The 46,123-nt window shown below is 74.6% G+C and carries 23 protein-coding genes; 13 read left to right on the forward strand and 10 right to left on the reverse strand.

Features of this window, described 5'->3' with window-relative positions:
• The 8 genes from ABZ449_RS31990 to ABZ449_RS32025 form a co-directional block, all read left to right on the forward strand.
• A partial coding sequence (locus tag ABZ449_RS31990) for an SDR family NAD(P)-dependent oxidoreductase (protein ID WP_360353150.1) occupies window positions 1-10,038 on the forward strand: 10,038 nt, incomplete at its 5' end.
• Window positions 10,039-10,183: 145 nt separating this feature from the next.
• The gene (locus ABZ449_RS31995; protein ID WP_360353152.1) at window positions 10,184-15,580 is read left to right on the forward strand and encodes a type I polyketide synthase; all 5,397 of its coding nucleotides are present in this window, start codon (window positions 10,184-10,186) and stop codon (window positions 15,578-15,580) included.
• A 13-nt stretch (window positions 15,581-15,593) separates the two neighbouring features.
• Complete coding sequence (locus tag ABZ449_RS32000) at window positions 15,594-20,915, forward strand: type I polyketide synthase (RefSeq protein ID WP_360353154.1); 5,322 nt, start codon at window positions 15,594-15,596, stop codon at window positions 20,913-20,915.
• Between the two features lie 48 nt (window positions 20,916-20,963).
• Window positions 20,964-22,169, forward strand: a complete 1,206-nt coding sequence (locus ABZ449_RS32005) for an FAD-dependent monooxygenase (protein ID WP_360353156.1) — start codon at window positions 20,964-20,966, stop codon at window positions 22,167-22,169.
• Between the two features lie 105 nt (window positions 22,170-22,274).
• Complete coding sequence (locus tag ABZ449_RS32010) at window positions 22,275-23,270, forward strand: quinone oxidoreductase (RefSeq protein ID WP_360353158.1); 996 nt, start codon at window positions 22,275-22,277, stop codon at window positions 23,268-23,270.
• 94 nt (window positions 23,271-23,364) lie between these two features.
• Entirely contained in the window at window positions 23,365-24,870 is a 1,506-nt protein-coding gene (locus ABZ449_RS32015) for a methyltransferase domain-containing protein (RefSeq protein WP_360353160.1), read from the forward strand.
• 18 nt (window positions 24,871-24,888) lie between these two features.
• Window positions 24,889-25,545: a CatB-related O-acetyltransferase gene (locus ABZ449_RS32020; RefSeq protein ID WP_360353161.1), complete on the forward strand. Its 657-nt coding sequence runs from the start codon at window positions 24,889-24,891 to the stop codon at window positions 25,543-25,545.
• Window positions 25,546-25,623: 78 nt separating this feature from the next.
• Window positions 25,624-26,583: a zinc-binding alcohol dehydrogenase family protein gene (locus ABZ449_RS32025; RefSeq protein WP_360353163.1), complete on the forward strand. Its 960-nt coding sequence runs from the start codon at window positions 25,624-25,626 to the stop codon at window positions 26,581-26,583.
• A 64-nt stretch (window positions 26,584-26,647) separates the two neighbouring features.
• On the opposite strand, the gene dpgD is transcribed toward ABZ449_RS32025, so the two are convergent.
• The 8 genes from dpgD to ABZ449_RS32065 form a co-directional block, all read right to left on the reverse strand.
• Window positions 26,648-27,448 (reverse strand): enoyl-CoA-hydratase DpgD, encoded by an 801-nt coding sequence (dpgD, locus tag ABZ449_RS32030; protein WP_360353165.1) that lies wholly within the window; start codon window positions 27,446-27,448, stop codon window positions 26,648-26,650.
• Window positions 27,448-28,887, reverse strand: coding sequence for a benzaldehyde dehydrogenase (locus ABZ449_RS32035; protein ID WP_360353166.1), 1,440 nt, complete (start codon window positions 28,885-28,887; stop codon window positions 27,448-27,450). The genes dpgD and ABZ449_RS32035 overlap by 1 nt, the downstream gene beginning before the upstream one ends.
• 14 nt (window positions 28,888-28,901) lie before the next feature.
• A complete protein-coding gene (locus ABZ449_RS32040) occupies window positions 28,902-30,566 on the reverse strand; it encodes a thiamine pyrophosphate-binding protein (protein WP_360353168.1) in 1,665 nt (554 codons plus the stop codon).
• Window positions 30,566-31,783, reverse strand: a complete 1,218-nt coding sequence (gene dpgC / locus ABZ449_RS32045; protein ID WP_360353170.1) for a (3,5-dihydroxyphenyl)acetyl-CoA 1,2-dioxygenase DpgC — start codon at window positions 31,781-31,783, stop codon at window positions 30,566-30,568. The genes ABZ449_RS32040 and dpgC overlap by 1 nt, the downstream gene beginning before the upstream one ends.
• 79 nt (window positions 31,784-31,862) lie before the next feature.
• Window positions 31,863-32,573, reverse strand: coding sequence for an enoyl-CoA-hydratase DpgB (dpgB, locus tag ABZ449_RS32050; protein ID WP_360353172.1), 711 nt, complete (start codon window positions 32,571-32,573; stop codon window positions 31,863-31,865).
• Between the two features lie 47 nt (window positions 32,574-32,620).
• Window positions 32,621-33,751: a 3,5-dihydroxyphenylacetyl-CoA synthase DpgA gene (dpgA, locus tag ABZ449_RS32055; protein ID WP_360353174.1), complete on the reverse strand. Its 1,131-nt coding sequence runs from the start codon at window positions 33,749-33,751 to the stop codon at window positions 32,621-32,623.
• 138 nt (window positions 33,752-33,889) lie between these two features.
• Window positions 33,890-36,634, reverse strand: a complete 2,745-nt coding sequence (locus ABZ449_RS32060) for an AAA family ATPase (RefSeq protein WP_360353176.1) — start codon at window positions 36,632-36,634, stop codon at window positions 33,890-33,892.
• 81 nt (window positions 36,635-36,715) lie between these two features.
• Complete coding sequence (locus ABZ449_RS32065) at window positions 36,716-38,533, reverse strand: 2-isopropylmalate synthase (RefSeq protein WP_360353178.1); 1,818 nt, start codon at window positions 38,531-38,533, stop codon at window positions 36,716-36,718.
• Between the two features lie 521 nt (window positions 38,534-39,054).
• Between ABZ449_RS32065 and ABZ449_RS32070 the strand changes: the two genes are divergently transcribed.
• The 5 genes from ABZ449_RS32070 to ABZ449_RS32090 all read left to right on the forward strand — a co-directional run bounded on the left by ABZ449_RS32070 (window position 39,055) and on the right by ABZ449_RS32090 (window position 44,469).
• Window positions 39,055-40,149, forward strand: a complete 1,095-nt coding sequence (locus ABZ449_RS32070) for a sensor histidine kinase (protein WP_360353179.1) — start codon at window positions 39,055-39,057, stop codon at window positions 40,147-40,149.
• The gene (locus ABZ449_RS32075) at window positions 40,121-40,822 is read left to right on the forward strand and encodes a response regulator transcription factor (RefSeq protein WP_360353181.1); all 702 of its coding nucleotides are present in this window, start codon (window positions 40,121-40,123) and stop codon (window positions 40,820-40,822) included. Before ABZ449_RS32070 ends, ABZ449_RS32075 begins: the two co-directional genes overlap by 29 nt.
• A 751-nt stretch (window positions 40,823-41,573) precedes the next feature.
• On the forward strand, window positions 41,574-42,503 hold the full coding sequence (locus ABZ449_RS32080) for an MBL fold metallo-hydrolase (protein WP_360353183.1): 930 nt from the start codon (window positions 41,574-41,576) through the stop codon (window positions 42,501-42,503).
• 218 nt (window positions 42,504-42,721) lie between these two features.
• Window positions 42,722-43,825, forward strand: coding sequence for an ATP-binding protein (locus ABZ449_RS32085; RefSeq protein ID WP_360353185.1), 1,104 nt, complete (start codon window positions 42,722-42,724; stop codon window positions 43,823-43,825).
• Window positions 43,822-44,469, forward strand: coding sequence for a response regulator transcription factor (locus tag ABZ449_RS32090; protein WP_360353187.1), 648 nt, complete (start codon window positions 43,822-43,824; stop codon window positions 44,467-44,469). The genes ABZ449_RS32085 and ABZ449_RS32090 overlap by 4 nt, the downstream gene beginning before the upstream one ends.
• Before the next feature lie 14 nt (window positions 44,470-44,483).
• On the opposite strand, the gene ABZ449_RS32095 is transcribed toward ABZ449_RS32090, so the two are convergent.
• Both ABZ449_RS32095 and ABZ449_RS32100 read right to left on the reverse strand, forming a co-directional pair.
• Window positions 44,484-45,386, reverse strand: a complete 903-nt coding sequence (locus ABZ449_RS32095; protein ID WP_360353189.1) for a UbiA family prenyltransferase — start codon at window positions 45,384-45,386, stop codon at window positions 44,484-44,486.
• Window positions 45,387-45,478: 92 nt separating this feature from the next.
• Window positions 45,479-46,123 (reverse strand): thiamine pyrophosphate-dependent enzyme (locus ABZ449_RS32100; RefSeq protein ID WP_360353191.1); only part of this gene is annotated, 645 nt, incomplete at its 5' end.

A 46,123-nucleotide genomic window follows, 5' to 3' on the forward strand; every position in this document is an offset into this window, starting at 1 on the left:
CACGACCACCTGACCGCCACCGCCACCCCCGCCCTGCCCGACCTCGGCCACTCCCTGGCCCTCTCCCGCACGCAGTTCGCCCACCGCGCGGCCGTCGTCGCCGAGGACGGCGCCGAACTGGCCACCGCCCTGGCGGCGTTCGCGGCCGGCGAGGAGCCCGCCCAGCTGGTCTCCGGCACGGCCGACGTGACCGGCAAGACCGTGTTCGTCTTCCCCGGCCAGGGGTCGCAGTGGGCGGGCATGGCCGTCGAACTCCTCGACACCGAACCGGCGTTCGCCAAGCGAATCTCCGAATGCGCCGACGCCCTGGCCCAGTTCACCGACTGGAACCTGATCGACGTGCTGCGCGGCACCGACGGCGCCCCCGGCTACGACCGCGTCGACGTCGTCCAGCCCGCCCTGTGGGCCGTCATGGTCTCCCTCGCCACCCTCTGGCAGGCCCACGACGTGCAGCCCGACGCCGTCATCGGCCACTCCCAGGGCGAGATCGCCGCCGCCACCGTCGCCGGCGCCCTCACCCTCCGCGACGGCGCCCGCGTCGTCGCCCTGCGCTCCCAGGCCATCACCACCATCGCCGGCCACGGCGGCATGCTGCTCGTCTCGCTGCCCGCCGAGCGGATCGACCTCGCCCCCTGGCAGGAGCGGATCTCCGTCGCCGCCGTGAACGGCCCCTCCTCCGTCGTGGTCTCCGGCGACGCCGACGCCCTCGACGAGCTCCAGGCCGCCCTCGACGCCCGGGGGGTCCACAACCGGCGCGTGCCCGTCGACTACGCCTCGCACTCCGCCCACGTCGAGCGGATCCAGGACGAGCTGCTCACCCTGCTCGCCCCGGTCGCCCCCCGGACCTCCGAGGTGCCGTTCTACTCGACCGTGGACGACGCCTGGCTGGACACCACGGCCCTGGACGCCGCGTACTGGTACCGCAACCTGCGCCGGACCGTCCGGCTGGAGGAGGCCGTCCGCGCGCTCGCCGCCGACGGCCACGCCTTCTTCGTCGAGGTCAGCCCGCACCCGGTGCTCACCTCCGCCGTGCAGGACACCCTGGACTCCGCCGAGGCCACCGCCGTCGCGGCCGGCACCCTGCGCCGCGACCACGGCGGGCCCGGCCGGTTCCGCACGGCGCTCGCCGCCCTGCACGTCCGGGGACGCTCCGTCGCCTGGCCGGCCGTCTTCCCGGGCGCGCGGCGGATCGACCTGCCCACCTACGCCTTCCAGCACGAGCGGTTCTGGCTGGACACCACCGCGACCACCGTCGGCGACGCCGTCGACCTCGGCCTCGGCTCCGCCGACCACCCGCTGCTCGGCGCCTCGCTCACCCTCGCGGACGGCGACGGCCTGCTGCTCACCGGCCGGCTCTCGCTGCACACCCACCCCTGGCTCGCCGACCACGCCGTGCTCGGCTCGGTCCTGCTGCCCGGCACCGCCTTCCTCGACCTGCTCGTCCACGCCGGCGACCAGGCCGGCTGCGACCGGGTCGACGAACTCGCCCTGGAGAGCCCGCTGGTGCTCCCGGAGACCGGCGGGATCGCCCTCCAGCTGCGGGTCGGCCCGGCGGACGAGAACGGCCGGCGCGAGGTCACCGTCCACTCCCTGCGGGAGGACGCGCCGCTGGACGCCCCCTGGGTCCGGCACGCCAGCGGCTGGCTCGCCCAGGCCCCGCAGACCCTCCGGACCGCCACCGAGGACCTGACCGCCTGGCCGCCCGCCGGGGCCACCGCCGTCGACCTGGACGGGTACTACGACAGGCTGGCCGAGGGCGGACTCGGCTACGGCCCGGCCTTCCGCGGCCTGCGGGCCGCCTGGCTGGACGGCGACGACATCTACGCCGAGGTCCGGCTGCCCGAGGACCAGCGGCCCCGGGCCGAGCGCTACGGGCTGCACCCGGCGCTGCTGGACGCCGCCCTGCACGCGCTGGGCTGCGACGTGGACGGCGGCGAGGGCCTGGGCCTGCTGCCGTTCGCCTGGAGCGGCGTGACCCTGCACGCCTCCGGCGCGACCGAGCTGCGCGTGCGGCTCAGCCGCACCGGCCGGGACAGTGTCTCGCTGCTGGTCGCCGACCGCTCCGGCGCCCCGGTGGCGAGCGCCGACTCCTTCGTGCTGCGCCCGATCGCCACGCCCGGCGCGGTCGCCCGGCCGGCCACCCCCGACTCGCTGTTCCGGCTCGACTGGACCGCCGTCCCGCTCCCCGAGGAAACCGTCGAGCCGTACCGGACCGACAGCCTGGACACGCTGCCCGCCGAGGTGCCGGAGGCCGTCCTGGTGCGGATCGACGCACCGGCCGAGGGCGACACCGCGGAGCAGGTCCGGGCCGTCACCCACCGGGTACTGGACCTGCTGCAGACCTGGCTGGCCGAGGACCGCTTCGGCCGGGCCCGGCTGGTCCTCGCCACCACCGGCGCGGTCGCCGTGCGTCCCGGCGCGGCCGTCACCGACCTGGCCTGCGCCGCCGCGTGGGGCCTGGTGCGCTCCGCGCAGTCCGAGAACCCGGACCGGATCGTCCTGGTCGACCTGGACGGCAGCCCGGCCTCGGCCGCCGCGCTGCCCGCCGCCCTCGCCACCGGCGAGCCCCAGCTCGCCCTGCGCGAGGGAACGGTGCTGGCCGCCCGGCTGGCCCGCGCGGCCGGCTCCGGCGCGCTCACCCCGCCCGCCGGTACGCCCTGGCGGCTGGACACCACCGGCCGCGGCACCCTGGACAACCTCACCCTGACGGCCTGCCCCGACACCCTGGAGCCGCTCGCCCCCGGCCACGTCCGGGTCGCCCTGCGCGCGGCCGGCCTCAACTTCCGCGACGTGCTCAACGCGCTCGGCATGTATCCGGGCCAGGCCGGCCTGCTCGGCAACGAGGGCGCCGGCACCGTCCTGGAGGTCGCCGACGACGTCACCGGACTCGCCCCCGGCGACCGGGTGATGGGCATGTTCGCCGGCTCCTTCGGCACCACCGCGGTCACCGACCACCGCCTGCTGGTCCGGATGCCGCGGGGCTGGGACTTCACCGAGGCCGCGTCCACCCCGATCGTCTTCCTCACCGCCTACTACGCGCTGACCGACCTGGCCGCCCTGCGCGCCGGCGAGTCCGTCCTGGTGCACGCCGCCGCCGGCGGCGTGGGCATGGCCGCCGTCCAGCTCGCCCGCCACCTGGGCGCCGAGGTGTACGGCACGGCGAGCACCGGCAAGTGGGAGGCGCTGCGGCCGCTCGGCCTGGAGGGCGCCCACCTGGCCGACTCCCGCACCCTGGACTTCGGCCGCGGGTTCCTGGCGGCCACCGGGGGCCGCGGCGTGGACGTCGTGCTCAACGCGCTGGCCGGGGAGTTCGTCGACACCTCGCTCGAACTGCTGCCACGCGGCGGCCGGTTCGTCGAGATGGGCAAGACCGACATCCGGGACGCCGAGGAGGTCGCCGCCCGGCACTCCGGCGTCGCGTACCGCGCCTTCGAGCTGTTCGAGGCCGGCCCGGAGCGGATCCAGGAGATGCTGACCGAGCTGGTCGCCCTGTTCGAGGCCGGTGCGCTGCGACCGCTGCCGATCACCACCTGGGACGTCCGCCGCTCGGTCGACGCCTTCCGGTACGTCAGCCAGGCCCGGCACATCGGCAAGGTCGTGCTGACCGTGCCGCCCGCGCTCGACCCGGCCGGCACCGTGCTGATCACCGGCGGCACCGGCACCCTCGGCTCCCTGCTCGCCCGCCACCTCGTCACCGAACACGGCGTGCGCCACCTGCTGCTCACCAGCCGCAGCGGCCCCCTGGCCGAGGGCGCGGACGACCTCACCGCCGAACTCACCGCGCTCGGCGCCACCGTCACCGTCGCCGCCTGCGACGCCGCCGACCACGCCGCACTCGCCACCACCCTCGCCGACATCCCCACCGACCACCCGCTCACCGCCGTCGTCCACACCGCCGGCGTCCTCGACGACGGCGTGATCGGCTCGCTCACCCCCGAGCGGATCGACGCGGTGCTGCGGCCCAAGGTCGACGGCGCGCTCAACCTGCACGAGCTGACAGCCGGCCACGACCTCGCCGCCTTCGTCCTGTTCTCCTCCGCCGCCGGTGTGCTCGGCGGCGCGGGCCAGGGCGGCTACGCGGCCGCCAACACGCTGCTGGACGCCCTCGCCCAGCACCGCCGCGCCGACGGCCTGGCCGGCTCCTCGCTCGCCTGGGGCCTGTGGGAGCAGCGCAGCAGCATGACCGGCCACCTGGACGCCCGGGACGTCGAGCGGATGAGCGAGGGCGGAATGACCCCGCTCGGCTCCGAGCTCGGCATGGCCCTGTACGACGCGGCGGCCCTGCTGGACGAGCCGCTGCTGATGCCGGCCGACCTCGACCTGACCGCCCGGCGCGGCCGGGGGCCCGTCCCGGCGCTGCTGCGCGGCCTGCTCCGGGCCCCGGCCCGGCGCAAGGCCGAGGCGGCGTCCGGGCCGAGCGGTTCGGCACTGACCCGCCGGCTGGCCGCCCTCACCGAGGCGGACCGTACGGAGCTGCTGCTGGACCTGGTCCGCGGCCACGCCGCCTCGGTGCTCGGGCACGGCTCGGCCGAGGCGATCGACACGGACCGGGCGTTCAAGGACCTCGGCTTCGACTCGCTGACCGCGGTGGAGCTGCGCAACCGGCTCAGCACGGCGACCGGGCTGCGCCTGCCCGCCACCCTGGTCTTCGACCACCCGACGCCCACCGCGCTCGGCCGTCACCTGCGCGGCCGGCTGCTCGACGGGCAGGCCCCGGCCTCCGGCGGGGCGCCGACCGCCCCCGCCGGCCCGGGCTCCGACCAGGACCCCATCGCGATCGTCGCGATGGGCTGCCGCTACCCCGGCGGGGTCGGCTCGCCGGAGGACCTGTGGCGGCTGCTGCTGGCCGGCGGCGACGCGCTGAGCGGCTTCCCCGCCGACCGCGGCTGGGAGCCCGGCGGCCAGGGCGGGTTCCTGCACGACGCGGCCGAGTTCGACGCCGCCTTCTTCGGCATCAGCCCGCGCGAGGCCCTCGCCATGGACCCCCAGCAGCGGCTGCTGCTGGAGACCTCCTGGGAGACCTTCGAGCGGGCCGGGATCGACCCGGCCTCGGTGCACGGCACCCGGGTCGGCGTGTTCACCGGCACCAGCGGCCAGGACTACGCCTCCCGGCTGCGCCGCGTCCCCGACGAGGTCGAGGGCTACCTGGGCAACGGCAGCGCGGCCAGCGTGATCTCCGGCCGGGTGGCGTACACCTTCGGGCTGGAGGGCCCGGCGATCACCGTGGACACCGCCTGCTCCTCCTCGCTGGTCGCCCTGCACCTGGCGGCGGCCGCGCTGCGCCGCGGCGAGTGCGATCTGGCCCTGGCCGGCGGCGTGGCCGTGATGTCGACGCCCGGGCTGTTCGCCGAGTTCGACCGGCAGGGCGGCATGTCGGCGGACGGCCGCTGCAAGGCCTTCGCCGCCTCCGCCGACGGCACGGGCTTCGCCGAGGGCGTGGGCGTGCTGCTGGTCGAGCGACTGTCGGACGCCCGCCGCAACGGGCACCCGGTGCTGGCCCTGGTCCGGGCCACCGCGATCAACCAGGACGGCGCCTCCAACGGCCTCACCGCCCCCAACGGCCCGGCCCAGGAACGCGTCATCCGCCAGGCCCTGACCACCGCCGGCCTCACCGCCGCCGAGGTCGACGCCGTCGAGGCGCACGGCACCGGCACCCGCCTCGGCGACCCGATCGAGGCCAACGCCCTCCTCGCCACCTACGGCCAGGAGCGTGAACTCCCTCTCCGGCTCGGCTCCTTGAAGTCGAACATCGGGCACGCCCAGGCCGCCGCCGGGGTGGGCGGCATCATCAAGATGGTGCTCGCCATGCGGCACGGCCTGCTGCCCCGCACCCTGCACGTGGACGAGCCCACCCCGCACGTGGACTGGACGGCCGGATCGGTCGAACTGCTCACCGAGGAAAGGGAATGGCCCGAGACCGGTCGCCCGCGCCGGGCCGGCGTCTCCTCCTTCGGGATCAGCGGCACCAACGCCCACGTCATCCTCGAACAGGCCCCCGAGGAACAGCCCGCCGACCGGGAGGCCGCCCCCGTCGGGCACGGCGTGCTGCCGTTCCTGCTCTCGGCCCGCTCCGAGCAGGCGCTGACGGCCCAGGCCGGGCGGCTGGCCGCCTTCCTGGCCGAGCACCCGGAGACCGGCCTGCCGGACCTCGCCCACTCGCTGACCGCCTCCCGCGCCGCGCTGCCGCACCGGGGCGCCGTGGCGGCCCGGGACCGCGAGGGCCTGCTGCGCGGCCTGGAGGCGCTGGCCGCGGGCCGCGGCCTGCGCGGCACCGTCGCGACCGGGCGGACGGCCTTCCTCTTCACCGGCCAGGGCGCACAACGCCTCGGCATGGGCCGGGAGTTGTACGACACGCACCCGGAGTTCGCCGACGCCTTCGACGCCGTCTGCGCCGAGCTGGACCGGCACCTGGACCGCCCGCTGCGCGAGGTGGTGCTCCAGGAGGGCGAGCTGCTCGACCGCACCGGCTGGACCCAGCCCACCCTGTTCGCCGTCGAGGTCGCCCTCTACCGCCTGGTCGAATCCTTCGGCCTGCGGCCGGACTTCGTCACCGGCCACTCGGTCGGCGAACTGGCCGCGGCCCACGTCGCCGGGGTGCTGTCGCTCGCCGACGCCGCCCGCCTGGTCGCCGCCCGCGGCCGGCTGATGGAGCGACTGCCCGCCGGCGGCGCGATGGTGGCCGTCCGCGCCACCGAGGAGGAGGTCCTCCCGCTGCTCGGCGCTCAGGTCTCGCTGGCCGCGGTCAACGGCCCCGAGGCCGTGGTGATCGCCGGGCAGGAGGACGCGGTGCTGGCCGTCGCCGGCACGCTCGCCGAGCGCGGGCGGAGCACCAGGCGGCTGCGGGTCAGCCACGCCTTCCACTCCCCGCTGATGGACCCGATGCTGGCGGAGTTCCGCGAGATCGCCGGCTCGCTGACGTACCACGAGCCGCGGATCCCGCTGCCGGCCGAGGTCACCGACCCCGAGTACTGGGTGCGGCACGTGCGCGAAGCCGTCCGCTTCCACGACACGCTGCTCGCGCTCGCCGACCGGGGCGTGACCACCTTCCTGGAGCTGGGCCCGGACGCGGTCCTCACCGCGGCCGGCCGGGAGAGCCTGCCCGGCTCCGGGTTCGCGCTGATCGCCGCCCAGCGCCGGGACCGCTCCGAGGAGCAGTCCCTGGTCGAGGCGCTGGCCGCGCTGCGGCTGCGCGGCGCCGCGGTCGACTGGTCCCGGCTCGTGCCCGGCGCCCGCCGCACCGAGCTGCCCACCTACGCCTTCCAGCGCGAGCGGTACTGGCTGGAGGACGCCGAGGGCCCGGTCGGCCTGGCCGGGGCCGGACTCGGCTCGCCGGAGCACCCGATGCTCGGCGCGATGGCCGAACTGGCCGACGGCACGGGCTTCCTGTTCACCGGTTCGCTCTCCGAGCGGTCCCACCCGTGGATCGCCGAGCACGGGGTGATGGGCCGCACCGTCGTCCCCGGCGTCGCCTACGCCGAGCTGGCCCTGCACGCCGCCGCCCGGGTGGGCTGCGACCGGGTCGAGGAGATCACCCACCTCGCGCCGCTGGTCCTGCCGCGCACCGGCAGCGTGCTGCTCCAGCTGCGGGTCGGCCCGGCCGACGCCGCGGGCCGGCGCCCGCTGACCGTGCACTCGCGCCCGGAGGACGCCCCCGAGGGCGAGTGGACCCACCATGCCGACGCCGTGCTCGGCACGGGCACCGGCGCCCCGGACTTCGACCTCCGGGCCTGGCCGCCGGCCGGCGCGGAGCGGATCGACCTCACCGGCTTCTACCGGCGCGCCACCGACACCGGCTTCGCCTACGGGCCGCTGTTCGCCGGCCTGACGGCGCTGTGGCGGCGCGGGGACGAGGTCTTCGCCGAGGTCGCGCTGCCCGAGGAGGGCCGCGCCGCGGCCGCCCGGTTCGGCATCCACCCCGGCATGTTCGACGCGGTGCTCCAGGCGATGGCCGCCTCCACCCTGCTGGAGCGGATCTCCACCGACGAGGCCCCGCACGGCCGGCTGCCCTTCGCCTGGACCGGAGTCGAGCTGTACGCGTCCGGCGCCGCCTCCGTCCGGGCCCGGCTCACCCCGGCTCCTACCGGCGGGGTGGCGTTCGCCGTCGCCGATGCCACCGGTGCGCCGGTCGCCTCGGTGGAGTCCCTGGTGATGCGTCCGGTCTCCCCGGAGGCGATCACCGGGGCCGGCACGGGCGGCCGGGACGCGCTCCACCGGATCGAGCTGACCGAGCTGCGGCTCCCGGCGCCCCCGGCCCCGGCGGACCGCACGGACTGGGCCGTGCTCGGCGAGCCGGCCTTCGGCCTGCCGGGCCGGCCGCACCTGGCCGACCTCGCCGGGGACGCCCCGCGCACCGTCCTGGCGCCCTGGCCGGCCGCAGGCGAGGGCCCGCTCGCCGAGCGGGTGCACCGGGCCACCGGCCGGGCGCTGACGCTCCTCCAGGACTGGCTCGCCGACGAGCGGTTCGCCGAGTCCCGGCTGGTGTTCGTCACCCGGCACGCGGCCGGATCGGACGTCCGGGACCTCGTGCACGCCCCGCTCTGGGGCCTGGTCCGCTCGGCGCAGGCCGAGCACCCCGGCCGGTTCGTCCTGCTCGACCTCGACGACTCCGACGCCTCCGACGCCGCAGTCCCCGCCGCCCTGGCCACCGACGAGCCCCAGCTGGTCGTCCGCCGGGGCACGGTGTCCGCGCCCCGACTGGCCAGGGCCACCGCCGACGCCGACGCCCCGGCCCTGCGCCCGGACGGCACCGTCCTGGTCACCGGAGCCACCGGTGCGCTCGGCCGGCTGGTCGCCCGGCACCTGGTCACCGCGCACGGAGTGCGCCGGCTGCTGCTCACCAGCCGCAGCGGCCCCCTGGCCGAGGGCGCGGACGACCTCACCGCCGAACTCACCGCGCTCGGCGCCGAGGTCACCCTCGCCGCCTGCGACGCGGCCGACCGGACGGCACTGGCGGCGCTGCTCGACGAGCACCCCGTCACCGCCGTGGTGCACACCGCCGGTGTCCTCGACGACGGCGTGATCGACGCGCTCACCCCCGAGCGGATCGCCACCGTCCTGCGCCCCAAGGTGGACGGCGCGGTCAACCTGCACGAGCTGACGGCCGACCGGGACCTGGACGCCTTCGTCCTGTTCTCCTCCGTCGCCGGGGTGTTCGGCGCCGCCGGACAGGCCGGCTACGCCGCCGCCAACACCTTCCTGGACGCCCTCGCCCGCGGCCGTCGCGCGGACGGCCTGCCGGGCACCTCGATCGCCTGGGGCCCGTGGCTGCTCGACGACCCGGCCCGGGGCGGCATGGCCGGCGGGCTCGGCGAGGCCGACCTCGGCCGGATGGCCCGCGGCGGGCTGACCCCGCTGCGGGAGGAGCAGGGCCTGGAACTGTTCGACGCCGGGCTGGCCTGCGCCGACCCGGTGGCCGTCGCGGTCCGGCTGAATCCGGCCGCCTTCCGGGGCGCGGACGTGCCGCCGGTGCTGCGCGGCCTGGTCCGGGCCCCGGGCCGACGGGCCGCCGAAGCCGGCGGCGGTCAGGATCCGGCCCGCCGGATCGCCGGCCTCACCGGGGAGCACCGGGCCCGGGCCCTGCTCGACCTGGTGCGCGCCCAGGTCGCGGACGTGCTCGGGCACGCCTCGGCGGAGTCCGTCCAGGCCGCCAGGGCGTTCAAGGAGATCGGCTTCGACTCCCTGACCGCCGTGGAGCTGCGCAGCCGGCTTCACGAGGCGACCGGGCTGCGGCTGCCGGCCACGCTGGTGTTCGACTACCCGACCCCGGCCGCGCTCGCCGGCTTCCTCGACGAACGGCTGCCCCGGGAGGGCGCGCCGCAGGAGGAGCCCGTCCTCGCCGAGCTGGACCGTCTGGAGGCCGCCCTGGAGCGGCGGCTGGCGGACGGCCACGCGCTCGACGGCCTGTCGCCGCGGCTGCGGGCCCTGCTCGACCGCCTGGACGGCCCGGACACCTCCGGGGCCCGCCTGGCGGCGGACGACAGCGATCTCGACGCCGCCTCCGACGACGAGCTCTTCGCCCTCGTCGACTCCCTGGACTAGTCCCCTCGCCCCCGGAGTCCCCTCCGCCGCCGGACCGTCCCCGCCTCCCGCGGGGCCGGACCGGCGGCTCCCCCGGCGCGGCCGCGCCCCGCGCCGGAGCCGGACCGCCCCGGCAGCCACCACCCGTAGCAGGAAGTGATCTGAGATGGCCAACGAAGACCAGCTTCGCGAGTACCTCAAGCGGGCGGTGGCCGACACCCGGAAGGCCCACCGGCGGCTCAAGGAGATCGAGGACGAGCGCCACGAGCCGATCGCGATCATCGGCATGGCCTGCCGCTTCCCCGGCGGCGTGCGCAGCCCCGAGGGGCTGTGGCGGATCCTGGTCGACGGGACCGACGCGATCTCGGAGTTCCCGACCGACCGCGGCTGGGACCTCGACTCGGTGTACGACCCCGACCCGGGCGCCGCGGGCACCAGCTACACCCGCCACGGCGGCTTCCTGGACGGCGCGGCCGGCTTCGACGCGGGCTTCTTCGGCATCAGCCCGAACGAGGCGCTGGCGATGGACCCGCAGCAGCGGCTGCTGCTGGAGACCTCCTGGGAGGCCGTGGAACGCGCGGGCATCGACCCCCAGTCGCTGGCCGGCGGCCGGACGGGCGTCTTCGTCGGCACCACCTCGCAGCTGTACGGCACCGGTTCGGACGTCCCGGAGGGCGTGGACCTGTACCTGGGCACCGGCACCACCTCCAGCGTCACCTCCGGCCGGATCGCCTACCACATGGGCCTGGAGGGCCCGGCCGTCTCGGTGGACACCGCCTGCTCCTCCTCGCTGGTCGCGCTGCACTGGGCCGCCCGGTCGCTGCGCCAGGGCGAGTGCACGACCGCGCTGGCCGGCGGCGTGACGGTGATGTCCAACCCCGGCATGTTCGTGCTGTTCAGCCAGCAGAAGGGACTGGCGCCGGACGGCCGGTGCAAGGCCTTCGCGGGCGCCGCCGACGGAACCGCGTGGAGCGAGGGCGTCGGCATGCTCCTGCTGGAGCGGCTCTCCGACGCACAGCGCAACGGCCACCGGGTGCTCGGCGTGATCCGCGGCAGCGCCGTCAACCAGGACGGCGCCAGCAACGGCCTGACCGCCCCCAACGGCCCCTCCCAGCAGCGGGTGATCCGGCACGCGCTGGCCGACGCCCGGCTGACGGCGGCCGAGGTGGACATGGTGGAGGCGCACGGCACCGGCACCACCCTCGGCGACCCGATCGAGGCCCAGGCGCTGCTCGCCACCTACGGCCAGGACCGCGAACTCCCGCTGCTGCTGGGCTCGGTGAAGTCCAACATCGGCCACACCCAGTGCGCCGCGGGCGTGGCCGGCGTGATCAAGACGGTGCTGGCCATGCGGCACGGGCTGCTGCCCCGCACCCTGCACGTGGACGAGCCCACCCCGCACGTGGACTGGACGGCCGGATCGGTCGAACTGCTCACCGAGGAACGGGAATGGCCCGAGACCGGCCGCCCGCGCCGGGCCGGCGTCTCCTCCTTCGGCGTCAGCGGCACCAACGCCCACCTCGTGCTGGAGCAGGCCCCGCCGGCCGAGGCCCCGGCGCCCGCGGCCCCGCCGGTCGAGGCCCCGCCGGCCGGCCCGGTTCCGCTGCTGTTCTCCGCCAAGAGCCCGGCCGCGCTGCGGGACCAGGCCGCGCGGCTTCGCGAACTGCTCGCCGCCGCGCCGGCACCCGCCCCCGCCGACCTCGCGCACTCACTGGCCTCCTCCCGCTCCGACTTCGTCCACCGCGCGGCGGTGGTCGGTGCCACCGGCGCCGAACTCCAAGACGCCCTCGGCGACTTCGCCGCCGGAGCGGCCGACGTGACCGGCAAGACGGTGTTCGTCTTCCCCGGGCAGGGCTCCCAGTGGGCGGGCATGGCCGTCGAACTCCTCGACACCGAACCGGCGTTCGCCGAGCGGATCGTCGAATGCGCCCAGGCGCTCGCCGAGTTCACCGACTGGAACCTCCTGGACGTGCTGCGCGGCACCGACGGCGCCCCCGGCTACGACCGCGTCGACGTCGTCCAGCCCGCCCTGTGGGCCGTCATGGTCTCCCTCGCCGCCCTCTGGCAGGCCCACGGCGTCCACCCCGACGCCGTCATCGGCCACTCCCAGGGCGAGATCGCCGCCGCCACCGTCGCCGGCGCCCTCACCCTCCACGACGGCGCCCGCGTCGTCGCCCTGCGCTCCCAGGCCATCACCACCATCGCCGGCCACGGCGGCATGGTCTCCGTCGCCCTCCCCGCTCACCGGATCGACCTCACCCCGTGGCACGACCGGATCTCCATCGCCGCCGTCAACGGCCCCACCTCCGTCGTCGTGGCCGGCGACGCCGACGCACTCGACGAACTCGTCGAGAAGTTCACCGCCGACGGCATCCGCGCCCGCCGCGTCCCCGTCGACTACGCCTCGCACTCCGCCCACGTCGAACGCATCCAGGACGAACTGCTCACCGCCCTGGCCGGCCTGCGGCCGCTGCCCCCGCGGATCCCGTTCTGGTCCACCCTGGACAGCCGCTGGACCGACACCGCCGCCTTCGACGCCGCGTACTGGTACCGCAACCTGCGCCACCCGGTGCAGCTGGAGACGGCCGTACACGCCCTGCTCACCGAGGGCTTCACCACCTTCGTCGAGGTCAGCCCCCACCCCGTCCTCCTCCCCGGACTCCAGGAGACCCTCGACGAGTCGCCCGCCCCCACCGTCACCTGCGGCACCCTGCGCCGCGAGCAGGGCGGGCTCGCCCGCTTCCTGACCTCCGCCGCCGAACTCTGGGTGCGCGGCGTCGCGGTGGACCTCTCCGGCCGGATGGCCGGCGCACGCCGGGTCGACCTGCCCACCTACCCGTTCCAGCACGAGCGCTACTGGCTGGAACCGTCCTCCGGCACCGGGGACGTCACCGCGGCCGGCCTCGGCGCCACCGCGCACCCGCTGCTCGGCGCGGCCCTGCCGCTGGCCGAGGGCGACGGGGTGGTGCTCACCGGCCTGCTGTCGCTGCGCAGCCACCCGTGGCTGGCCGACCACGCCGTCTCCGGCACCGTCCTGCTGCCCGGTACGGCCTTCGTGGAACTGGCCGTCCGCGCCGGTGACGAGGTCGACTGCGGCCTGGTCGAGGACCTGACCATCGAGGCCCCGCTGATCCTGCCGGAGCGCGGCGCCGTCGTCCTGCAGACGGTGGTCGGCGCGGCCGACGACTCCGGCCTGCGGCCGGTGGCCGTCTACGGCCGACCCCAGGACGCCCCGCACGGCGAGCCGTGGACCCGGCACGCGGGCGGCCTGCTCGCCGCCGACGACGCGCAGCCGCCCGCGGAGCAGGGCAGCTGGCCGCCGGCCGGTGCCGCCGCGGTGGAGCTGGACGGCTTCTACGAGCGACTGGAGCAGGCCGGCTACGGCTACGGCCCGGTGTTCCGGGGCCTGACCCGGGCCTGGCGGCTCGGCGGGGAGGTGCACGCCGAGGTCCGGCTGCCGCGGCAGGCGCACGCCGACGCGGACCGGTTCGGCCTGCACCCCGCGCTGATGGACGCCGCGCTGCACGGCATGGGCCTGGCCCGCCGGGAGGGCGCGGCCGAGGGCACCGGTCTGCCGTTCGCCTGGAGCGGCGTCCGGCTGCACGGCACCGGCGCCAAGGCGCTGCGGGTGACGGTCTCCCCCACCGGGCCGGACTCGGTGGCGCTGGACCTGTTCGACGAGACCGGCGCTCCGGTCGCCTCGGTGGCCTCGCTGGCTGTCCGCACGATCTCCGCCGGGCAGCTGCGGGCCGCCCGGCGCGGGCAGCGGGACGCGCTCTTCCGGGTCGAGTGGGCCCGGATCGCGCCGGCCGACGGCGAGCGGGCCACGCGCTGGGCGGTGCTCGGCGACGCCCGGGCCCTGCCCGGACTCCGGCTCGACGCCCTGGACGGGCTCGACCGCCTGGACTCGCTCGCCGGGGCCGCCGCCGCGCCGGACGTCCTGCTCCTGCCCGCGCCGCCGGCCGGCGACGGGTCACCGGCGGAAGCCCACCGGGTGACCGGTGAAGTCCTCGGCCTGCTCCAGGAGTTCCTCGCCGACGAACGGTTCGCAGGCACCAGGCTGGCCGTGCTGACCGCGGGCGCGGTCGCCGCCGCCCCCGGCGACCGGGTGCCCGCCCTGGTCCACGCTCCGCTGTGGGGCCTGCTCCGCTCCGCGCAGGCCGAGCACCCCGACCGGTTCGTCCTGCTCGACCTCGACGGCAGCACCGACGGCGCCGGCGAAGCCGCCGTCGTCCTGCCCGCCGCGATGGCCTGCGGTGAGCCCCGACTCGCACTTCGTGACGGCGCGTTGCTCGCCCCCCGGCTGGTCCGGGCCGCCCCGGCCGAGGCCGCCCGTCCGCTCGACCCGGCGGGCACCGTGCTGATCACCGGCGGCACCGGCACCCTCGGCTCCCTGCTCGCCCGCCACCTCGTCGCCGAACACGGCGTGCGCCACCTGCTGCTCACCAGCCGCACCGGCCCCCACGCCACCGGCGCCACCGACCTCACCGCCGAACTCACCGCCCTCGGCGCCACCGTCACCGTCGCCGCCTGCGACGCCGCCGACCGCACCGCACTCGCCACCACCCTCGCCGGCATCCCCACCGAGCACCCGCTCACCGCCGTGGTGCACGCGACCGGTGTGCTCGACGACGCCGTGATCGAGACCCTCACCCCCGAGGCGCTCGCCCGGGTGCTGCGGCCCAAGCTCGACGCCGCCGCGCACCTCCACGAGCTGACGGCCGGCCACGACCTCGCCGCCTTCGTCCTGTTCTCCTCCGCCGCCGCCACCTTCAGCAGCCCCGGCCAGGGCAACTACGCCGCCGCCAACGCCTACCTGGACTCGCTCGCGGCCCACCGCCGGGCGGCCGGGCTGCCCGCCCAGTCGCTCGCCTGGGGCCTGTGGGCGCAGCCCAGCGGCATGACCGGCCACCTGGGCGAGGCCGAGCTGGAGCGGATGAGCCGGGGCGGCATGCTGCCGCTCTCCGAGCGGGACGGGCTCGCCCTGTTCGACGACGCGCTGACCGTCCCCGCCCCGCTGGTGGTGCCGGCCGGGCTCGACCTCACGGTGCTGCGCGGGCAGGCCCCGGTGCCGCACCTGCTGCGCGCCCTGGTCCGGCCGGCCGCCCGGCGCGCCGCCCGGTCCCGTACCGGGAGCGACGGCGGCAAGCTGACCGAGCGGCTGGCCGCGCTCTCCGAGGCCGACCGCCGCCGGACCGTGCTCGACCTGGTCCGGGCGCAGATCGCCGGGGTGCTCGGACACTCCTCGGGCGAGCGGGTCGATCCGGAACTCCCGTTCAGCAAGCTCGGGTTCGACTCGGTGACCGCCGTCGAGCTGCGCAACCGGCTCTACCAGGCCTCCGGGCTGCGCCTGCCCGCGACCGCGGTCTTCGACTACCCGACCGCCGACGCGCTGGCCGAGCGGATGCGGGCACTGCTGCTGCCCGAAGCGGAGGCCGCCGACGAGGCCGCCGAGGAGGAGGCCGCCGCCGAACAGGCCCGGGCGGCCGAGATCGACGGCATGGACATCACCGACCTGGTCGAACTGGCGCTGGGCACCTCGGTGGACCCCGCAGGCATCTGAGGAAGAGGACACCATGACTACGCCCCCGGAGCGGATCGTCGAAGCGCTGCGCGCCTCGATCAAGGACAACGAGCGGCTCAGGAAGCAGAACGAGCGGCTGACCGCGATCGCCGAGGAGCCGATCGCCGTCACCGGCATGGCCTGCCGGCTGCCCGGCGGGGTGCGCACGCCCGAGGACTTCTGGCGGCTGCTCGCCGAGGGCGGCGACGGGATCGGCCCGTTCCCCGCCGACCGCGGCTGGGACCTCGGCACGGAGAGCGCCACCGCCCGGGGCGGATTCCTCTACGACGCGGCCGAGTTCGACCCGGGCTTCTTCGGCATCGGCCCGCGCGAGGCCCTCGCCATGGACCCCCAGCAGCGGCTGCTGCTGGAGGCCTCCTGGGAGGCCGTCGAGCGGGCCGGCATCGACCCGCTCACCCTGCGCGGCAGCCGGACCGGTGTGTTCGCCGGCGTGATGTACCACGACTACGCCGTCCGGCTGGACGAGGTGCCCGAGGAGGTCGCCGCCTACCTGGGCAACGGCAGCGCCGGCAGCGTGGCCACCGGCCGCGTCTCCTACGCGATGGGCCTGGAGGGCCCGGCCGTCACCGTGGACACGGCCTGCTCCTCCTCCCTGGTGACGATCCACCTGGCGATCCAGGAGCTGCGCCGCCGGGGCTGTGACCTGGCCCTGGCGGGCGGCGTCGCGGTGATGTCCACGCCCGGCCTGTTCGTGGAGTTCACCCGGCAGAAGGGCCTGGCGGCGGACGGCCGTTGCAAGGCCTTCGCGGGCGCGGCGGACGGCACCGGATTCTCCGAGGGCGTCGGCATGCTGGTCCTGGAGCGGCTCTCCGACGCCCGCCGCAACGGGCACCCGGTGCTCGCGGTGCTGCGCGGCAGCGCCGTCAACCAGGACGGCGCCTCCAACGGCCTGACCGCCCCCAACGGCCCGGCCCAGGAACGCGTCATCCGCCAGGCCCTGCTCTCCGCCGGTCTCACCGCCGCCGAGGTCGACGCCGTCGAGGCCCACGGGACGGGGACCACCCTCGGCGACCCGATCGAGGCCCAGGCGCTGCTCGCCACCTACGGCCAGGAGCGTGAACTCCCGCTGCTGCTCGGCTCGGTGAAGTCCAACATCGGCCACACCCAGAGCGCGGCCGGCGTGGCCGGCGTGATCAAGACGGTGCTGGCCATGCGGCACGGCCTGCTGCCCCGCACCCTGCACGTGGACGAGCCCACCCCGCACGTGGACTGGACGGCCGGATCGGTCGAACTGCTCACCGAGGAAAGGGAATGGCCCGAGACCGGCCGCCCGCGCCGGGCCGGCGTCTCCTCCTTCGGCATCAGCGGCACCAACGCCCACGTCATCCTCGAACAGGCCCCCGAGGAACAGCCCGCCGACCGGGAGGCCGAGCCGTCCGGCGCCGACGCCCCGTGGCTGCTGTCCGGCCGCACGGAGGCCGCCGTACGGGCCCAGGCCGGGCGGCTGGCCGAGCACCTGGACGACCACCCCTCGCTCGCGCCCGTCGACGTCGCCCACTCGCTGGCCACCGGCCGCTCCGCCTTCACCCACCGCGCGGTGGCGGTCGACGCCGACCGCGCCGCGCTCGCCGCCTACGCCGCCGGGCAGAACCCGACCACCGTGATGACCGGGACGGCCGACGTGACCGGCAAGACCGTGTTCGTCTTCCCCGGCCAGGGCTCCCAGTGGGCGGGCATGGCCGTCGAACTCCTCGACACCGAACCGGCGTTCGCCGAGCGGATCGTCGAATGCGCCCAGGCGCTCGCCGAGTTCACCGACTGGAACCTCCTGGACGTGCTGCGCGGCACCGACGGTGCCCCCGGCTACGACCGCGTCGACGTCGTCCAGCCCGCCCTGTGGGCCGTCATGGTCTCCCTCGCCGCCCTCTGGCAGGCCCACGGCGTCCACCCCGACGCCGTCATCGGCCACTCCCAGGGCGAGATCGCCGCCGCCACCGTCGCCGGCGCCCTCACCCTCCACGACGGCGCGCGCATCGTCGCCCTGCGCTCCCAGGCCATCACCACCATCGCCGGCCACGGCGGCATGGTCTCCCTCGCCCTCCCCGCTCACCGGATCGACCTCACCCCGTGGCACGACCGGATCTCCGTCGCCGCCGTCAACGGCCCCACCTCCGTCGTCGTGGCCGGCGACGCCGACGCCCTCGACGAACTCGTCGAGAAGTTCACCGCCGACGGCATCCGCGCCCGCCGCGTCCCCGTCGACTACGCCTCGCACTCCGCCCACGTCGAACGCATCCAGGACGAACTGCTCACCCTGCTCGCCCCCGTCAGCCCGCGCACCGCCGACATCCCCTTCCACTCCACCGTCGACAGCGCCTGGCTGGACACCACCGCCCTGGACGCCGCGTACTGGTACCGCAACCTGCGCCACCCGGTGCAGCTGGAGACGGCCGTACGCACCCTGCTCACCGAGGGCTTCACCACCTTCGTCGAGGTCAGCCCCCACCCCGTCCTCCTCCCCGGACTCCAGGAGACCCTCGACGAGGCGGCCGCCCCCACCGTCACCTGCGGCACCCTGCGCCGCGACCACGGCGGCCGCGGCGCCTTCCTCGCCTCCGCCGCCCAACTGCACGTCCGGGGCGTGCGGGTCGATCTCACCCCCGCCTTCGCCGGCGGCCGCCGGATCGACCTGCCCACCTACCCCTTCCAGCGCAGCCGCTACTGGCTGGAGGGGCCCCGCAAGGACGCGTCGGACGGCGCCCTGTTCCGGACCGTCTGGCGGCCCGTCTCCCCCGCCGGCGGCCGCCCGGACGGCCCGATCGCCGTCCTCGGCGCCGGCCCCGCCTCCTCCGACGGGTCGGTCCGCTACGCCGATCCGGCCGCCCTCGCCGACGCCGAGACCGTCCCCGCCACCGTCCTCCACCACCTGTCCGCCCCGGCCGCCCCGGGCGCCGACCTGCCGACGGCCGTCCGCGCCGCCGTCAACGGCACCCTCGACCTGCTGCGCGCCTGGCTCGCCGAGCCCCGTCTCGCCGACTCCCGCCTCGTCCTGGTCACCCGCCGCGCCGCCGGCCCCGGCCTCGACGACCTCGTCCTGGCCCCCGTGTGGGGCCTGGTGCGCTCCGCCCAGGCCGAGTACCCGGGCCAGTTCGTCCTGCTCGACCTCGACGACTCCGACGACTCCGACGACTCCGCCGCCGCGGTCCCCGCCGCCCTGGCCGGCGACGAGCCCCAGCTGGTGATCCGCGAGGGCGTCACCCACGCGGCCCGCCTGCTGCCCGTGCCCGTGGAGCCGGGCCGTCCGCTCGACCCGGCCGGCACCGTGCTGATCACCGGCGGCACCGGCACCCTCGGCTCCCTGCTCGCCCGCCACCTCGTCACCGAACACGGCGTGCGCCACCTGCTGCTCACCAGCCGCAGCGGCCCCCTGGCCGAGGGCGCGGACGACCTCACCGCCGAACTCACCGCCCTCGGCGCCACCGTCACCGTCGCCGCCTGCGACGCCGCCGACCGCACCGCACTCGCCACCACCCTCGCCGACATCCCCGCCGACCACCCGCTCACCGCCGTCGTCCACACCGCCGGCGTCCTCGACGACGGGATCCTGGACTCGCTCACCCCCGAGCGGGTGGACACGGTGCTCCGCCCCAAGGTCGACGCCGCCGTCCACCTGCACGAGCTGACGGCCGGCCACGACCTCGCCGCCTTCGTCCTGTTCTCCTCCGCCGCCGCCACCCTCGGCAGCGCGGGCCAGACCGGCTACGGCGCGGCCAACGCCTTCCTCGACGCGCTCGCCGAGCGCCGGCGCGCCCAGGGCCTGCCCGCGCAGTCGCTCGCCTGGGGCCTGTGGGAGCAGCGCAGCGGCATGACCGGCCACCTGGGCGAGGCGGAGCTGGCCAGGATGGTCGGCGGCGGGATCGCCCCGCTCTCCTCCGCCGAGGGCCTGGCCCTGTTCGACGCCGCGCTGGCGGCCGGTGACGCCACCCTGGTGACCGCCCGCCTGGACCTTCCCGCCCTCCGCCGCCGCGCCGCTCCCGGCCCGCTGCCCGCGCTGCTGCGCGAGCTGGCGGCCGCCGCCGCCCGGCGCCCGGAACCGGCCGGGGAGTTCCCCGAGGAGTCCTCCGGCCCGTCCCCCGCCGAGCGGCTGACCGGGCGGCTGGCGGGCGCCGGGGAGGTGGAGCGGGAGCGGATCCTGCTCGACCTGGTGCGCGGCGAGGTGGCCGGGGTGCTCGGCCACACCGGCCCCCAGGACGTCGATCCGGGGCGGCGGTTCCTCGAACTCGGCTTCGACTCGCTGACGGCGCTGGCGCTGCGCAACCGGCTGGGCGCCGCCACCGGGCTCCGGCTGGCCACCAGCCTGATCTACGACCAGCCCGCGCCGGCCCGGCTCGCCACCCACCTGCGCGAACGCCTCGACCAGCGCCTCGACCAGCGCCTCGCCGAGCGGCTCGACGAGCACCTCGACGAACACCCGGACGGATCGGCCGGATCGCCCGGCCGGGCGGGAGCCGCCGCGCCAGGCGCCGAGCCGGCCGGCCCGCTGGCCACGCTCTACTGGCAGGCCTGCGAGCGGGGTTCCTCGATGGCCGCGCTGGACCTGCTCAAGGCCGCCGCCGGCTGCCGGCCCGCCTTCCGGGCCGCCGACGGCACCCCGGCCCCCGAGCCCGTCCGGCTCGCGCAGAGCCCGGACGGCCCGGTGCTGGTCTGCCTGCCCTCCTTCGGTCCGGTCTCCGGCCCGCACGAGTACGCCCGGTTCGCCGCCGCCTGCCGCGGCCGCCGCGAGGTCCTGGTGCTGCCGCAGCCGGGCTTCCTGTCCGGCGAGCTGCCGCCCGCCGATCTCGACGCGCTGGCCGGCCTGCACGCCGGGTCGGTGCTCCGGCACACCGCCGACCGGCCCTTCGTCCTGGTGGGCCGCTCGGCCGGCGGCTGGATCGCCCACGCGGTGGCCGCCCGGCTGGAGCGGCTCGGGGCGGCCCCGGCCGGGGTGGCCCTGATCGACAGCTACGACCCCGACTACGACCAACTCCCGCTGCTGGAGCCCTCGATGTCCGCCGCGATGAAGGACCGCGAGGCCGCCTTCGCGCTCAGCGACGACACCCGGCTGGCCGCGATGGGCGCGTACCACCGGATCTTCGCCGGCTGGCGCCCGGAGCGGATCGACGCCCCGACCCTGCTGGTGCGGGCGGCCGACCCGTGGACCGAGGAGATCCGGGAGTCGGCCGGCTGGCAGGCCGTCTGGACGCTTCCGCACACCGCCCTGGACACCCCCGGCGACCACTTCTCGGTCCTGGAGGACCACTCCGGGACCACCGCACGGACCGTGCTGGCGTGGCTGGCCGACGCCGTCGGGCCGCTGCCCGCCACCGGCCACTGATCCACCGGCCGCTGATCCACCGTTCGAACCTCCCCAGGAGACAGTTCCATGAAGATCGTCATCATCGGTGCCGGACTCGGCGGCGTCGCCTCCGCCCTGGCGCTCACCCGGGCCGGCCACCAGGTCGAGCTCTACGAGCAGGCGGACGAGCTCCGCAAGGGCGGCTACGGGGTGATCCTCTGGCCGAACGCCACGGGCATCCTGGAGGAGCTGGGCATCGACCACACGGACCTCGGCCACCGGCTGGACCGGGTGGACATCACCTCGGAGACCGGTCAGCCGCTGGTCCGGGTCGACCTCGACCGGATCGCGCGCGACTTCGGCTCGCCGAACAAGGTGATCCGCCGCAGCGAGCTGGTGGAGGTGCTGGCCGCGGCGCTGCCGCCGGGCGTGCTGCGGTTCGGCGCCCGCGCCACCGTCATCGAGGAGCCCGCACCGGGCACCGACGGACCGGTCGCGATCACCTTCGAGGACGGCCGGCGGATCGAGGCCGACGTGCTGATCGGCGCGGACGGCCACCGCTCCTTCGTCCGCAAGCACCTCTTCGGCTTCTCGCCCGCCGAGCACACCGGCTGGGCCACCTGGCACGGCACCACCCCGCTGCCGGTGGAGCTGACCAACAGCAACCGGGTGCAGACCATGGCCGGCGAGCACGGGCTGTGCGTGATGCACCCGCTCGGCGAGTCCATGCTCTACTGGGCCTTCGAGACGCCGTGGACGGACGGCGACGCCGTCCCGCCCGGCGCGCCCGGCTCCCCCGACGGGACCGGCCCGATCGGCGCCGACGGCAAGCCGCAGTCCGCGGTGGCCAACCTGCGGGCCAGGTTCGCCGACTTCGCCTCCCCGCTGCCCGAGCTGCTGGAGTCGATCAGCGACGAGGACGTCCAGGTCTTCCCGCACATCCTGCACGAGGTCCCCAAGCAGTGGGGGCGCGGACCGGTGACGATGGTCGGCGACGCGGTGCACGCCGTTCCGCCGCGCACCGGCATGGGCGCCAACCAGGCGCTGGAGGACGCCTGGGTGATCGGCCGGGCGCTGTCCGGAAAGGGCTCGCCCGCCGAACTGCTGCGCCGCTACGAGAAGATCCGCCGGCGCCGGGTCAAGATGCTCTACCACTACGCCGCGGCGACCGGGAAGCAGGGCCAGTCGGTGCCCGGGCTCTTCTCGCGCTCCAAGGACGGCATCTCCTTCACCGGCTTCCAGCGCTTCCAGATCAAGGCGTTCAGCACCTACCTCAACGCCAAGCCCCGCTGACCGGCCGCCCGTTCCCCCACCGCCCCGGCCCGCACCGCTTCGGTCCACACCGCCCCGGCCCGCGCCGGCCGTTCCCGCAGAGTTCCCAGAGAGAGTGACACCCGTATGAAGATCATCCGTCAGCACGCCTACGGCGGCCCCGAGGTGCTGGAGCTGGAGGACCTCGAACTGCCCGAGCCCGGCCCGGGCGAGGTGCTGCTGCGCACCCACGCCGCGGCCGTCACCTTCTTCGACATCCTCAACCGGCGCGGCGACCTCGCCAAGCGCGACTACTACCGGGCCGACGCGGCGCTCCCGCTGGAGCCCGGCTACCAGGGCTCCGGCTACGTCGAGGCGCTCGGCCCGGACGTCACCGGCGTGCGGGTCGGCGACCGGGTCGCGTGGGCCCTGGCGGCCGGCTCGTACGCGAGCCACGTCATCGCCCCCGCCGCCCAGCTGATCCCGGTGCCGGACGACATCGACCTCGGCGAGGCGGCCGGCCTGCCGGTGCAGGGCCTGCTCGCGTACAAGCTGACCCACGAGGCGTACCCGCTGGCCGAGGGCGACTGGGCCCTGGTGCAGTCGGCGGCCGGCGGGGTGGGCACGCTGATCACCCAGTTCGCCCGGATGCGCGGTGCGCGGGTCATCGGCGTGGTCTCCGCCGAGGAGAAGGCCGTGGTCGCGAAGGAGGCCGGCGCCGAGGCGGTGATCGTCTCCGGCACCACGGCGGACCAGGCCGCCGAGGTCAAGCGGATCACCGGCGGCGAGGGTGTCCGGGTGGTCTACGACGCGGTCGGCAAGGACACCTTCGAGGCCAACCTCGACAGCCTGGCCCCGCGCGGCTACCTGGTCAACTTCGGCCAGGCGAGCGGGTTCGTCCCGCCGATGGACCTGATGACGCTGAACGACAAGGGCTCGCTGTACGTCACCCGCTTCTGCCTGCCGCACTTCTTCGACGAGTCCTGGCCGCCGCTGGACTTCCTGGAGCGCTGCTTCCAGTGGATGCGCGAGGGGAAGCTGGCCGTCCGGATCGACTCGCGCTTCCCGCTCGGCCAGGCCGCCGAGGCGCACGCCGCCGTCGAGGAGCGCCGCACCAGCGGCCGCGTCCTGCTCATTCCGTAGGGCACCCCTACAGCCCCTGAACCACCCTCAGAACACCCCAGTTCGCACCACATTCGGATCTGCCTCGCAGACCGGGACGGGTAGGCTCCGCACCATGAGTGAAACGAGCGCGATTTCGGTCGCGCACGCCACGATCGACGAATTCACCGGCTCCATTCCCGCCGAACTCGACGGCGTTTTCCGCCGGCTCGTCACGGAATTCTGGGAGGACGGTTCCCTGGTTCCGGGCGCGCTCTCCGGAATTCCGGCCCTGCTGGACGCCCTGGGCACCGTCCCGCCCGCCGGGCAGGCCCGGCTCGCCCTCCTGCTCGGGCTGCTGGCCGAGGCGGCCGGCCCGGACGGCGGGCTCCCGGCCCGCGAGGCCGTCCGCGCCGGCCTGGACCGGTACCTCCCGCTGCTGCGGGACGACCGGACGGACGCCGGCCGCAGCGCCGCCCTGCTCTTCCTGCTCGGCCACTTCCCCGAGGACGGCGCGCGGATCCTCGCCGCCGCCTCCGGCACCGGGGCGGACCAGGACGACCTGTCCCGGCTGGCCCGCTGCCTCCAGCCGTACGAGGGCGCGGACGACGCCACCCGGTGGAACCTCGGCCGGGTCTTCCCCTCCCCCGCCGTCTGGGGCCTCACCGACGAGGAACGGGCCGCCAACCCCGCGCTCGACCAGTGGCTCGGCCTGCCCGCCGGACGCGCCGCCGAGCTGTGGGCGACCGAGACCCGGGCGCTGCTGGCCTACTCCGGCGCCAAGGCGGTCTGGGCCGTCGAGCACGGCGCCACGGTCTCCCCGTTCGTGGCGCCCGCCCCCGCGGAGGAGCGGACCGCCGGGGCCGCCCCGGCCGCGGACGTCTTCCGGGGCCACGCCGAGGCCTTCCGCTGCCCGCGCTGCCTGCGGCCGCTGACCGCCGACGCCGAGGCCGCCGTCTGTGCCGACTGCTCGGCCGCGTTCCCGCTGGTGGACGGGCTGCTGGACTTCCACGACGAGCCGTCCGGCCCGAGCGACCCGCTGCTGGCCGGACGCTACGAGCGCGGCCTGCGGGCCGGGTTCGTCCGGATCATGGGCGCCAACTGGGGCGGCTGGGTGTCGCTCGACGACGAGGACGCCTACCTCGCCCGGCACGTGCGGCCCACCGAGGGGCCGGTGCTCGACCTGGCGGCCGGCGCCGGCCGCTGGACCGGGGTGCTCGCCCGTTCGCTCGGCGAGGAGCGGGTGATCGCCCTGGACCTCTCCGCCGAGATGCTGGCCCAGCTCCGGGCCAAGCTGGACCGGGTCCTCACCGTCCGCGGCAGCGCCCTGGAGCTGCCGTTCGGAGACGCCTCGCTGGGCGGGGTCAACTGCTGGAACGCCCTGCAGGCCATCCCCGACCCCGAGCAGGCGATCCGCGAGGTCGGCCGCTGCCTGCGCCCGGGCGGCACCTTCACCGTGCTGACCTTCCGCCAGGCGGCCGACCCGCTCTACCGCCACTTCCAGCGCAAGCTGGAGCGCCAGGCGCACCGCGGCTCCTTCGACCCGGAGCAGCTCACCGGCTGGCTGGCCGACGCCGGAATGACCGTGCGCGATCTGTCCGGCCCCGGCAATTTCCTGTTCGTCACCGCCGTCAAGGAATAGTTCCGCCCGAGGAGAGCCATGTCCGTCAGCCCCGACCCTTCCCAGACGTTCCTTCCGGGAATGGACAACAAGGTGGTGTTCCTGAAGAACCTGATCAGCTCGCCGCTGATCGAGGTGGGGGAATTCACCTACTACGCCGACATCGACGACCCGGCGGCCTTCGAGACCCGGAACGTCCTGTACAACTTCGGTCCGGAAAGGCTGGTCATCGGCAAGTACTGCGCCATCGGCACCGGCACCCAGTTCATCATGCCGGCCGCCAACCACCCGATGATCGGCTCCACGACCTACCCGTTCTTCATGTTCGGCGGGGACTGGACCGCGCGGACCGTGGACACCCTGGCCGGCATCGCCAGCCGCGGCGACACCGTCATCGGCAACGACGTGTGGATCGGCCGGGAGGCCGTGATCATGCCGGGTGTGACGATCGGCGACGGCGCGATCATCGGCACCCGGGCCGTGGTCACCTCCGACGTGCCGGCCTACGGCGTGGTCGGCGGCAACCCCGGCAAGCTGATCAAGAAGCGCTTCGAGGACGCCGACATCGACCGGCTGGCCCGGATCGCCTGGTGGGACTGGCCGGTCGAGGCCGTCACCGAGCACGTCCGCACCATCTTCACCGGTTCCCCGGCCGAGCTCGAACTCGTCGCCAGGGAAGCCGGACTGACCGACTGATCCCTTCCACCCGGTCCCCGGCCGTCCGCGGCCGGGGACCGGGCCCGTACCCCGATCACCTGTGAATGGAGTAGCACCATGGACGCCGCAGTCCTCCACACGCTCGGCCGGCCGCCCCGTTGCGAGCGGTTCCCCGAGCCGGTCGCGGGCGAGGGCGAGGTGCTCGTCCGGGTCCTGGCCGCCGCGCTCAACCCCTCCACCAAGGCGGTGGCCGGCGGCGGCCACTTCGCCAGCTCCGACAGCCTGCCCGCGGTGGTCGGCCTGGACGGTGTCGGCCGGCTGGAGGACGGCAGCCGGGTGTTCTTCGGCGGGCCGCGCAAGCCGTACGGCTCGATGGCCGAACTGACCGTCGCCCGCGCCCCGTTCGCCTGGCCGGTGCCGGACGGCGTGGACGACCTCACCGCCGCCGCGCTGCCCAACCCGGCGCTCTCCTCGTGGATCCCGCTGGAGCACGGCGCCAAGCTGCAGCCGGGCGAGACCGTCCTGGTGCTGGGCGCCACCGGCGCCGCCGGCAAGCTCGCCGTCCAGATCGCCAAGCACCTGGGCGCCGGACGCGTCGTCGCCGCCGGCCGTGACCAGGAGGTCCTGGACACCCTGGGCGGGTACGGCGCGGACGCCACCGTGTCGCTGAACGGCACCCAGGAGGAGATCGCCGAGTCGTTCGCCGCCGCGGCCGGCGACACCGGGTACGACGTGATCCTGGACTACCTGTGGGGCAAGCCGACCGAGGCCCTGCTGACCGCGATGACCCGCAAGGACTTCCACCTGAAGAGCTCCGGCCCGCGGCTGGTGCAGATCGGCGAGTCGGCGGGCGCCACCATCGAGCTGTCGGCCGGCACCGTCCGCAGCGCGGGCCTGACCATCGTGGGCGGCGGCTTCCCGCCTCCGCAGGCCTTCCTGGACATGTTCGACCGCCTGATGGCGGCCGCCGTCGCCGGTGAGATCCGGATCGACACCCAGGCCGTGCCGCTGTCCGGGATCGAGCAGGCCTGGCAGGCCGAGGACACCCGGCACAAGCGCCTGGTCATCGTCCCGTAGTCGCCGCCGCGGTACGACAGGAGGCCGCCACCGGTTCCCCGGTGGCGGCCTCCTCGTCGTCGCGTCAGGTGCCGGTCCACTCCGGTTCGCGCTTCTCCACGAAGGCCAGCGGGCCCTCCTCGGCGTCCCGGCTGTGCATCCGGCGCTCCTCCCAGACGTGGCGGGTCGCGAAGGACCGCTCCAGCGGCGTGGTGAGGGCCGCGGCCGCCGCCTCCTTGACCGCGCGGACGGACAGCGGGGCGCAGCGCAGGATGTCGCGCACCCAGCCGTCCACGCAGGCGTCCAGTTCCGCGGCCGGCACCACGTCGTTGACCAGCCCGTACTCCAGGGCGCGCCGGGCGGTCAGCGGGCGGCCCGTCATCAGGTGGCCCAGCGCTGCCCGGTAGGGCAGTTGCTGGGCCAGCCGGAAGACCCCGCCGGCGCCGGCGATCAGGCCGAGCTTCGCCTCGGGCAGCGCGAAGACGGCGTCCTCGGCGGCGACGATGACGTCGCAGGCCAGCGCCAGCTCGAAGCCTCCGCCCATGGCGAAGCCCTGGACCCGGGCCACCACCGGTTTGGCGAAGGCGAACCGCTCGGTGAGCCGGGGGAAGCCGGGCCTGCCCCGGCTGCCGAAGGTGGAGGTGGAGGTGCCGGCCCTGACCCGCTCGGCCAGTTCCTTGAGGTCCTGGCCGACCGAGAAGGCCCGCTCCCCGGCTCCGGCCAGCACCACCACCCAGACCTCGTCGTCGGCCTCGATCTCGTCCCAGATCCCGCGCAGTTCCTCGTGCATCCGCAGGTCCATCGCGTTGAGGACCTCGGGCCGGTCGAGGGTGACGTACCCGACCCGGCCCTTGCGCTCGTACCGCACCCGCGTCGTTGCGGCCATCAGAAGGGGTACCTCGCCGGGGTCTCGCGGACGGTCAGCCACTGCCACTGGGTGTACTCGTCCCAGCTGTGCTCGGAGCCGTGCCGGCTGCCGTTGCCGGAGGCGCCGCGGCCGCCGTGGGGCACATGGGCCTCGTCGTTGATGGTCTGGTCGTTGATGTGGACCATGCCGGTGCGCAGCCGGTCGGCGATCGCCCGTCCGCGCCGCACCGAGCCGGTCTGGACGGCGGCGGTGAGCCCGTACGCGGTCCGGTTGGCCAGTTCGACGGCCTCGTCGTCGTCGGCGACCACGGTGACCGGGGCGACGGGGCCGAAGACCTCCTCCGTGAAGGCGGGCATGTCGGCGGTGACGCCGGCCAGCACGGTCGGCTCGAAACAGGGGCCGCGACGGGCACCGCCGGCCAGCACCACGGCACCGGCCGCCACCGACTCGCGGACGATCCGTTCGACCCGGTCGAGCTGCCGCTCGCCGATGACCGGACCGAGGTCGACGTCCTCGCGGAAGGGGTCGCCGACGCGCAGTCGGCGGGCCCGGTCGGCGAGCAGCTCCAGGTACCGGTCGGCGACCGCGCGGTGCACCAGGTGGCGCCCGGCGGCCATGCAGATCTGGCCCTGGTGGAAGAAGGATCCCCAGGCCCCGGCCGAGGCGGCGGCGTCGAGGTCGGCGTCGTCGAGGACGATCAGGGCGTTGTTGCCGCCGAGTTCGAGGGAGACGCGCTTGAGCATGCCGCCGGCGACCGCGCCGATCCGGGCCCCGACCGCGCTGGAGCCGGTGAAGGCGATCATCGGCACGTCGGGGTGCCCGACGAGTGCCTCGCCCACCTCGGCGTCGCCGGGCAGGACGTGCAGCACGTCGGCGGGCAGGCCGGCCTCCTCGAAGAGTCGGGCGATCACCCGGCCGCCGGAGACCGGGGTGTGCACGTCGGGCTTGACCACCACGGCGTTGCCGAGGGCCAGCGCGGGGGCGACCGCGCGCATCGCCAGCACCAGCGGGACGTTCCACGGGCTGATCACGCCGACCACCCCGAGCGGCACCCGGCGGCCGATGCTCTCCCGGCCCGGCTCGGCGGCCAGCAGGTGGCCGTTCGGGCGGGTGGGCAGCGCGGCGGCGGACCACAGCTCGTCGAGGACGGCGCCGACCTCGAACTCGGCCTTGCCGCGGACCGCGCCGCCCTCGCGGACCAGCAGGTCGGCGACCTCCGCGCGGTGGCGTTCCAGTGCGGCGCCGGCGCGGCGCAGCACGGCGGCGCGCTCGGTCGGCGGGGTCGCCGCCCAGCCGGGCTGGGCCCGCCCGGCGGCGGCCACGGCGGTGTGCACGTCCGCGGCGGAGGCCAGGGCGACCACGGCGATCGGGTGTCCGGTGGCGGGCTCCCGGACCTGGAGCTCGCCGCCGGACAGCGCCGGGTCGGGCCCGGCGTCCAGCTGAATGAGACCGCTCATCGCGGCCACCTCCCTCATCGGTGCGGGGTGTGCCCGGTGATGGGCACGTCGACCAGGAGCGGCCGGGTCGCGGACGCCGACTTGGCCACGATCTCGGTGAGTTCGTCGGGGTGGGAGACCCGGACGGCGTCGATGCCGAAGAACTCGGCGGCGGCCCGGAAGTCCAGCCGGTGGCGGCCGCTGTCCGGGCCGAAGGCCAGGTCCAGGCCGAGGTAGCGGCCGCGCCGGGTGGAGCCGCTGTCCCAGCTGTCCAGGGTCTCCTTGAGGGTGCGGTACTCGCCGTTGTTCATCACCACGAAGGTCACCGGCACGCCGTAGTGGCCGGCCGCCCACAGGCCCTGGAGCCCGAACACGGCGCAGCCGTCACCGAGGACGGCGACCACCGGGCGGCTGTCGTCGCCCATCCGGCGGCCGACGGCGGCGCCGATGCCGGAGCCGAGGCCGCCGCCGACGGTGTGCACGTACGAGCCCGGGCGGTCCTGGCGGAGCACCTGGCGCAGCCGCAGGCCGGTGGTGATGGCCTCCTCGACCACCACGGCGTCCTCGGGCAGTCCGGCGGCCACGGCGTGCGCGGCGGCCAGCGGGTCGAGCGGGCCCGGGCCGTACGCGGCGAGCGCGGCGGCCTCGGTGGCGGCCCACGCGGCCTCGGCCCGCCGGCCGGCGGCGGCCGTCCGGGCGGCGGCCTGCGGGACGCGTCCGGCGAGTTCCGTCGCGAGGGCGGCCAGGGAGGGGCGCAGCGCGCCGTGCAGGCCCAGCCGGACGCCGAAGTTGCGGCCCAGTTCGGCGGGGTCGGCGTCCAGTTGGAGGACGGTGGTGGTCTCCGGGATCGGGGAGCCGGGGGTGTAGTGGTGGGCCATGAAGGCGTGGGTGCCGACGATCAGGACGGTGTCGTGCTCCGCCAGGGTCTCCCGGATCGCCGTGTGGGTGGCGACCAGCATGCCGCCGTACAGCGGGTGCGAGGTGGGGAAGTCCAGGTTGTCGTTCATCGGCTGGTGGTACGTCACCGCGCCGAGCGCCTCGGCGACCGCGACCAGTTCGGCCACCGCCCCGTCGCGGCCGACCCCGTCGCCGGCCACGATGGCGGGCCGCTCGGCCGCGGCCAACAGCTCGGCGGCGGCCGCGAGTTCGGTGGCCGGGCCCTGCGGGGCCAGGGTGGAGCGGGCCGGCACCTCGACGTGGACGTCCTCGGTGAGCAGGTCCATCGGGATGGACAGGAACACCGGCCCGGCGGGGGCGCGGCGGGCCGCGGCGAAGGCCCGGGTGAGCATCAGCGGCAGGTCGTGGGCGTGCTGGACGTCGAAGGTCTGCTTGACCGCCGCGGCGGCCAGGCCGATCAGGTCGCCCGAGAGCATCGGGTCGCAGGCCAGGTGGCGGCGGTCCTGCTGGCCCGCGGTGACCACCATCGGGGTGCGCGAGCGGCTGGCGTTGAGCAGCCCGACCAGGCCGTTGGCGAGGCCGGCCGCGATGTGCAGGCTGACGAAGGCGGTGCGGCCGGTGGCCCGGGCGTAGCCGTCCGCCATGGCCACCACCGAGCCCTCGTGGGCGCCGAGCACGTAGTCGATGTCCCCGGCGGCGCCGAGCGCGTCGGTGAAGGGCAGTTCGCTGGTGCCGGGATTGCCGAAGACGGTGGTGACGCCCTCGGCCCGGAGGATCTCCAGCATCGCCTCGACCGGGCGCATCAGGCGTCCTTCGGGCGGCGGGTCCAGGAGGCGCCGACCTTGGCGATCACGTCCAGCCCGTACAGCCGCAGCGCCTGCTGGAGGGCGAACTCGGCGAGGTAGTGACGGAAGGTCTCGACGGGCTCCTCGGCGTGGTGGAGCATGTGCCGGTTGGCGACCACCGCCGGGTTGGCCAGCCGGCCGGCGGCGGCCTCCACGGCCGCGTCCATCGCGTGGGGCTCGACCACCTCGTCGAACAGCGCGGCGGCGGCGGGCTCGCCGGCCCGGATCTTGCGTCCGCCGAGGATCACCTGGCGGGAGACCCGGCCGCCGGCGAGCCGGGTGAGGCGCAGGTTGCCGAGGCCGGGGACGATGCCCTCCTGGGCGGCCGGCAGGCTGAAGTAGCTGTCGGCGGCGGCGATCACGTGGTCGAAGACCATCAGCAGCTGCGCGCCGCCGCCGATCGCGAAGGTGTCCACGGCGGCCACCCAGGGCTTCTCCAGGGTGCGCTGCGGCCACGCGCGGTCCTCGTCGACCAGCAGGCCGCGGTAGATCTTGCTGATGTAGCCGATCTCGCGGCGCATCAGGAAGTCGGCGTACGAGATGGTGCCCTCGTGCAGCTCGGTGAGGTTGATCCCGGCGCTGAACACCCGGCGGCCCCGGTAGCGCGGGTGGGTCATCACCCCGCCGCGCAGGACGCCGACCTCGGTGGCCGGGTCGAGCAGGGCGAGGTCCACCGCGGTCTCCATGTCCTCGACATGGGCGTTGGTCTCGGCGTTCAGGCAGTGGTCGTTGTGGACGGTCAGGTGGGCGGTGGCGCCGCGGCGCTCGATCCGGACCACGCCGAGGTCGAGGCTGCCGGTGCGGCTGAACTCGGGAAGCAGTTCCAGCGCGCGCGGGGTGGGGCGCAGCATCGCGTCGATCAGGTGCCGCCCGCAGTCGGGGTCGGCGAGGACGGCCTGCAGGAAGATGCCCTGGTCGATCTCCAGGCCCTCCTTGTCGGCCTGCCGCAGGCCGTGCTCGGCGGCCAGCTGCGCCTCGTCGGGCACCAGGCCGGGGTGGCGTTCCCCGGCCCGGCGCAGCAGCTCGTCCAGCCGCAGGTGGACGGTGCGCTCCTCGGTGAGCTCCCCGTACACCTGTCCGACGTGCTCCCGCAGGAAGCGCTGCCGGGACAGCCTGGCCTCCGGGGAGGTGTCCACGCTCCGGGCGGTGTCCAGGGTGAAGACTGGGACGGTCATGACAGCTGCTTCCCTCGGTGTTTCGGGTGCGGATCGGTGGTGCGGGGGCCGGCGCCGGGCGGAGCGGGAGCCGGACGGGTCAGGCGCGGTCGGCGAACTGGTTGCGGAGCATCCGGTCGCAGGCCGCCAGGTGGGCGCCGAGCGACTCCTCGAAACCGGTGGCGACGGCGTCCAGCAGCAGCCGGCGGCGGATCGCCAGCTCGCCGCCGACCAGGCCGCCGAGCAGTGCGGTGACGTTCTCGACGGCGGCGCCGATCTCCGTGCGGTCGGTGACGACCCGGTCGAACAGGCCCAGCTCGGCCCCTTCCGCCGCGGTGACCTCCTCGCCGAACAGCACCAGGCGGCGGGCGCGGGCGACGCCCAGCTGCTGGACCAGGCGGTGGACGGCCATACCCGGCCAGAGCCGGCCGGAGGTGACGGCCGGGCTCAGCCGGGTGTCCGCCGTGGCGATCCGGTGGTCGGCGGCCAGCAGCAGGTCCAGTGCAGGGCCCGAGCACTCGCCGGACACGACCGCGAGGACGGCGGCCGGGGAGCGCTCCAGGCGGCGCAGCGCGCGCTCCCACTTGTTGACCAGGTGGATGCCGACCTCGCCGGGCCAGGCCTGCTCGTCGAGGTCTGCCACCCCCTGGATGTGCAGCACGGCGAAGGTCGCCCGGTCGGCGTCCTCCAGCTCGTCGCAGACCTCGACGAGCTGGCCGATGGACTGCTCGGTCAGCGGCCCGGCGCAGTCGATCAGGAGGTGACGTCCGGTCGACTCGGTACGTTCGGGGAGAAGTTCGCTGACGGACATGGGAATTCCTCTTTCGGAAAGTGCGGGCTGGGTCTGGTGCGTTCCGGTCAGTACCGGACGAGAGCCGTCTCGATCGTCGATCCGGGGCCCATCGTCATGAAGACGCCGTGGTCGCCCGGCCGGACCTGGCCCTCGGCCATCAGCCGTTCGTAGGAGAACAGGAACGAGCCGCTGGAGAGGTTTCCGTAGTCCCGCAGCACCCCGGTGGTGTGCCGGACGTCGTACCGGGTCAGTCCGAGGTTGATCTGGACCGAGTCGATGACCTTCTTGCCCCCGGAGTGGACGATCCAGTGGGCGATGTCGCTGCGCCGCAGGCCGGTGTCCTCCAGCAGCCGGTCGACGACGCGCTCGGCGTGCGCGCCGACCACGTACGGCACGTCGCGGTCGAGGAAGAAGCTGAACTTGCCCTGGTCGTCGTCCCAGTCGTAGCGCATCGCGTCGACGGCCTCCGGGATGATCCGGCTGGAGAACTTGACCACGGTCGGACCCTCGGCGCGGACGCCGCTGTCCGGGAGGTCCAGCAGGCCCTGCGGGTCGGCCATCAGGATCACCGCCGCGGCGCCGTCGCCGAACAGGCTGTTGACCACCGCGGTGCGCATGGTGCCGTCGAAGACGTAGGCCGCCGAGCAGGCCTCGACGCAGACCATCAGGGCCGGCCGCCCGGGGTTGGCGGCCGCCCAACCCGCCACCGCGGTCAGGCCGTTGAGTCCGGCGTTGCAGCCCATGCCGACCACGTCGAGCCGGCTGGTGCGGACGTCGAGGCCCAGTTCCTTGATCAGGTGCGCGGAGAGCCCGGGGGTGAGGAAGCCGGTGGTGGTGACGCAGCAGATGTAGCCGATGTCGGAGAGGTCGAGACCGGTGTTCGCCACGCACTCGCGCACCGCCCGCGCCCCCATCGCGACGGTCGACGCGCGGTGCTTGCGGAGCAGTTCGCCCTGGGTCTCCATCCGCCGTTCGCCGTCCGGGCCCTCCGGCGGCAGGGTGAGGAACCGGCGTTCGATCGCACTGTTCATGAAGAGCGATCGAATGCGCTGGTCGGTTATCTTGAAGATGTCGAGAATGTCGCTCTGCGCATAGGAATCCGGCGGATTCGCGGTGGCGATCCCGACGATCCTGGGCAGGGTCCCGTTCTGTTCCGCGAGCGGTGACACGTCCTTCTCTGACAAGGTCAGCGCCATGTCGCCCCCCTTTCTGGAAAATTCCGGCCATGGACGACTGACAGACGCATTCCAGCAGGGGCGGACCGACCCGAACACCCCGGTCCGCCCCTTAGGGCCCCCTGTCCGCGCGGGGCCCCCTGCCCGGCCCCTCGGGGGTCAGCCGGCCCGGGTCAGCGAGCTCATCGCCGTGGGCAGGTCGACCCTGGAGCTGACCCTCAACTTCCGGTAGGCGCGGGTCAGGTGCTGCTCCACGGTGCTGACCGTCACGTACAGCCGCTTGGCGATCTCCCGGTTGGTGTAGCCGTGCGAGGCCAGCTCGGCGACCCTGCACTCGGCGTCGCTGAGCACCCCGTCGGGCGTGGCCGGGGCGCTCTCCCGGGCCGACTGGTCGCCGCCGCTCCAGCCGAACTCCACGCCCAGCAGCCGGGTGAGCGGCTGCGCCCGGCACTCCTCGGCCAGCATCCAGGCACGGCGGGCGGTGAGCCTGGCCCGGCGCAGCTCGCCCGTGTCGTGGTACGTCCTGGCCAGGTCGGCGAGTGCCCGGGCCAGCTCGTACCGGTCGCCGGCCTCCTGCAGGATGTCCGCGGCCTTGCGCAGCGGGGCCGGGCGCTGGCGCAGGTCGCAGGTGGCCGCGAACTGGCGCAGCGCCACGCCCTTCGCCCGTGACACGGACTGGCCGGACATCGCGAGCTGCTCCTCCAGCAGGCGCCGGGCCTCGTCCCGGTCGCCCAGCTGGAGCATCGCCTCCGCGGCGTCACCGCGCCAGGCGATCAGGCCGGGCACGTCCAGTCCCCACCGGCCCATCAGGTCGCCGCAGGCCAGGAAGTCCGCGAGCGCCGCGTTCAGATGGCCGGTGGCCAGCCGGTAGCGGCCGCGGGCCTGGAGGTAGTGGAGGCCGTGGCGGCTCTGCAGCATCGCCTCCGGGACGGGCAGGTTGAGCCCGTCGGCCGCCTCCTCGTAGCGGCCCATCGCGGTCAGCGCCGTCAGCAGGCTGGCCAGCGAACCGCCGACCGCCACGCCCCAGCCGCCGGCCGGGATGATCTCCAGTGCCTGCCGGGCGTGCCGCTCGGCGCCGGGCAGGTCGCCCTGCCGCAGGCTGATCTCGGCCCGGATGGTCGCCAGCCGGGCCTGGCGGCCAGGGGACTGGCGGGAGATCGCCTCCTCGATCAGGCCGTCGCACCAGGGCGCGGCCCGGTCCGCCCGCTCGCCGTAGGTCAGCGCCAGCAGCGCCGACTCGACGGTGTCCATCCCCATCTCGTCCAGCCGGGAGGTGCGCAGGATCCGCTCGGCCTCGGCGACCACCTGCTCGGACGGCCCCCGGCTGAGCACCGAGTCCAGCGCGGTGGCCGCCTCCAGCCGCCAGCCGTGTGCGGTGGACGGCCCCGGGAGCGGGCCCGGCTCCTCCGCGGCGGACGGCACGAGGTCCAGGAACGGCGCGTACCAGCAGCGCAGCCACGGCCGGGTGGTCCGCAGCTCGGCCGCCGTCTCCGGGTCGTGCGGACCGTTCTCCAGGTCGAGCCTGGACAGCACGTCCCTGGCGTCCTCGAAACGGCCGTGCCACAGCAGGGCCTTGGCGAGCACCAGGCCGTCGCTGGGACGCAGGTGGCCGCGGTGCAGGGCCTCGGTGAGCTCGGCGAGGTGCGGGGTCGGCACGCTCGGGTTGATCCGCCACTCGGCGCGGACCAGGGCCGTCCTGATCCGCGCCAGCCGGGGCCCGTCCTCACAGACCCGGCACGCCAGCCGCAGGTACTCGACGGCCTGGCCGACCCGGCCCTCGGCCAGCGCCGCCATCGCGGCCTCCTCCAGCACCGGGACGGTCCAGGCCTCCTCGACCCGCCCCGAGGCCAGCAGGTGTTCGGCCGTCACCGCCACGGCGGCCCCGCTCGCGTGCAGCAGTCCGGCGGCCCGGCCGTGCAGCTCGGACCTGCGCTCGGAGCCGGTGTCGTCGAGGACGGCGGCCCGCGCGGCCCGGTGACGGAACCCGCCCTCGTCCAGCAGGCCGCACTCCGCCAGCTCGCGCAGCCCGCGCTCCGCCTCCGTGCCGTCCAGGCCGAGCAGCCGGCCGACCCGCTCCGGGGCGCCGAGCACGGCGAGGGCCTGGGCGAGCGGGAGCAGCCCGGGGGCGCCGCGGTGCAGCAGGTTGCGCACCGCCCGCCCGTAGCCGCCGGCGACGACCGGCCCGCCCTCGGCGGCGCCGGCCCGCGCCGCCGCCGACTGGTCGTCGAGCAGGGCGGTGAGCAGCAGCGGGTTGCCGCCGCTGATCCGGTGGCACTCGGCGGCGAGCCGGTCGGCGGCCTCCCGGCCAAGGCGCGCGGCGACCAGCCGGTCCACCCCGTCGGGGGTGAGCAGCGGCAGGGCCAGGCTGTGGCAGCCGGGGCGGCGCAGCAGCTCCCGGTGGAACTCGGCGGTGCGGTGGGCGGCCTGGCCGCAGCGGCCGAGGACGGCCATGATCCGGGAGCGGCCCAGCCGGCGGGTCAGGTGGGAGAGGCAGGCCAGCGAGTCCGGGTCGGCGTGCTGGACGTCGTCCACCACCAGGGCGAGCGGCCGGCGCTCGGCCAGGTCGAGCAGCAGCGCGCTCAGCTCCCGGACGGCCGACTGCCGCCCCTCCGCGCCGGCGGCGAGCAACTCGCGGACGGCGGCCCGCTGCTCGGCCGGCACCGGCGCCCCGCGCAGCAGCTGGCCCAGCACGCCGAGCGGCAGGCCGGTCTCGTCCGCCGATCCCACCGCGGTCAGCGGCAGCACGCCCGCCTCGGCCGCCTGCTCGACGAACTCGTCCAGCAGCGCGCTCGTACCGGCGGCCGCCGGGCCGTTCACCACGGCGATCCGTCCCCTGCCCCCGACCGCCTCGGCCAGCAGACCGGCCAGGAAGGCCAGTTGCTCATCGCGTTCGACCAGCTTCATTGCTCCGACTCTCTTCTCGTACGTCCATGGGAGGGGGGACCGGCTCGGTGCCCGGTCCTGCTCGGTGGTGTTCGGCGGTGCTCAGCGGTGCTCGACGGAGGCCGGGCCGGGGCCCGGGACTCGGGCCCGGGCGGGTTCGGCCCTGGCGGGTTGTCCGGTACGGCCGTGCTCGGCCGGGTCGTGGCCACCCGGCTCGCGTTCGGCCGTGCCGCGTTCGGCCCGGGCGGCGGCGGCCCGGATCGCGGAGAACGCGGCGGCGTGCAGGCCGGGGCCGCGGCCGAAGCCCCAGGCCGGCCCGCCGGGGAGGAGGCAGCGCGCGTAGACGGCGGCCTCCCGTCCCGCGTCCGGCGACTTGCCCCCGGGCCCGGTGTGCCGGACGTCCCGCACCTCGACGCCCCACGGCGCCAGGGTCGCGCCGAGGCTGTCCACCTCCCGCGCGCGGGCCGCGCCGTCCGCGCTGGCGGGGCCGGCGCCGTCGATGAACAGGTCGGTGAGGACGGGCGCGTCGCGGACGGCGAGCGGCTTGGTGTCGTCCGCGGTGGAGCGGTACTCCTGCTCGAAGAGCCGGCCGATCCGGTCGGGGGCGATCTCGGCGCCGGTGGCGTCGGCGGCCGACTGCACCACGCGGGCGAACTCGATCTGCAGCCCGCGCGGCAGGTCCAGGCCGTGCCGGGCGCTCATGACGTAGGCCACGCCGCCCTTGCCGGACTGGCTGTTCACCCGTACCACCGCCTCGTAGCCGCGGCCGAGGTCCTGCGGGTCGATCGGCAGGTACGGCATCCGCCAGGCGCGGTCGCGCGGGCTCTCGCCGGCGGCGCGGGCCTCGGCCTCCAGCGCTGCGAAGCCCTTCTTGATGGCGTCCTGGTGCGAGCCGGAGAAGGCGGTGTGGACCAGTTCGCCGCCGTAGGGGTGGCGGGGCGGGACCGGCAGCCCGGAGCAGTGCTCGACGGTGCGGCGGATCCGGTCGAGGTCGGAGAAGTCGATGCCCGGGTCGATGCCCTGGGTCAGCAGGTTGAGTCCGAGGGTGACCAGGCAGACGTTGCCGGCCCGTTCCCCGCCGCCGAACAGGCAGCCCTCGACCCGCCGCGCCCCGGCCAGCAGCGCCAGCTCGGTGGCGGCCACCCCGGTGCCCCGGTCGTTGTGCGGGTGGACCGAGAGGCAGCGGTACTCGCGGCGGGAGAGGTTGCGGTCCAGCCACTCGATCTGGTCCGCGAACACGTTCGGCGTCGAACGCTCCACCGTGGCAGGGAAGTTCAGCACGATCTCGCGGCCCGGGCCGGGCTCCCAGAGGTCCATCACCGCCTCGCAGACCTCGACCGCGAACTCCGGCTCGGTCTCGTTGAACAGCTCCGGGGAGTACTGGTAGCCGACCTCGCAGCCGGCCAGCAGCCGCTCGGTGTGCCGCATCATCGACCGGGTGCCGCGCAGGGCGAGGTCGACGCACTCCTGCCGGCTGATCCCGAGGACGAGGTCGCGGAAGAGCGGCGCGGTCGCGTTGTACACGTGGACGGTGGCGCTGCGGGCGCCGCGCAGGCTCTCCACGGTCCGTTCGATCAGCTCGTCGCGGGCCGGCACCAGGACCGAGACGCGGACGTCGTCGGGGATCCGGTCCTGTTCGATCAGCATCCTGACGAAGTCGTGCTCGTCCTGGCTCGCGACCGGGAAGCCGACCTCGATCTCCCGGTACCCCAGGTCCACCAGGAGGTCGAACATGGCGAGCTTGCGGGCCGGCGTCATCGGGCGGGCCAGCGCCTGGTTCCCGTCCCGCAGGTCCGTGGAGAGCCAGCGCGGCGGCGCCGTGAGGGTCCGGTCCGGCCAGGTGCGGTCGGGCAGGGTCATCGGAACGAACGCCCGGTAGCGCCCGGGCAGCCGGTCGGCCTTCACTGTCTGGTTCCTCACAACCGTTCTTGTTGCGGACATGCAGGAAGTACTGTCGTTGTTGCGGACATGCGGGAAGTACCGGGTCGAAAGCGGACGCCCCGTCATCGTCACGCTAGAGAGCCGTCGGAGCCCCGGACAACGGTCCAAGGTCCGTAGTCGGTCCAAACACGCCGGAGGGATCACCAGGGGGTATCGAAGGGAGTAGTGGCCGGTCCACCCCGGGACCACCCGGGACCACCCGGGGTCACTCCCCACCACCACCGGTGCCACCCGCGGCGCGCACCCGGTACCGCTGCGGGGCGAGGACCGCCCGATGGAGCGGATCGCGGCGCGCCGCCCAATTCACCCCCGACCCCACCATTCCGACCGGGCCGTTGACTTAGTCGAGTTGGTTGAAGATTCGAGCACGCTCAACCAGTGAGGGAGTCGTTAAGGGGTCATGTTGAAGCCCTCGAATTTCCACCACGTTCTGGTATCTTGACCCCGCTTGGCCAAGGCGACACGGGGGCCGGCACGTGACCGGTTTGGAGAAGGCAGCCTTGACGACTCGCCAACAGGTGGCGGACCTGATCGAACAACGCACGCCCGAGATACTCGCGGCCTACGAGACCGAACTGCGGGCGGCCGGCAACGTCATCGCACAGCACCCGGTCTCCCTGAGCCAGGCCCTGGCCAACGCCACGCAGATCATCGCCGACGTGGTCAACAGCCTGCGTGTGGGGCAGGTCGAGGTGGACCAGAGGTACAAGCTGCTGGCCTGGGACATCGGCGCGACGCGGGCGGCGAACGGCGTCCACCCGCGGGAGTCCGTCCAGGCCTCCTCGGTCCTCTTCCACGCGGCGCTCTCCACCATCTTCGGCCTCCTGCCCCAGGAGGACCGGCAGGTCGACACCTTCACCCTGATCACGCTGGCGCTGCAGCGCAGCATCACCCTGCGCATCCGCGAGTCGGTGGCCGCCTACACCGGGTTACTCGTCGACAAGATCCACGAGGCGCAGCTCGACGAACGGCGCCGGATCGCCCGCGAGCTCCACGACCGGATCGGGTACGGGATGAGCGTGACCCACCGCCAGCTGGAGCTCTACCGGATGTACCTGGACAAGCAGCCGGACCGGGCGAGCGTCAAGCTGGCCACCGCCCAGCAGGCCATCCAGGAGTCGATGCACCACCTGCGCGCGGTCACCTCCGACCTCCACACCCAGCAGCCGCCGAGGAGCCTGGAGACGGCGCTGCTCAACGACCTGGAGTCGCTGGGGGCCGAGGACGTCTCGGTCCGGCTCCGGGTGAACGGGAACGAGGACTGGGCCTCGCCCGAGGCCCTCGACGAGGTGTTCCTGATCCTCCGCGAGGGCGTCCGCAACGTCCTGCGCCACGCCGGGGCCAGCGTGCTGCTGGTGAACGTCGAGATCACCCCCAACGAGCTCCGGGCATCGGTGGAGGACGACGGCTGCGGCCTGCCGCGGGAGCGGCCGGTCGACGCCGGCGTCGGGCTGTCCTCGATGCGCGAACGGGCCGAACTGCTCGGCGGCCGGCTGCTGGTCAACGGCCGTCCGAGCAACGGCACCAGGGTGGATCTCTCGATACCTCTCAAAGGACGGCTCCTCGATGAACCCGCGCGACGCCAGAGCTGCTGACCCCGTGGCCGCCGTCACCCGCGTCGCCCTGGTCGACGACCACGCGCTGGTCCGCGAAGGGGTGCGCGAGATCCTGGAGTCGCAGGACGACATGGTGGTGGTGAGCGAGGCCGCCACCAGCGGCGACGCCATCGCCCAGGTCGCCCGGCACCGGCCGGACGTCGTCCTGCTGGACGTCGAGCTCCCCGACGGCGAACCCACCGACACGGTGACCAGGATGCGGGCGCTGTCGCCGTCCTCGCAGATCGTCATGCTGTCCATGCACGACGGCCCGCAGCTGCTGCGGCGGCTCATCAACGCCGGCATCCGGGGCTACCTGCTGAAGAGCGTGTGCGGCGAGGAGCTGCTCGCGGCGATCCGCGGCGTCCACCGCGGCTCGGACCGGATGGTCCTGGCGGTCTCCCGCGACAGCCTGGCCCAGATGCAGGGCATCACGGAGAACGTGCTGTCGGCCCGGGAGTCGGAGATCCTCGAGCTGGTCGCACGGGCGCTGAGCAACGGCCAGATCTCCACCCGGCTGGTGATCTCCGAGGCCACCGTCAAGCGCCACCTGCGCAACGTCTTCGCCAAGCTGGGCGCGGTCTCCCGGATCGACGCGGTCAACAAGGCGATCGCCGCCTCGCTGATCTCCCCTCCGCACGACCAGGCGCACCACCGCTACCGCGCGGGCTGAGCCGCGCACCGGCGTCCCGGCCCGGCTCGGACAGCGCGCCGGGCGCGGCCCCCTCCCGCCCTGCCCCGCACCCATCCGCCACCGCCCGCCTCGACGTCCCCGCACCCCGTCGCGATCGGGCCCGGATCCCAGCCTCGCCGCGGCCGGCCGGGGCCTCAACCCCTGCCGACCACCTACCGCCCCTGCACGTCGGCACCCCTACCCGAGCGGGGTCAAGGCAGCCCCCCCGATGGGCAAAACCGGTGCCAACGCGCGGTATTCGCCGGAACGGCGGTTCCGGCACCGGCTTCGGGTCGGCCGACGGATTCGACGCACCGGCTCACGGCGAATTCGACCGGGAGGACTTGAGCCGTTTCCGTCGTTCATCAAGTTCGGGCCGGAATCTGTTGTTCCCATCCCGTCGCACCCTGCTTTCCTTTTCGCCGGGCGAATTCGCGAACAAATCCTCCCCGATGACGCGGCATCAGTCCTTCGATCCGTCAAAGTGCTTCCGGCGAGCGGACGGAGGGCGCACCGCCCGGACCGCCCGCCCTTCGGAGGAGGCCTCGATCCAGCAGGAAACCCGACCACCGCGAGGCCGGCCCGACGAGCTTCCACGCGGCCCGTTCGACGTCCCGACCCCTCGTCTCCCACGCAGCGCCGTGGGTTGACGAAGCGCCACCGTGCGGCGGGCAGGTCACCGCCGGCATGTGACCGCCGCCGCAGTCGCGGAACGTTGAATGTGGGTGGCAATCCGTCTACCGTGAGCGACGTGGTCGAAGACGCGCCGTACTCGCAGCATTCAGCCCAGTCCCCGACGGCAACGGAGGTGGACAGGGGCGAGCGGCTCCGCCGTATCTCCCCCACCCGTACGCTCGAATTCGGCGAGCACCGGTTGACCTATCTTCCGGACGGATTCGTCCAGTTGATCCCGCGCGCCTGGTTCCCGGAGACCGGCGGTGGCGACTGGCAGCGGCATGCCGAGCACCTCGACCGGGAGGGCTACCTGGTCGCCTCGGTCGGCAGCCTGCTGGTCGAACACCGGGGCCGGGCACTGCTGATCGACACCGGCTACGGGCCGCGCCGCACGGCACCGGCCGACAGCTACCCCTTCCTCGGTGCGGAGGAGGGGGGACGGCTGCCGGCGGGCCTGGCCGCGCACGGCCTGGCACCCGAAGCCATCGACACCGTGGCGTTCACCCATCTCCACGAGGACCACGTGGGCTGGGCCTTCGCCCCCGACACCACCGGATCGGGGCTGCTCTTCGGCTCCGCACGGTTCGTCACCTCCGCGACGGAGTGGCGGGGTTGGCACGGCGCGCCGTCCGCCGCCGCCGCTCGACACCTGCAGGAGAACGCGGTCGGCGCGATGGACGGCCAGGAGATCTTCCCGGGCGTCAGGGCCTGGAACACTCCCGGCCACACGCTCGGCCACACCTCGTACATCATCTCGTCCGGCGGGCGGCGGCTCGTCGTCATCGGAGACGCCCTGCACAGCGCCGTGCAGGTGGAGCGTCCGGAGTGGCGGGTCCTGGTGGACTCCGCCAGGGACGTCTCGGTGGACTCCCGGCTGCGGATCCTCCGGGAGCTGTCCGCTCCGGACACACTGGGCTTCGGCGGCCACTTCGCCGACGTACTGTTCGGCCGCGTGGTCACGGACGGTTCGCACCGCCGATGGGAGGCGCTCGACTCCGGAGCGTGACGACTACGGGGCGCAGCTCCGCCGTCACACTGTGAAGTCATCCGCCCTCAGAGGTGGTTCGTCCGCGATCCGAGCGGACGCCCTCCGTCATCAAATGCCCGTATCCGTTACACCCAGTTGACAGACAGCGACGTCATTGTGCATATGATCGACGCTGCATGGTCGGTCGTGGCCGGGGCAAGCGGAGCGTCGGTCGTGGACGAATGGGGGGAAGCAGAGTGGTTGCCAAGGTCTCGACGTCCGATCCCTGCGGGCTGGAGAAGGTCGTCGACTCGGCCATCGCGTCCTACGCGGAGGCATTGCGCGCTGCCGGCAGTCTCCTGGTCCTCGAGGAGACCGTGTGGCCGGAGTGCGAGCAGCAGGCCCGTGAGATCATCGCCGACTGCATAAGGGCCATCCACGGTCCCCGGGCCGAACTCCCCGAGCAATTCGACGCCGAGTTCTCGTCGTTGGAGCTCGGCGCCCGTCGCGCGCTCCAGCACATCCCGGCCATGGAGTCCCTCCGGGCCGCCCAGATCCTCACCGACGTCGTCCTCGACGCACTGCCGGAACTGATGGCCTGCCTGCCGGACGACGTGGCGCTCGTCCGGACCCGGCGCGCGGTGCGGGCCCTGCACCAGAGCGTCCACAGCCGGGTCCAGGCGGCCCTGATCGGCTACGACGCCTTCCTGATGCGCGGGGTCAACCGGATCAACTCCGCCGAGCGGGCCCGGCTGGCCCGGGAGATCCACGACCGGATCGGCAGCAGCCTCGGCCTGGCCATGCGTCTGCTCGAACTCCACGAGGCGGAGGCCGACGATCCCGAACCCGGCCCCGCCCGGATCGAGGAGGCCAAGGCCGCGCTCCAGGACACCTTCGGGTTCGTCCGCGAGCTGGTGAACGGTCTGCGCGCGCCGCGCAGCCGCACCAGCTTCCACAAGCGGCTGCTGGACTACGTCGAACTGTCCTGCCCGACCGGGACGGTGGTGGACATCCACGTCGAGGGCGGCACCGCGGAGCTGACCGCGCTCCAGCACGACGAGGTCTTCCTGATCATCCGGGAATGCCTGCGCAACGCCTACCGGCACTCGGGGGCCACCCGCATCGAGGTCGAGGTGAACCTCGGCGACGGCGTGCTCGACACCCGGGTCACCGACAACGGCAAGGGCATCGACCTGTCCGCGGCGAAGTTCCAGAGCGGCAACGGCATGGTCTCCATGCGCGAGCGGACCACCGCCATGGGCGGCACCCTGTCGGTCACCAACATCAACGGAAGGGGCACCAGGATCGAGTTCCGAATACCTTTGTCGGCGGTCGACCGATCCGGTGAATACATTTCATGACTGAAACCCAGGTCCGCGTCCTCGCGGCCGACGACCACGTCCTGCTCCGAACCGCCCTGTGCAACCTGCTGACCCGTGAGTCCGACATCACCGTGGTGGGCGAGGCCGGCGACGGCCCGATGACCGTCCAACAGGCGATCGAGCTGCGGCCCGACGTCATCCTGCTCGATCTGGAGATGCCCGGACCCGGGCCGATCGAGACCGTGCGGCAGCTCAGGACGGCCGTCCCGGACACCCGCGTCGTCGTCCTGACCATGCACGACGACGGCGATCTCGTCCACGCCCTGCTCTCCGAGGGAGCCTTCGGCTACCTCCACAAGTCGGCCACCCGGGAGGTGCTGCTCGCCGCGGTGCGCAGCGCCGTCGCCGGGGGCACCACACTGTTCACCCCGCAGCGGACCACCGCCCCGCGACCACCGCTCCCGGCCGATCAGCCCGACGCGCAGAACCTCCTCACCTCGCGCGAACTGGAGGTGCTCACCTGTGTGGCCGAGGCCATGAGCAACCGGCAGATCGGGCGCCGGCTCGGCATCACCGAGGGCACGGTCAAGCGGCACCTTCGGAACATCTTCGCCAAGCTGGAAGCGACCACCCGGCTCGACGCCGTCAACAAGGCCCAGTCCGCGCGACTGATCGGTCGGTGAGCAGCGGATCGGAATCACTTCCCGACCAGCAGACCGAGGGCCAGGCCCGCGTTCGCCGCGTACTGGGTGACCATGAACGCCCGGTACGGGCCGCGGGCCTGGTCCGTGTCCGGCCACAGGCAGCGCACCGCGACCCAGCCGGCCCCGAGCGCCAGCGGCAGCGCGCCCGCCAGCAGCACGGGTTCGGTGTGCAGCCCGAGCAGCAGCCCGGCCGTGCCCAGAACGACGGCCGAGGCCGCGGCGAACAGCCGGGCCGCCCGCTCGCCGTACACCACGGCGATGGTGCGGCGGCCCGCCTCCCGGTCGCCGGCGATGTCGCCGAGGTCCTTGGTGACGGCACCCACGAACCCCATCCACAGGGCCAGCAGGCCGCAGAACACCAGGGGCTCCTCCGCTATCCCGCCGCCGGCGGAGACCGCGCCGGACAGGTAGCTGGAGGCCCCCATCGTGATCACCGCGGCCGCGCTGGTCGCGGTGCGCCGCTTCGCGGCCAGCGGCGGCACCGAGTAGGCGTACCCCAGGAAGAGGGAGAGCACGATGAACCAGAACTCCCCCGGCACCAGGATCGACAGCCCCAGGGCGGCACCGGACAGGACCCACACGCCGGCGACCGCCGTCCGGACGGGCAGGGCACCGCGGGCGATCGGGCGCCGCGAGCCGTTCGCCCGGTCCTCGGCGATGTCCATCACGCCGTTCAGCAGGTAGGCCGCCATGACCGCGCAGGTCATGGCCAGCCCACCGAGCAGCACGCCGCTCCACGACCAGTCGTCGGCGCCGACCACCCCGCAGACGACACCGACCAGGAACCGCATCAGGAAGACGACCTGGACGACCGGTCGGGACTCGACCAGACAGTGGCGGGCCACCGACAGGAGGCCCCGGTCGGCGGGAGCGGCGGTGAGCGGTAGTGCGGTCATGACACGAACCTCGGGGTCGTGGGGGTGGGGGCTCAGGACCGAGCCCTCACCCACGACGGTCGCCGGCGCGTGCGTCCTGGTCGCTTGGCTCATCAGGAGTCCTGAACCGTCCAGGTGTCCTTGCCCGTGAGCAGTGTAGCCAGGTCGCCTTGGCCGTGTTGGTCGGTGGCGGTGGTGAGCTGGTCCGCCATCAGTTCGTCGTAGACCGGGCGTCGGATGCTGCGCAGGACGCCGATCGGGGTGTGGTGGAGGGTGTCGGCGTCGGCGATGCGGGAGAGTGCGAAGGCGGTGGTGGGGTTGGCCGCGTGGGCGTCGTGGACCAGGACCCGTGCCTCGTTGTCGGCGGTGACCGGGGCGGTGTACAACTCGCCGTCCGGGCCGCGGAAGACGCCGCTGGCCAGGTCGGTGCCGAAGCGCACCGGCTGGCCGTGCTCCAGCCGGATCAGCGCCTCGTCCCGGCTGTCCGGGTCCTTCAGGACCTCGAACGCGCCGTCGTTGAAGATGTTGCAGTTCTGGTAGATCTCCACCAGCGCCGTGCCCTCGTGTTCCGCGGCCGCGCGCAGTACTGACTGGAGGTGTTGGCGGTCGGAGTCGATCGTGCGCGCGACGAAGCTCGCCTCCGCGCCGATCGCCAGGGACAGCGGGTTGAACGGTGCGTCCAGGGATCCCATCGGGGTGGACTTGGTGATCTTCCCGACCTCGCTGGTGGGCGAGTACTGGCCCTTGGTGAGGCCGTA

It is taken from the genome of Kitasatospora sp. NPDC005856 (assembly GCF_040629945.1).
GTDB lineage: Bacteria > Actinomycetota > Actinomycetes > Streptomycetales > Streptomycetaceae > Kitasatospora.

Excerpts from the sequence above, each read along its gene's own strand:
- ABZ449_RS32090 (WP_360353187.1), top strand. The coding sequence starts at position 43,822 with ATGACTGAAACCCAGGTCCGCGTCCTCGCGGCCGACGACCACGTCCTG.
- ABZ449_RS32015 (WP_360353160.1), top strand. The coding sequence starts at position 23,365 with ATGAGTGAAACGAGCGCGATTTCGGTCGCGCACGCCACGATCGACGAA.
- ABZ449_RS32005 (WP_360353156.1), top strand. The coding sequence starts at position 20,964 with ATGAAGATCGTCATCATCGGTGCCGGACTCGGCGGCGTCGCCTCCGCC.
- ABZ449_RS32075 (WP_360353181.1), top strand. The coding sequence starts at position 40,121 with ATGAACCCGCGCGACGCCAGAGCTGCTGACCCCGTGGCCGCCGTCACC.
- ABZ449_RS32035 (WP_360353166.1), bottom strand. The coding sequence starts at position 28,887 with ATGAGCGGTCTCATTCAGCTGGACGCCGGGCCCGACCCGGCGCTGTCC.
- ABZ449_RS32000 (WP_360353154.1), top strand. The coding sequence starts at position 15,594 with ATGACTACGCCCCCGGAGCGGATCGTCGAAGCGCTGCGCGCCTCGATC.
- dpgB (WP_360353172.1), bottom strand. The coding sequence starts at position 32,573 with ATGTCCGTCAGCGAACTTCTCCCCGAACGTACCGAGTCGACCGGACGT.
- ABZ449_RS32020 (WP_360353161.1), top strand. The coding sequence starts at position 24,889 with ATGTCCGTCAGCCCCGACCCTTCCCAGACGTTCCTTCCGGGAATGGAC.
- ABZ449_RS32025 (WP_360353163.1), top strand. The coding sequence starts at position 25,624 with ATGGACGCCGCAGTCCTCCACACGCTCGGCCGGCCGCCCCGTTGCGAG.
- ABZ449_RS32010 (WP_360353158.1), top strand. The coding sequence starts at position 22,275 with ATGAAGATCATCCGTCAGCACGCCTACGGCGGCCCCGAGGTGCTGGAG.
- dpgC (WP_360353170.1), bottom strand. The coding sequence starts at position 31,783 with ATGACCGTCCCAGTCTTCACCCTGGACACCGCCCGGAGCGTGGACACC.
- ABZ449_RS31995 (WP_360353152.1), top strand. The coding sequence starts at position 10,184 with ATGGCCAACGAAGACCAGCTTCGCGAGTACCTCAAGCGGGCGGTGGCC.
- ABZ449_RS32060 (WP_360353176.1), bottom strand. The coding sequence starts at position 36,634 with ATGAAGCTGGTCGAACGCGATGAGCAACTGGCCTTCCTGGCCGGTCTG.
- dpgA (WP_360353174.1), bottom strand. The coding sequence starts at position 33,751 with ATGGCGCTGACCTTGTCAGAGAAGGACGTGTCACCGCTCGCGGAACAG.
- dpgD (WP_360353165.1), bottom strand. The coding sequence starts at position 27,448 with ATGGCCGCAACGACGCGGGTGCGGTACGAGCGCAAGGGCCGGGTCGGG.
- ABZ449_RS32040 (WP_360353168.1), bottom strand. The coding sequence starts at position 30,566 with ATGCGCCCGGTCGAGGCGATGCTGGAGATCCTCCGGGCCGAGGGCGTC.
- ABZ449_RS32095 (WP_360353189.1), bottom strand. The coding sequence starts at position 45,386 with ATGACCGCACTACCGCTCACCGCCGCTCCCGCCGACCGGGGCCTCCTG.